Annotated in this window: 50 protein-coding genes; 42 read left to right on the top strand and 8 right to left on the bottom strand. The window is 72.3% G+C overall.

The annotated features are described in order from the left end of the window. The first annotated feature begins 40 nt into the window (after nt 1-40). The gene (ftsY, locus tag ABT014_RS27990) at nt 41-1,258 is read left to right on the top strand and encodes a signal recognition particle-docking protein FtsY (protein ID WP_350641985.1); all 1,218 of its coding nucleotides are present in this window, start codon (nt 41-43) and stop codon (nt 1,256-1,258) included. 111 nt (nt 1,259-1,369) lie between these two features. Here ftsY and ABT014_RS27985 read toward each other — a convergent pair whose 3' ends face one another. After that, nucleotides 1,370-2,083 (bottom strand): bifunctional DNA primase/polymerase, encoded by a 714-nt coding sequence (locus ABT014_RS27985; RefSeq protein ID WP_350641984.1) that lies wholly within the window; start codon nt 2,081-2,083, stop codon nt 1,370-1,372. A 577-nt stretch (nt 2,084-2,660) separates the two neighbouring features. On the opposite strand from ABT014_RS27985, the gene nsdA reads away from it, so the two are divergent. The 6 genes from nsdA to ABT014_RS27955 all read left to right on the top strand — a co-directional run bounded on the left by nsdA (nt 2,661) and on the right by ABT014_RS27955 (nt 11,243). Further along, entirely contained in the window at nt 2,661-4,118 is a 1,458-nt protein-coding gene (nsdA, locus tag ABT014_RS27980; RefSeq protein WP_350641983.1) for a transcriptional repressor NsdA, read from the top strand. Between the two features lie 379 nt (nt 4,119-4,497). Next, nucleotides 4,498-5,832, top strand: a complete 1,335-nt coding sequence (locus ABT014_RS27975) for an ammonium transporter (RefSeq protein WP_350641982.1) — start codon at nt 4,498-4,500, stop codon at nt 5,830-5,832. Beyond that, nucleotides 5,832-6,170, top strand: coding sequence for a P-II family nitrogen regulator (locus tag ABT014_RS27970; RefSeq protein WP_350641981.1), 339 nt, complete (start codon nt 5,832-5,834; stop codon nt 6,168-6,170). The genes ABT014_RS27975 and ABT014_RS27970 overlap by 1 nt, the downstream gene beginning before the upstream one ends. A 195-nt stretch (nt 6,171-6,365) precedes the next feature. Continuing rightward, nucleotides 6,366-8,807, top strand: a complete 2,442-nt coding sequence (locus tag ABT014_RS27965; RefSeq protein ID WP_350641980.1) for a [protein-PII] uridylyltransferase — start codon at nt 6,366-6,368, stop codon at nt 8,805-8,807. A gap of 191 nt (nt 8,808-8,998) precedes the next feature. Further along, entirely contained in the window at nt 8,999-10,564 is a 1,566-nt protein-coding gene (gene ffh, locus ABT014_RS27960) for a signal recognition particle protein (protein ID WP_350641979.1), read from the top strand. A 151-nt stretch (nt 10,565-10,715) separates the two neighbouring features. Further along, nucleotides 10,716-11,243: a GNAT family N-acetyltransferase gene (locus tag ABT014_RS27955; protein WP_350641978.1), complete on the top strand. Its 528-nt coding sequence runs from the start codon at nt 10,716-10,718 to the stop codon at nt 11,241-11,243. Nucleotides 11,244-11,356: 113 nt separating this feature from the next. Here the strand turns inward: ABT014_RS27955 and ABT014_RS27950 are convergent, their stop codons facing one another. Next, entirely contained in the window at nt 11,357-12,199 is an 843-nt protein-coding gene (locus ABT014_RS27950; RefSeq protein WP_350641977.1) for a class I SAM-dependent methyltransferase, read from the bottom strand. Between the two features lie 258 nt (nt 12,200-12,457). On the opposite strand from ABT014_RS27950, the gene proS reads away from it, so the two are divergent. The 18 genes from proS to ABT014_RS27860 all read left to right on the top strand — a co-directional run bounded on the left by proS (nt 12,458) and on the right by ABT014_RS27860 (nt 30,037). Then, complete coding sequence (gene proS / locus ABT014_RS27945; RefSeq protein ID WP_350641976.1) at nt 12,458-13,870, top strand: proline--tRNA ligase; 1,413 nt, start codon at nt 12,458-12,460, stop codon at nt 13,868-13,870. A gap of 502 nt (nt 13,871-14,372) precedes the next feature. Continuing rightward, complete coding sequence (locus ABT014_RS27940) at nt 14,373-14,951, top strand: hypothetical protein (protein WP_350641975.1); 579 nt, start codon at nt 14,373-14,375, stop codon at nt 14,949-14,951. Nucleotides 14,952-15,445: 494 nt separating this feature from the next. After that, nucleotides 15,446-15,874 (top strand): 30S ribosomal protein S16, encoded by a 429-nt coding sequence (rpsP, locus tag ABT014_RS27935; RefSeq protein WP_033824614.1) that lies wholly within the window; start codon nt 15,446-15,448, stop codon nt 15,872-15,874. 2 nt (nt 15,875-15,876) lie between these two features. Next, entirely contained in the window at nt 15,877-16,116 is a 240-nt protein-coding gene (locus tag ABT014_RS27930) for an RNA-binding protein (RefSeq protein ID WP_033824615.1), read from the top strand. Nucleotides 16,117-16,322: 206 nt separating this feature from the next. Further along, entirely contained in the window at nt 16,323-16,973 is a 651-nt protein-coding gene (gene rimM / locus ABT014_RS27925) for a ribosome maturation factor RimM (RefSeq protein ID WP_350641974.1), read from the top strand. Between the two features lie 5 nt (nt 16,974-16,978). Next, on the top strand, nt 16,979-17,893 hold the full coding sequence (gene trmD / locus ABT014_RS27920; RefSeq protein ID WP_350642022.1) for a tRNA (guanosine(37)-N1)-methyltransferase TrmD: 915 nt from the start codon (nt 16,979-16,981) through the stop codon (nt 17,891-17,893). Nucleotides 17,894-18,047: 154 nt separating this feature from the next. Beyond that, nucleotides 18,048-18,398 carry a 50S ribosomal protein L19 gene (rplS, locus tag ABT014_RS27915; protein ID WP_033824618.1) on the top strand — a complete coding sequence of 117 codons (351 nt, stop codon included), beginning with the start codon at nt 18,048-18,050 and terminating at the stop codon, nt 18,396-18,398. 460 nt (nt 18,399-18,858) lie between these two features. Then, nucleotides 18,859-19,479, top strand: coding sequence for a signal peptidase I (gene lepB / locus ABT014_RS34610; protein ID WP_502895115.1), 621 nt, complete (start codon nt 18,859-18,861; stop codon nt 19,477-19,479). Between the two features lie 7 nt (nt 19,480-19,486). Continuing rightward, nucleotides 19,487-20,440 carry a signal peptidase I gene (gene lepB, locus ABT014_RS27905; protein ID WP_350641972.1) on the top strand — a complete coding sequence of 318 codons (954 nt, stop codon included), beginning with the start codon at nt 19,487-19,489 and terminating at the stop codon, nt 20,438-20,440. Nucleotides 20,441-20,743: 303 nt separating this feature from the next. Continuing rightward, nucleotides 20,744-21,739, top strand: a complete 996-nt coding sequence (lepB, locus tag ABT014_RS27900; protein WP_350641971.1) for a signal peptidase I — start codon at nt 20,744-20,746, stop codon at nt 21,737-21,739. 272 nt (nt 21,740-22,011) lie between these two features. After that, a complete protein-coding gene (gene lepB, locus ABT014_RS27895; protein WP_350641970.1) occupies nt 22,012-22,764 on the top strand; it encodes a signal peptidase I in 753 nt (250 codons plus the stop codon). A gap of 121 nt (nt 22,765-22,885) precedes the next feature. Beyond that, on the top strand, nt 22,886-23,359 hold the full coding sequence (locus ABT014_RS27890; protein WP_350641969.1) for an NUDIX hydrolase: 474 nt from the start codon (nt 22,886-22,888) through the stop codon (nt 23,357-23,359). Nucleotides 23,360-23,415: 56 nt separating this feature from the next. Continuing rightward, nucleotides 23,416-23,742 (top strand): DUF2469 domain-containing protein, encoded by a 327-nt coding sequence (locus tag ABT014_RS27885; protein WP_350641968.1) that lies wholly within the window; start codon nt 23,416-23,418, stop codon nt 23,740-23,742. 180 nt (nt 23,743-23,922) lie between these two features. Then, nucleotides 23,923-24,606 carry a YraN family protein gene (locus ABT014_RS34605; RefSeq protein ID WP_502895114.1) on the top strand — a complete coding sequence of 228 codons (684 nt, stop codon included), beginning with the start codon at nt 23,923-23,925 and terminating at the stop codon, nt 24,604-24,606. 1 nt (nt 24,607) lies between these two features. Further along, nucleotides 24,608-26,260: a YifB family Mg chelatase-like AAA ATPase gene (locus ABT014_RS27875; RefSeq protein ID WP_350641967.1), complete on the top strand. Its 1,653-nt coding sequence runs from the start codon at nt 24,608-24,610 to the stop codon at nt 26,258-26,260. Further along, nucleotides 26,235-27,551, top strand: a complete 1,317-nt coding sequence (dprA, locus tag ABT014_RS27870; RefSeq protein WP_502895113.1) for a DNA-processing protein DprA — start codon at nt 26,235-26,237, stop codon at nt 27,549-27,551. The genes ABT014_RS27875 and dprA overlap by 26 nt, the downstream gene beginning before the upstream one ends. 799 nt (nt 27,552-28,350) lie before the next feature. Then, the gene (whiG, locus tag ABT014_RS27865; RefSeq protein WP_350642020.1) at nt 28,351-29,190 is read left to right on the top strand and encodes an RNA polymerase sigma factor WhiG; all 840 of its coding nucleotides are present in this window, start codon (nt 28,351-28,353) and stop codon (nt 29,188-29,190) included. 169 nt (nt 29,191-29,359) lie between these two features. Continuing rightward, nucleotides 29,360-30,037, top strand: a complete 678-nt coding sequence (locus ABT014_RS27860) for a TetR/AcrR family transcriptional regulator (RefSeq protein WP_350641966.1) — start codon at nt 29,360-29,362, stop codon at nt 30,035-30,037. Here ABT014_RS27860 and ABT014_RS27855 read toward each other — a convergent pair. Then, the gene (locus ABT014_RS27855) at nt 30,014-30,424 is read right to left on the bottom strand and encodes a M23 family metallopeptidase (RefSeq protein WP_350641965.1); all 411 of its coding nucleotides are present in this window, start codon (nt 30,422-30,424) and stop codon (nt 30,014-30,016) included. The genes ABT014_RS27860 and ABT014_RS27855 overlap by 24 nt on opposite strands. Before the next feature lie 852 nt (nt 30,425-31,276). On the opposite strand from ABT014_RS27855, the gene rpsB reads away from it, so the two are divergent. The 6 genes from rpsB (at nt 31,277) to rlmN (ending at nt 37,192) form a co-directional block, all read left to right on the top strand. Beyond that, the gene (gene rpsB, locus ABT014_RS27850) at nt 31,277-32,242 is read left to right on the top strand and encodes a 30S ribosomal protein S2 (RefSeq protein WP_350641964.1); all 966 of its coding nucleotides are present in this window, start codon (nt 31,277-31,279) and stop codon (nt 32,240-32,242) included. A gap of 129 nt (nt 32,243-32,371) precedes the next feature. After that, nucleotides 32,372-33,208, top strand: coding sequence for a translation elongation factor Ts (gene tsf, locus ABT014_RS27845; protein ID WP_350641963.1), 837 nt, complete (start codon nt 32,372-32,374; stop codon nt 33,206-33,208). Between the two features lie 268 nt (nt 33,209-33,476). After that, nucleotides 33,477-34,232: a UMP kinase gene (gene pyrH, locus ABT014_RS27840; RefSeq protein ID WP_350641962.1), complete on the top strand. Its 756-nt coding sequence runs from the start codon at nt 33,477-33,479 to the stop codon at nt 34,230-34,232. Between the two features lie 66 nt (nt 34,233-34,298). After that, nucleotides 34,299-34,856 (top strand): ribosome recycling factor, encoded by a 558-nt coding sequence (gene frr, locus ABT014_RS27835; protein WP_350641961.1) that lies wholly within the window; start codon nt 34,299-34,301, stop codon nt 34,854-34,856. Next, on the top strand, nt 34,853-35,974 hold the full coding sequence (locus ABT014_RS27830) for a phosphatidate cytidylyltransferase (protein ID WP_502895117.1): 1,122 nt from the start codon (nt 34,853-34,855) through the stop codon (nt 35,972-35,974). The genes frr and ABT014_RS27830 overlap by 4 nt, the downstream gene beginning before the upstream one ends. A gap of 117 nt (nt 35,975-36,091) precedes the next feature. Next, complete coding sequence (gene rlmN, locus ABT014_RS27825) at nt 36,092-37,192, top strand: dual-specificity RNA methyltransferase RlmN (protein WP_350641959.1); 1,101 nt, start codon at nt 36,092-36,094, stop codon at nt 37,190-37,192. A 40-nt stretch (nt 37,193-37,232) separates the two neighbouring features. On the opposite strand, the gene ABT014_RS27820 is transcribed toward rlmN, so the two are convergent. The 4 genes from ABT014_RS27820 to ABT014_RS27805 all read right to left on the bottom strand — a co-directional run bounded on the left by ABT014_RS27820 (nt 37,233) and on the right by ABT014_RS27805 (nt 41,217). Next, nucleotides 37,233-38,384, bottom strand: a complete 1,152-nt coding sequence (locus ABT014_RS27820) for a hypothetical protein (protein WP_350641958.1) — start codon at nt 38,382-38,384, stop codon at nt 37,233-37,235. Between the two features lie 10 nt (nt 38,385-38,394). After that, entirely contained in the window at nt 38,395-39,126 is a 732-nt protein-coding gene (locus ABT014_RS27815) for an ABC transporter ATP-binding protein (RefSeq protein WP_350641957.1), read from the bottom strand. Nucleotides 39,127-39,352: 226 nt separating this feature from the next. Then, entirely contained in the window at nt 39,353-40,747 is a 1,395-nt protein-coding gene (locus ABT014_RS27810; protein ID WP_350641956.1) for an aspartate aminotransferase family protein, read from the bottom strand. Beyond that, complete coding sequence (locus tag ABT014_RS27805) at nt 40,744-41,217, bottom strand: Lrp/AsnC family transcriptional regulator (RefSeq protein ID WP_350641955.1); 474 nt, start codon at nt 41,215-41,217, stop codon at nt 40,744-40,746. Before ABT014_RS27805 ends, ABT014_RS27810 begins: the two co-directional genes overlap by 4 nt. A 275-nt stretch (nt 41,218-41,492) precedes the next feature. Here ABT014_RS27805 and ABT014_RS27800 point away from each other — a divergent pair, with 275 nt between their 5' ends. Beyond that, on the top strand, nt 41,493-42,938 hold the full coding sequence (locus ABT014_RS27800) for a gamma-aminobutyraldehyde dehydrogenase (protein ID WP_350641954.1): 1,446 nt from the start codon (nt 41,493-41,495) through the stop codon (nt 42,936-42,938). A 316-nt stretch (nt 42,939-43,254) separates the two neighbouring features. Beyond that, nucleotides 43,255-44,613: an aspartate aminotransferase family protein gene (locus tag ABT014_RS27795; RefSeq protein WP_350641953.1), complete on the top strand. Its 1,359-nt coding sequence runs from the start codon at nt 43,255-43,257 to the stop codon at nt 44,611-44,613. Between the two features lie 102 nt (nt 44,614-44,715). On the opposite strand, the gene ABT014_RS27790 is transcribed toward ABT014_RS27795, so the two are convergent. Next, the gene (locus ABT014_RS27790; RefSeq protein ID WP_350641952.1) at nt 44,716-46,371 is read right to left on the bottom strand and encodes a PucR family transcriptional regulator; all 1,656 of its coding nucleotides are present in this window, start codon (nt 46,369-46,371) and stop codon (nt 44,716-44,718) included. Between the two features lie 408 nt (nt 46,372-46,779). Here ABT014_RS27790 and ABT014_RS27785 point away from each other — a divergent pair, with 408 nt between their 5' ends. The 9 genes from ABT014_RS27785 to ABT014_RS27745 all read left to right on the top strand — a co-directional run bounded on the left by ABT014_RS27785 (nt 46,780) and on the right by ABT014_RS27745 (nt 57,131). Continuing rightward, the gene (locus ABT014_RS27785) at nt 46,780-48,309 is read left to right on the top strand and encodes a gamma-aminobutyraldehyde dehydrogenase (protein ID WP_350641951.1); all 1,530 of its coding nucleotides are present in this window, start codon (nt 46,780-46,782) and stop codon (nt 48,307-48,309) included. A 45-nt stretch (nt 48,310-48,354) separates the two neighbouring features. Further along, entirely contained in the window at nt 48,355-49,602 is a 1,248-nt protein-coding gene (locus tag ABT014_RS27780) for a polyamine ABC transporter substrate-binding protein (RefSeq protein ID WP_350641950.1), read from the top strand. A 47-nt stretch (nt 49,603-49,649) separates the two neighbouring features. Next, nucleotides 49,650-50,795: an ABC transporter ATP-binding protein gene (locus tag ABT014_RS27775; RefSeq protein ID WP_350641949.1), complete on the top strand. Its 1,146-nt coding sequence runs from the start codon at nt 49,650-49,652 to the stop codon at nt 50,793-50,795. Continuing rightward, the gene (locus ABT014_RS27770; RefSeq protein ID WP_350641948.1) at nt 50,792-51,718 is read left to right on the top strand and encodes an ABC transporter permease; all 927 of its coding nucleotides are present in this window, start codon (nt 50,792-50,794) and stop codon (nt 51,716-51,718) included. The genes ABT014_RS27775 and ABT014_RS27770 overlap by 4 nt, the downstream gene beginning before the upstream one ends. After that, nucleotides 51,718-52,521 carry an ABC transporter permease gene (locus ABT014_RS27765; RefSeq protein ID WP_350641947.1) on the top strand — a complete coding sequence of 268 codons (804 nt, stop codon included), beginning with the start codon at nt 51,718-51,720 and terminating at the stop codon, nt 52,519-52,521. The genes ABT014_RS27770 and ABT014_RS27765 overlap by 1 nt, the downstream gene beginning before the upstream one ends. A gap of 58 nt (nt 52,522-52,579) precedes the next feature. Continuing rightward, a complete protein-coding gene (locus ABT014_RS27760) occupies nt 52,580-53,974 on the top strand; it encodes an NAD(P)/FAD-dependent oxidoreductase (RefSeq protein ID WP_350641946.1) in 1,395 nt (464 codons plus the stop codon). A 214-nt stretch (nt 53,975-54,188) separates the two neighbouring features. Next, the gene (locus ABT014_RS27755; protein ID WP_350641945.1) at nt 54,189-54,635 is read left to right on the top strand and encodes a hypothetical protein; all 447 of its coding nucleotides are present in this window, start codon (nt 54,189-54,191) and stop codon (nt 54,633-54,635) included. A gap of 81 nt (nt 54,636-54,716) precedes the next feature. Further along, on the top strand, nt 54,717-55,406 hold the full coding sequence (locus ABT014_RS27750) for a hypothetical protein (protein WP_350641944.1): 690 nt from the start codon (nt 54,717-54,719) through the stop codon (nt 55,404-55,406). 201 nt (nt 55,407-55,607) lie between these two features. Further along, on the top strand, nt 55,608-57,131 hold the full coding sequence (locus ABT014_RS27745; protein ID WP_350641943.1) for a CoA-acylating methylmalonate-semialdehyde dehydrogenase: 1,524 nt from the start codon (nt 55,608-55,610) through the stop codon (nt 57,129-57,131). Nucleotides 57,132-57,671: the final 540 nt, after the last annotated feature.

Here is a 57,671-nt window from a genome sequence, read left to right as displayed (position 1 = left end):
CGTTCCCCGCAGGGGGGGTGTCGCGGATACTGGGGGGGTTATGGAATACGTGATCCTTGCCGTAGTCATCGCCGTGGTCGCCGTCGGCGCGATCGCAGGTCTCGTCGTTACCGGCAGACGACGCAAGCAACTGCCCCCGCGCGCGACGACCCCGGTCGTCACCGCCCCCGCCCCCGAGGCACCGGAGGCCGTCGAGGCGCCGGCCACCGAGGCACCACCGGTCGAGCAGCCGGCCGGGGCACCGACCGAGGCACGGGTCGAGTCGGTCGAGGCCCCCGAGGCCGAGCTGCCGGTCGAGGAGGCCCTCGCCCCGCCCGCGATCGAGGTCCCCGAACCCACCGCCGGCCGGCTGGTCCGGCTGCGTTCCCGGCTCTCCCGCTCGCAGAACACGCTGGGCAAGGGCCTGCTGACGCTGCTCTCCCGGGACCGCCTCGACGAGGACACCTGGGAGGAGATCGAGGAGACGCTGCTCACCGCCGACGTCGGGGTGGCCGCCACCCAGGAGCTGGTGGACAGCCTGCGCACCCGGGTGAAGGTGCTCGGCACCCGTACCCCGGCCGAGCTGCGGACCCTGCTGGCCGAGGAGCTGACCGGGCTGATCGGTACCGATGCGGACCGCTCGCTGCGGACCGCCAAGCACGAGGACGGCCGCCCGGCCGTCGTCCTGGTGGTGGGCGTCAACGGCGTCGGCAAGACCACCACCTCGGGCAAGCTCGGCCGGGTGCTGGTCGCGGACGGCCGCTCGGTGGTGCTCGGCGCCGCCGACACCTTCCGCGCCGCCGCCGCGGACCAGCTGCAGACCTGGGGCGAGCGGGTCGGCGCGCGGACCGTGCGCGGTCCGGAGGGCGGCGACCCGGCTTCGGTGGCCTTCGACGCGGTCAAGGAGGGCATCGCCGAGGGCGCGGACACCGTGCTGATCGACACCGCCGGCCGGCTGCACACCAAGACCGGCCTGATGGACGAGCTGGGCAAGGTCAAGCGGGTGGTGGAGAAGCACGGCCCGGTGGACGAGGTGCTGCTGGTGCTGGACGCCACCACCGGCCAGAACGGGCTGGTGCAGGCCCGGGTGTTCGCCGAGGTGGTCGACATCACCGGCATCGTGCTGACCAAGCTGGACGGCACCGCCAAGGGCGGCATCGTGATCTCGGTCCAGCGCGAGCTGGGCGTGCCGGTCAAGCTGATCGGGCTCGGCGAGGGGGCGGACGACCTGGCGCCGTTCGAGCCGGCCGCCTTCGTGGACGCGCTGATCGGCGACTGATCCGGCCGGTCCAAGGCTCCGGGCCGTCTCCCCACCCGGGGAGGCGGCCCCTTCTCGTACCCGGTCCGCTGCCCGCGCTCGTGCCCGTTCTCGTACCCGGAGCCGGCTCGGTCAGGAGGCCAACCAGGCGGCCTCGGCGTCCCGCGAGCGGGTGCGGTGGCAGGCGTAGGCGAGGGTGCCGAGCAGCAGTCGGGCCTCCGGCGGGCAGGCCGCGCTCTCCCGGGTCGGGCGGCGCAGCCAGCGCATCGGGCCCAGACCGGCCAGCACGGTGGGCGGCGCTGCCAGGTAGCCGCCGGCGCCGTGGCAGGCCAGGTCGAGCGCGGCGTCGTCCCAGCCCATCCGGTACAGCAGGTCGGGCAGCCGCTCGGCGGTGCCGGGGGCGACGAAGAACAGCAGCCGGCCGGTCGGGGCGGCCAGCACCGGGCCGACCTGGGTGCCCATCCGCTCCAGCCGGACCAGCGCCTGCAGGCCGGGCTGGGCCGGGACGTCCAGCACGTCGAAGTGGCGACCGGTCGGCAGCAGCAGCGGGGCGCCGGCGGGGCACCGGCCGGCCAGCTCCGGTACGGGGGTGCCGGCGGGCAGCTCGGGGCCGACGGAGTCGTGCAGGCCGGGTGCCGCGCAGTAGGGCACGCCGCAGCCGCAGCCGCAGCCGCAGCCGGCCGCGCCCGGGGCGAGCCCCGGCGCCGCGGTGCCCACGGCGACCGTCCAGCCGAGCCGGCCGGTGTACTCGGTGGCCGCCTGGAGCGAGGTGGCGCGGGTGCGGCGGATGCCCAGCGGTGTCGACCACAGGGTGCCCAGCCGGAGATCGCCGAACAGGTTGTCCATGCCTCCCCCAACAGGTTCGGATTGCCGGTGGTTACGGGACCGTGACAATGGGTCAATTGTCCGGCGTGGTGCGCGTGGTGCATTGGCGGCGCGCAGCGGGCGGCGTGCACCAATTCGGGTGGCGTGTGCCAGGAGCCGCCTTGCACCGGCTCGCCGGATGCCGGATCGTCGTTGCTGCACGGGTGCCTCCGTCATCTCCGAGGTCGGCAACGCGCCTTTTCCTCGCGGAAGTTGGCCGCATGCAGCGGCGAATGGGGCGGGCCCGGGCGGTACCGGCATGTGCCGGTGTCACGCCGGGCCGACTACCAGTGAACCGCTGACAGTGCGTGCGTAGTTCACTCGTAGGGGTGGCGAAAGGTGGCGTTTCCCGAGCCACGCTCCCCCGGATGGCGGATGGAGCGTTACGTTCGGCACACGGAAAGCAATGAACCGGTCGCTTCGGCGGTCGGTCACCCGGGCATGGCACGGCAGAGGCACGCAGAGGCACCGCAAGGCACAGCACGTCGAGCAAGAGCCCGCAACCGTCGGGCACACGATCGGGGCCCTGGTTGGGGCCGGGCGGGATGGGGACGTTCCCATGGGAGACAAGCAACCGAACGAGAAGCTGGGCTCGTGGTTCACGCGCAGCGGCTGGTCGAAGGGCGAGCTGGCCCGTCAGGTGAACCGCCGGGCCCGGCAGATCGGCGCCCACCACGTCAGCACCGACACCTCCCGGGTGCGCCGCTGGCTCGACGGCGAGCAGCCGCGCGAGCCGATCCCGCGGATCCTCTCCGAACTGTTCTCCGAGCGGTTCGGCTCGGTGGTCTCGGTGGAGGACCTCGGGCTGCGCGCGGCCGTCCCGGTCTCCACCGTCGGCGGCGGGGTCGACCTGCCGTGGAGCGGCGAGCAGACCGTCCAGCTGATCAGCGAGTACTCCCGCAGTGACCTGATGCTCAACCGCCGCGGTTTCCTGGGCACTTCGCTCGCGTTGACGGCCGGCGCCGCGCTGATCGAGCCGATGCAGCGCTGGCTCACCCCCGGGCCGGGCGGGGCCCCGATGCCGATCCTCACCGCGGCCAACGGGGGCGAGCCGCACACCGGCCGGCTCTCCGAGCCCGAGCTCCAACTGCTGGAGCAGACCACCGAGATGTTCCGCCAGTGGGACGCGCAGAACGGCGGCGGCCTGCGCCGCAAGGCCGTGGTCGGCCAGCTGCACGAGGTCACCGACCTGCTCCAGGAGACCTACCCCGAGCAGACCACCCGCCGGCTCTTCCGACTCACCGCCGAGCTCGCCCACCTGGCCGGCTGGATGTCGTACGACGTCGGCATGCACCCCAGCGCCCAGAAGTACTACGTGCTGGCGCTGCACGCGGCCAAGGAGGCGGGCGACCGCCCGTTCGGCGCGCTGATCCTCACCGACATGAGCCGCCAGATGATCCACCTGAACCGCGGCGAGGACGCCCTCGAGCTGATCCACCTCGCCCAGTACGGCAGCCGGGACACCGCCGGCCCGCGCCAGCAGGCCCTGCTGTACGCGATGGAGGCGCGCGCCTACGCGACCATCGGCGAGGTCAACCGCTGCGCCCGCGCGGCCCGGCTGGCCGAGGACACCTTCAGTGACTGCCGGCCCGGCGACGGCACCCCGGACTGGTTGAAGTTCTTCTCCGAGGCGGAGCTGAACGCGGAGAACGCGCACTCCTTCCGCGACCTCGCCTACCACTCCACCCGCAGTCCGCTGTACGCCTCGATGGCCGCCCCGGTGATGGAGCGCGCGGTCGACCTGTTCCGGCAGGACGGCGAGCACGTCCGCTCGTACGCCTTCAACCTGGTCGGCATGGCCAGCGTGCACCTGCTCCAGGGTGAGCCGGAGCAGGCGGCGGTGATGTGCGAGCAGGCGGTGGACATCGCCAAGAAGGTCCGCTCGGAGCGGCTGAACACCCGGGTGCGCAAGACCTCGGAGGCCGCCACCCGGCAGTACCAGGACGTGCCCGAGATCTCCCGGCTGGCCGAGCGGGTGGTCCAGGACATCCCGGAGTTCGCCGCCACCGCGGTCTGACGCGGGGCCCGCCGAAGGGCCCGCGCAGCCACCGCGCACCCCCGATTTCCGGCCACGGCCGGACCGGTACTCCGACCGTGGAGGCCGCCGCGACTCGCATCCGCACGGGCTCCCCCGCCCCGCAGCGAGCCGGCCTCCACGGTCGGTGACGTCCCGGGCACGACCCGTCCCGGGCGGCCGTACGGTAGCGCAAGATCTGTCATGGCACGGCCGCAGTTCACGTCCTCGTAACGCGCAGGTCAACCACGTCACTGCGGTGAAACACCGAGCCGCATCGGCCGAAACCAGTCTTCGGCACGCTCCTCTCATCGCCGACACCCCGGGTGGCACGGGACAGGGATCCCGGGTGTGGTGCGGCTTCCATCCAGAGGAGACGCCGATGCCGGACGGCTTCAGCGCGGGCGATACCGCCTTTGTGTTCATCTGTGCGGCCCTGGTCATGTTGATGACCCCGGGTCTGGCCTTCTTCTACGGGGGCATGGTCAGGGTCAAGAGCACGCTCAACATGCTGGTGATGAGCTTCGTATCGCTCGCGATCGTCAGCGTGCTCTGGGTCCTCTACGGCTACTCGCTGGCCTTCGGCCCGGACGCCGGCGCCGGCCTGATCGGCAACCTCGACTTCCTCGGGATGCGCGGCATCGGCCTCAACGACATCACCGGCACCATCCCGGTGACCGCGTTCTCCGCCTTCCAGCTGATGTTCGCGATCATCACCCCGGCCCTGATCAGCGGTGCGGTCGCGGATCGCACCAAGTTCGCCGGCTGGGCGCTGTTCGTCGCCCTGTGGGTCACCGTCGTGTACTTCCCGGTCGCGCACTGGGTCTTCTTCTTCGACGGTGGGAACGGCGGCTGGCTGGGCGACCGCAACGGCGTGATCGACTTCGCCGGCGGCACCGCCGTGCACATCAACGCCGGCATGGCGGGCCTCGCGCTCTGCCTGGTGCTGGGCAAGCGGGTCGGCTTCAAGAAGGACCCGATGCGGCCGCACAGCCTGCCGCTGGTGATGCTCGGCACCGGCCTGCTCTGGTTCGGCTGGTTCGGCTTCAACGCCGGCTCGGCGCTGGCCGCCAACGGCGTCGCCGGGATGGCGTTCCTGAACACCCAGATCGCCACCGCCGCGGCCGTGCTCGGCTGGCTCGCCTACGAGCGGATCAAGCACGGCGCGTTCACCACGCTGGGCGCCGCCTCCGGTGCGGTGGCCGGCCTGGTCGCGATCACCCCCGCCTGCGGTTCGGTCTCGCTGCTCGGCGCCATCGCCCTCGGCCTGATCGCGGGTGCGGTCTGCGCCGCCGCGATCGGCCTCAAGTACCGGTTCGGCTTCGACGACTCGCTCGACGTGGTCGGCGTGCACGCGGTCGGCGGCATCATCGGCTCGCTGGCGGTCGGCCTCTTCGCCACCGGCCACGTCGGGCAGAGCGCCCAGGGCCTGTTCTACGGCGGCGGCCTCGGCCAGCTCGGCAAGCAGGCGATGGGCGTCGCGGTGGTCGCCGTCTACTCCTTCGTACTGTCCTGGCTGCTCGGCCAGGCCGTCCACCGCACCATCGGCCTGCGGGTCTCCGAGGACGTCGAGGTGGCCGGCATCGACCAGGCCGAGCACGCCGAGTCCGCGTACGACTTCAGCGCGGTGGGCGCCAGCCTCGGGCGGGTCTCCACCACCGCCTCCACCCCCTCCGCCAGTGCCGCCACCGCCCGGAAGACCGAGGTCGACGCCTGATGAAGCTCATCACCGCAGTCATCAAGCCGCACCGCCTGGACGAGGTGAAGGACGCCCTGCAGGCGTTCGGGGTGCACGGCCTGACCGTCACCGAGGCCAGCGGCTACGGCCGCCAGCGCGGGCACACCGAGGTCTACCGCGGCGCCGAGTACACCGTCGACCTGGTCCCCAAGGTGCGGGTCGAGATCCTGGTCGAGGACGACGACGCCGAGCAGCTGATCGAGGTCGTGGTCAAGGCCGCCCGCACCGGCAAGATCGGGGACGGGAAGGTCTGGTCCGTCCCGGTCGACACGGCGGTCCGGGTGCGGACCGGCGAGCGCGGGCCCGACGCCCTCTAGCATTCAGCACCATCGGCACCATCGGCACCAGCAGTAACAGCAGGTACGACACAGCTCCAGCACCTCAAGCCCTAGGCGGACCTGCCCCAGCAGGTCCGCCGCAGGCGCATCCGGCGCCGTTGCCGACGGCGCGTCCCGGCCCGGCCGCCGGGGGTCCGACCCGGCACCGCCCGCTCCACGGATGGGGACCACGACGTGACCACCACCCACACCCACCCCGGCGACCCGGCCCACCCGGGCGACCACGCCGCCGACCGCGCCCGCCTGCTCGCCGACCCCGCGCTGTCCGGTGCCCGGCGCCGAGCCGAGCTGGCCCACCTGACCGACCGCTGGCTCGCCGGACTGCATCGCGCGGCCGGCGCCCCGGCCGGCACGGCGCTGGTCGCCGTCGGCGGCTACGGCCGCGGCGAACTCTCCCCGCGCAGCGACCTCGACCTGGTGCTGCTGCACGACGGCGCCCTCGACCCCGAACTGCCGGACCGGATCTGGTACCCGGTCTGGGACTCCGGGGCCGCCCTGGACCACTCGGTGCGCACCCTGGCGCAGGCCCGCACGGTCGCCGCCGAGGACCTCAGGGCGCAGCTCGGCCTGCTCGACGCCCGGCACGTGGCCGGCGACCCGGAGCTCACCGCCCGGCTGCGCTCCGCGGTGCTGGCCGACTGGCGGGCCGATGCGGCCGGGCGGCTGCCCGAGCTGCACCGGCTGGTCCGGGACCGGGCCGAGCGCCACGGCGAACTCGCCTTCCTGCTGGAGCCGGACCTCAAGGAGGCCCGCGGCGGCCTGCGCGACGTGGTCGCGCTGCGCGCCATCGCCGCCACCTGGCTGGCCGACGCCCCGCGCGAGGGGCTGGACGCGGCCGCGGCCCGGCTCGCCGACGTCCGCGACGCGCTGCACCTGGTCACCGGCCGGGCCACCGAGCGGCTCAGCCTCCAGGACCAGGACCAGGTCGCGGCCCGCCTCGGCGTGCTGGACGCGGACATCCTGCTCCGCCAGGTGTACGAGGCGGCCCGCACCGTCGCGTACGCCGGGGACGTCACCTGGCGCTCGGTCGAGCGGATACTGGCCGCCCGCGCCAACCGGGGACGGCGGATCTCCCGGCTGGCGTTCCCGTTCGCCGGCGTCGGCCGGACCGGCGGCGCGGTCGCCAAGGGCGCGGTCGAGCGCCGCCCGCTGGCCGAGGGCGTGGTCGAGCACGAGGGCGAGGCCGTCCTCGCCCAGGGCGCCCGGCCCGCCCAGGACCCGGTGCTGCCGCTGCGCGCCGCCGCCGCCGCCGCGCAGGCGGGCCTCACCGTCTCGTACGCCACCGTGCGGCGGCTGGCCGCCGAGACCGGGCCGCTGCCGGTGCCGTGGCCGGACGAGGCCCGCGAGCAGCTGGTCACCCTGCTCGGCGCGGGGGAGGCCTGCCTGCCGGTCTGGGAGGCCCTGGAGGCGGAGGGCCTGATCAGCCGGCTGCTGCCGGACTGGGAGCGGGTCCGCTGCCGGCCGCAGCGCAACGCGGTGCACCGCTGGACGGTCGACCGGCACCTGATCGAGACGGCGGTGCGGGCCGCCGCGATGACCCGCCGGGTGGCGCGGCCGGACCTGCTGCTGGTCGCCGCGCTGCTGCACGACATCGGCAAGGGCTGGCCCGGGGACCACTCGGAGGCCGGCGAGGTGATCGTCCGGGACGTGGCCACCAGGATGGGCTTCGACCGGGCCGACACCGAGACCCTCGCCCTGCTGGTGCGCCACCACCTGACCCTGGTGGACACCGCCACCCGGCGGGACCCGGACGACCCGGCGACCGTCGAGCTGATCACCAAGGTGGTCGGCACGCTGCCGCAGCTGGAGCTGCTGCATGCGCTCACCGAGGCCGACGCCACCGCGACCGGCCCGGCGGCCTGGAGCGGCTGGCGGGCCTCGCTGGTGGCCGGCCTGGTGGCGCGGGCCGCCGCCCAGCTGGCGGGTGGCGAGGGGCGACCGGCCGAGGCCGCGCCGACCGCCGACGAGGAGCGGCTCGCCGTCGAGGCGGCCCGCACCGGCGGGCCCGCGCTCGCGCTGCGGGCCGAGACCGACCAGGACGCGCCGGCCACCGAGCCGATGGGCGTCGAACTCACCCTGGCCATCCCGGACCGTCCGGGCCTGCTGGGCACGGTCGCCGGGGTGCTCGCGCTGCACCGGCTGCGGGTCCGCGCCGCGGGCCTGCGGGAACTGGACCCGATCGGGGCCGGACCGGTGCTGCTGATCTCCTGGACGGTTGCCGCCGAGTACGGCGAGCTGCCGGAGACCGCCAGGCTCCGGGCCGACCTGCGGCGGGCGCTGGACGGCTCGCTGGACGTCTCGCGCAAGCTGGCGGAGCGGGACGCGGCCGCGCCGCGCCGATCGGGGATCGCCACCCCGCCCCCGGTGGTCGCGGTCGCGCCGGACGCCTCCCGCAGCGCGACCATCCTGGAGGTGCGGGCGCACGACGCCCCCGGGCTGCTGCACCGGATCGGCCGGGCACTGGACGGCGCCGGGGTCCGGGTCCGGACCGCGCACGTCTCCACCCTGGGCGCGGACGCGGTGGACGCCTTCTACGTGACGGACGAGGCCGGCCGGCCGCTCGGCACGGAGCGGGCGGCGCAGGTGGCCGCGGCCGTCCAGGAGGCGCTCGGCTGAAGGCACTCGACTGAAGGCCCTCGGGCCGGGGTGACGGGCGGGTCGGGCCGGGGTGACGGGCGGGCCGCGCCGGTCGTGACCTGCGGTTCCGGGAGCCTGATGACCGGGGTGGAGACCGCGACCGGACCGGGCGGATACCCTGGGGACGACGACAGTACCCGTACCGATGCCGCAAGGGACCCGCGACCGACGTGTTCGACACTCTCTCCGACCGCCTCGCAGCGACGTTCAAGAACCTCCGGGGCAAGGGCCGCCTCAGCGAGGCGGACATCGACGCCACCACGCGCGAGATCCGGATCGCCCTGCTGGAGGCGGACGTCGCGCTCCCCGTGGTGCGGGCCTTCATCAAGCAGGTCAAGGACCGCGCGCTCGGCTCCGAGGTCTCCGGGGCGCTGAACCCGGCCCAGCAGATCATCAAGATCGTCAACGAGGAGCTCATCAGCATCCTCGGCGGCGAGACCCGGCGCCTGCGCTATGCCAAGACCGGGCCGACCGTGATCATGCTGGCGGGTCTCCAGGGAGCCGGTAAGACCACCCTGGCGGGCAAGCTCGGCCACTGGCTGAAGACCCAGAAGCACACCCCGCTGCTGGTCGCCTGCGACCTCCAGCGCCCGAACGCGGTCACCCAGCTCGGCGTGGTCGCCGAGCGCGCCGGCGTGGCCTTCTACGGCCCGCAGCCGGGCAACGGCGTCGGCGACCCGGTGCAGGTGGCCCGCGACTCGATCGAGTACGCCAAGCAGAAGCAGTTCGACGTGGTCATCGTCGACACCGCCGGCCGCCTGGGCATCGACGCCGAGCTGATGCAGCAGGCCGCGGACATCCGCGCCGCGGTCAACCCGGACGAGGTCCTCTTCGTGGTCGACGCGATGGTCGGCCAGGACGCGGTCACCACCGCGCAGGCCTTCCTCGAAGGCGTCGACTTCACCGGCGTGGTGCTCTCCAAGCTGGACGGCGACGCCCGAGGCGGTGCCGCGCTCTCGGTGGCCCACGTCACCGGCCGGCAGATCATGTTCGCCTCCAACGGCGAGAAGGTCGACGAGTTCGACGCCTTCCACCCGGACCGGATGGCCTCGCGCATCCTCGGCATGGGCGACATGCTCAGCCTGATCGAGAAGGCCGAGCAGACCTTCTCGCAGGCCGAGGCCGAGAAGATGGCCGCCAAGCTGCAGGGCGGCGGCAAGGACTTCACGCTCGACGACTTCCTGGCCCAGCTGGAGCAGGTCCGGAAGATGGGCTCGATCTCCAAGCTGCTCGGCATGCTGCCCGGCATGGGCCAGATCCGGGACCAGATCAACAACATCGACGACAAGGACGTCGACCGCGTCGGCGCCATCATCAAGTCGATGACCCCGGCCGAGCGGACCGACCCGAAGCTGATCAACGGCTCGCGCCGGGCCCGCATCGCCAAGGGTTCGGGCGTCGGCGTCGGCGAGGTCAACAACCTGGTCGAGCGGTTCTTCGAGGCCCGCAAGATGATGTCCGCGATGGCCTCCGGGAAGGGCATCCCCGGTATGCCGGGGATCCCGGGCATGGGTGGCGGCGGCAAGAAGTCCGCGAAGAAGTCGCAGCCCGCCAAGGGCCGCAAGCGCTCCGGCAACCCGCTGAAGCGGGCGCAGGAGGAGGCGGCGGCCGCCGAGCGCAAGGCGCTCGGTCCGGGCACCCCGCAGGCGCCCGCCCCCGGCGGCGCGTTCGGCCTCGGTGCGGGCAAGGGCCCGGCCGACTTCGAGCTGCCCAAGGAGTTCCGGGACCTGATCTGACGGTCCGTGCCGGCGGCCCGCCACCCCCGCACCGGGGTGGCGGGCCGCCGCCGTCCGTGCGCCGCCCGGTCTCCCTGCACCGTCCGTTCTCCCGCACGCCGTCGTCCGGGTGCTACCGCACGGGTGACCGAGGATGGTCGATGATGGTCCGATGCGAGTGAGGATCCGGGCGCCGAGGCCCGCAGACGCCGGACCGTACGCCGACGCGGTGCGCCGGTCCGCCGAGCACATCGGCCGGTGGAACCCGGTCGAGCCGGACGGGCTGCCCGAGCTGCTCGAACGCCAGGGTCCCGGACTGCGCACCTTCCTGATCGAGGAGGCCGCGGACGGCGGCCTGGTCGGCAAGTGCAACGTGGCCAACATCGTGATGGGCCGGTTCTGCAACGCCGCCCTCGGCTACGACTCCTACCTGCCGTTCGCCGGGACGGGGTTGATGACCGAGGGCATGCGGCTGGTGGTCGAGCGATGCTTCGCGCCGGTCGAGCGCGGCGGGCTCGGGCTGCACCGGCTGGAGATCAACGTCCAGCCGGACAACGGGCGTTCGATCGCGCTGGCCCGCCGGCTGGGCTTCCGGCACGAGGGCTTCACCCCGCGGATGCTGTACCTGGCGGGCGCCTGGCGGGACCACGAGCGGTTCGCCCTCACGGCGGAGGAGTGGCCGCCCCCGGCGCAGGACTGACGGCGGTCGGGGGACTCGCGCGCGTGCCGGCCGGGGTGGACGGGTGCGGGGTGGACGGGTGCGGGGTGGCGCCCCCTGGCCGGGGCACCACCCCGCTGCGGCCCGGCCGGCGCTCAGCGCGGCTGCTCGGCCACCACGTAGCGGAACAGGTTGGCCATCCGGACCGAGCCGTCCGCCTGCACGTACGGGTGCAGCGCCTCCTCCAGCTCCTTGCCGACCAGCGTCCGGCCGGAGTCCTCGATCGCGCTGTCGAACAGCCCGGTCGACAGCATCCCGCGCACCGCGCTCTCCAGGTCCGGGTACGCGAACGGGCAGTGCACCCGGCCGCTGCCGGCCGGCCGCAGGCCCGCGTCCGCGAGCAGCTGCTCCAGCGCCCCGGGGCCGCTCAGCGCGAACGGGGCGTGCGCCGGGGTCCGGACCGAGAGGCGGCGCGCGACGTCCAGCGCGCCGGCGCTCTCGCACCGCTCCGGCGGGCCCCAGCAGGCGAGCACCAGGTGCCCGCCCAGCATGGTGAGCGCGCCGGCCTCGGCGACCAGGCGGGACGGGTCACCGACGTAGGGGAGTTGCTCGAAAACGGTGACCAGCGAATGGGCCGCCCGGGGGATGCCGTACGCCGACCGGGTGAGCCGCCGATCGGCCTGCGCGACCCCCGCGGACTCGGCCGGCACCCGCAGTCCGCGCCCCTCGGCGAGCTCCCTCAGCTCGGCCTCCGACTCCTGTCCGCAGACCTGCGCGCCGCGCTCCTCGGCCAGCAGCAGGGCCAGCCCCGACCGGCACCCGAGACCGAGCACGCTGGTGGCCGGACCGACCTCCAACCGCTCGAAGACCGCCTGGTAGAGCGGCACCAGCATGCGTTCCTGGATCTCCGCCCAGTCCCGCGCCCGGCCGTGCGACCCCGCCGTGCCGTGCGTGTCGGGGCGCTGCGCGGTTGTGCCGGCCACATGCGCTGAAGCCATCGCGGCCTCCCATCCGGTTCTGGATACCGATGCCCTGCACCGGCGTCTGTTTCGGTGTCTACGGCTCCCCCCGCTGACCCCGCCCCGCATCCAGCGAACAGCGGTCGGGGCCCGGCGTCCAGAGGGGTGCGAGCAGGTATCCGCGCGCTGCGGTGGTGCGCCGGTGGGATGCGCCGGTCCGAGCCCTCCGCGCTGCCCGCCCACCCGTCGGGTAAACCGATTCACAGTCGGCGCCCCGGGCCCCGTACCATCTGCCCCATGGCTAAGGCACCCGTTCTCACCCCCCAGGCGGACGACTTCCCCCGCTGGTACCAGGACCTCATCAACAAGGCCGAGCTGGCCGACAACGGTCCGGTGCGCGGCACCATGGTCATCCGACCGTACGGCTACAGCCTGTGGGAGCGGATGCAGCAGGAGATGGACGCGCGGATCAAGAAGGCCGGCGCGCAGAACGCCTACTTCCCGATGTTCATCCCGCAGTCCTACCTGACCCGTGAGGCCGAGCACGTCGAGGGCTTCGCCCCCGAGCTCGCCGTGGTCACCCATGGCGGCGGCAAGCAGCTGGAGGAGCCGGTCGTCGTCCGGCCCACCTCCGAGACGATCATCAACGAGTACTTCTCCAAGTGGGTCCAGAGCCACCGCGACCTGCCCCTGCTGATCAACCAGTGGGCCAACGTGGTCCGCTGGGAGCTGCGCCCCCGCGTCTTCCTGCGCACCACCGAGTTCCTCTGGCAGGAGGGCCACACCGCGCACGCCACGTACGAGGACGCCCGCGCGTACGCCTCGCAGATCCACACCGACGTGTACGGCGACTTCATGACCAACGTGCTGGGCATCGACGTGGTGCTCGGCCGCAAGACCGCCAAGGAGCGGTTCGCGGGCGCGATCAACACCCTGACCCTCGAGGCCATGATGGGTGACGGCAAGGCCCTGCAGATGGGCACCAGCCACGAGCTGGGCCAGAACTTCGCCAAGGCCTTCAACACCACCTTCCTGTCCGGTGGTGACCAGCGCGAGCACGTGTGGCAGACCTCCTGGGGCGTCTCCACCCGCATGGTCGGCGGCCTGATCATGTCGCACGGCGACGACAACGGTCTGCGGGTGCCGCCGCGCCTCGCCGCCGTCCAGGCCGTCGTGCTGGCGATCAAGGGCGACGAGGCGGTGCTCGCCAAGGTCCGCGAGATCGGCGCTCAGCTGGAGGCCGCCGGCGTCCGCGTGGTCGTCGACGACCGCACCGACACCCCGTTCGGCCGCCGCGCGGTCGACTGGGAGCTCAAGGGAGTGCCGCTGCGGATCGAGGTCGGCCCGCGCGACCTGGAGAACGGCACCGCGATGCTGGCCCGCCGGATCGCCGGCGGCAAGGAGCCGGTGTCGGTGGACGCACTGGCCGCGCTGGTGCCCGGCATCCTGGAGGAGGACCAGGCGCTGCTGCTGCGCCAGTCCCGCGAGCGCCGCGAGGCCCGCACGGTCGAGGTCAAGACCATCGACGAGGCCGTCGAGGCCGCCACCACCGGCTGGGGCCGGATCTCCTGGGCCGAGCTCGGTCCGGAGGGCGAGGCCAAGCTGGCCGAGCAGGGCGTCTCGGTGCGCTGCATCGTCGCCGCGGACGGCTCCGTGCCGGCCACCGACGACCAGGACGGCAACGTCGCGATCGTCGCGCGCGCCTACTGACGTACCGGATATTTCCGGACGAATTCGCCGCCCCGATGATGTGCCCGCCGACGGCTCGCACATCACCGGGGCGGCGGACGCGGAAGTGGACTCCGAAGGGTTCGCGGAAGCGGTCCGCCACTCCTCCGCGGAGGCCGGAACAACCGGTATCCCCGGACGTCGACGGCCGTTCGAAAGCTGTTCGCCCACCCGTCCGCGTTCCGCGCCGAGACTACTCACCAGTCAACTGCCGGTCGCGCTGAACTAGCGGTACGGTATACGGCCCGTGGCCCTGTCAATTTCCGACCAGGCCGCGGGCCGTCTGTCCTATGGGCGCAGCCGCCCTGGGGTGATAGCCGAGAGCCCGCCGAATCCGGCGGGCCGAGAGTTGCAGGGGGTTGGTCTTGCGTCAGATCCGGTCAGCGCAATTCGCGCACAGCTGTGTATTCCTGAGAGTTTCCTGGGAATTCCCCTCGGGCGGGAACTCGTGGAACGTCGGCTCCCTGCGCATCGTTGGTACAGCGTGAGCACGACACAGCCTCTCGTCCTCGCGGCCGAACTGGCCGCCGCCTGGAGCGACATCCAGGCCCACCACCAGGACCTTCCCGACCTGGCCTCGCCCGAGGCCCTGATCGGCGAGTCCTCCTCGGCCTGCGGCACCCGGCTCGACTTCGAGCGGCTGCTGCACGAAGCCGCCCACGGACTGGCCGCCGCCCGCGAGATCCGCGACACCTCGAGGGCCGGCCGGTACCACAACCGGCGCTTCCTGATGCTCGCCTCCGAGCTCGGGCTGGCCCACCCGGTGGAGCCGCACGCGAGCAGCGGCTTCTCCCAGGTGACCATGCTCAACGACACCAGGGACCGCTACTCCAGCACCATCGAGCGGCTCGACCGCGCGCTGGGCGCCCACCAGCTGGCCGTGGCCGGCGAGGGTGTGCACCGGGCGTTCCGCGGTCCGGCGGCGCGGCACGGGTCCTCCGGCGGCGGCGTCCGGGTCAAGGCGGTCTGCGGGTGCGGCCGGAACGTGCGCGTCGTTCCGTCGGTGCTCGCCCAGGCGTCGATCGTCTGCGGCGCCTGCCAGCAGCCGTTCAAGATCGCGTAGTCGGTACGCCGGCGAGGCGGTCGCGGGCCCGGGGCGTACCCCGCGGTCCGGTCGAGCGGCCCAGCAGGACGGACGGCGCGAGCAGGTGGGGTGGTCCGAGCAGGACGGAGGGCCCGATCGGCGCGAACGGTGCGGTACGCGACACCGGCAGCGGAATCGGGCACAGAGGCAGAACCGGAACAGTCGCAGTAGCAGTGGTGGACGGGTGCCACCGGAGGGTGCCGGAGACCGGGTCGGGTCGGACCGGGGCGCGCTCCGCAGGCGTCGGGACCGCTGTCGACTGCCACCGCGTGGCTGTTCGGCTCTACCGAGGGCGGGGACCCTCGGTCGGGCCGACCTGCCCCGGTATGGCAGAATGGACAGCTGAGTACTCGGCAGCCGAGCAGGACCCCTCTCTCCTACGGCTGGCGTGTCCCTTGAACGGCCGGGCCCCGCAACCCCACGCGGAGCCGATCGGCCGCTCACCCACGTCAACACCAGGAGAATCCACTCCCGTGGCAGTCAAGATCAAGCTCAAGCGTCTCGGCAAGATTCGCTCCCCGCACTACCGCATCGTCGTCGCCGACTCGCGCACCAAGCGTGACGGTCGTGCGATCGAGGAGATCGGCATCTACCAGCCGACCTACAACCCCTCGAAGATCGAGGTCGACACCGACCGCGCCCAGTACTGGCTGTCCGTCGGCGCCCAGCCGACCGAGCCCGTGCTCGCCATCCTCAAGCTGACCGGCGACTGGCAGAAGTTCAAGGGCCTGCCGGCCCCGGCGCCGCTCAAGGTCGCCGAGCCCAAGGTCGAGGACTTCTCGCACCTCTTCGCGAAGGCCGTCGCCGGCTTCGAGGACGCCACCACCGGTGTCGCCATCACCCCGAAGGCCAAGAAGGCGGACAAGGCTGACGAGGCCGAGGCCGCTTCCACCGAGGCCTGAGCGTGATCGAGGAAGCCCTCGACCACCTGGTGAAGGGCATTGTCGAGCACCCCGACGAGGTGCAGGTGCGCTCGCGCCAGCTGCGTCGGGGGCACACCATCGAGGTGCGGGTGCACCCCGATGACCTCGGCAAGGTGATCGGCCGTGGCGGCCGGACCGCGCGCGCTCTGCGCACCGTGGTCGGCGCGCTCGGCGGTCGCAACGTCCGGGTCGACCTGGTCGACGTGGACAGCATTCGCTGACACTAGACCGTCAGGTTTCTGGGCCGGCCGGGACGCTTAGTCGTCCCGGCCGGCCCTTCCTCGTTGGTGGCGGCGGGGGCCCGCGCCCGTGCTTCTCTTCTTCTCGCTGTCTGTTCCGCCACTTCTTTATTCCGCCCATCTCTGCCCGGTCCGGCAGCACAGGTCCGTCCGGTCCGGCAGCGCACGACTCCAGGAGAGCGATCACCGTGCAGCTCGTCGTCGGCAAGATCGGCCGCGCCCACGGCATCAAGGGGGACGTCAGCGTCGAGGTCCGTACCGACGAGCCGGAACTCCGGCTCGGCCCCGGTGCGGTCCTCCTCACCGACCCGGCCTCGGCCGGCCCGCTGACCGTCGAGTCCGGCAAGGTGCACAGCGGCCGCCTGCTGCTGCGCTTCGCCGGGGTCAAGGACCGCAACGACGCCGAGGCGCTGCGCGGCACCATGCTGATCGCCGAGGTGGACCCGGACGAGGTGCCGGACGACCCGGAGGAGTACTACGACCACCAGCTCATCGGGCTGGACGTGGTGCTCACCGACGGGACGCCGGTGGGGGAGCTCACCGAGGTGATCCACCTCCCGTACCAGGATCTGCTGACGGTCACCAAGGCCGACGGCACCGAGGTGCTGGTGCCGTTCGTCAGCCGGATCGTGCCGACCGTCGACCTGGAGAACCAGCGTGCGGTGATCGACCCGCCGGCCGGCCTGATCGAGCCGATCGAGGGCGACGAGCAGCCTTCCGGCAAGCGGGCCTCCGGTGAGCGGGCTTCCGGCGCGCGGGGCTCCGCCGAGCAGGGCGGCGACGGGCAGGACGGGGACGGGCAGGCGTCCGGCGAGCGGGACGGCGGGGACGCCGCGTGAGCCGGATGCGGATCGACGTCGTCACGATCTTCCCCGAGTACCTGGAGCCGCTGAACGTCTCGCTGGTCGGCAAGGCCCGCGCACGCGGCCAGCTGGACGTCCACCTGCACGACCTGCGCTCCTGGACCACGGACGTGCACCGCACGGTGGACGACACCCCGTACGGGGGTGGGCCGGGCATGGTGATGAAGCCGGAGCCGTGGGGCGCTGCGCTGGATGCCGTGCTGGCCGAGGGCGCGCAGGCGTTCGCCGCCGGTTCGGGCGCTGATGAGGGTGCGGGTGAGGGTCAGCAGGGTGGGGGGGCGGCGGCCTTGGCAGCGGCGTCGGACCCGGGTGGGCTCCCGGTGCCGACCCTGGTCGTGCCGACGCCCAGCGGGCAGCCGTTCACCCAGGAGCTCGCCCAGGAACTGGCCGGGCGGAGCTGGCTCGCCTTCGCCCCCGCGCGCTACGAGGGCATCGACCGTCGGGTGATCGAGGAGGCCGCGACCCGGATGCCGGTCGTCGAGGCCTCGATCGGCGACTACGTACTGGCCGGTGGCGAGGTCGCGGTGCTGGTGATGGTCGAGGCCATCGCCCGGCTGCTGCCCGGCGTGCTCGGCAACGCCGAGTCGCACCGGGACGACTCCTTCGCCCCGGGCGCGATGGCGGACCTGCTGGAAGGCCCCGTCTACACCAAGCCCGCCGAGTGGCGCGGTCGCGAGGTGCCGGAGGTGCTGCTGAGCGGTCACCACGGCAAGATCGCCCGCTGGCGCCGGGAGCAGGCGTTCGCCCGGACCCTCGCCCATCGCCCCGACCTGGTGGCCCGCTGGCAGCTCGGGGCCTTCGACAAGAAGGAGCGGGAGGCACTCAGCGTGCTCGGCCTCCGGTGGGACGAGGAGCAGGGCCGATTTCTGGCCACGGCCGATGCTGTGGAAGAATAGGCGACTGTTGTCTGTCGCTGGACGCCCCTGAGGGGAGTCACGTGGACCGGTGCCCCCGCCACGGGGGGATCGCCGCCAGCCGATGCGGCCCGCAGCAAACCCCATTGTGACGATTTTCCGTGGGCGGCCCGTGGCGCCTGCGATGGAGAGCAAAATGAGCAACAAGCTCGCTGCTGTCGACGCCGCTTCGCTGCGTACCGACATCCCGGCCTTCCGCGCCGGTGACACCCTGAAGGTTCACGTCCGGGTCATCGAGGGCAACCGCTCCCGTGTCCAGGTCTTCCAGGGCGTCGTCATCCGTCGCCACGGCGCCGGTGTCGGTGAGACCTTCACCGTCCGCAAGGTCAGCTTCAACGTCGGCGTGGAGCGCACCTTCCCGGTGCACACCCCGGTCGTCGAGAAGATCGAGGTCGTCACCCGCGGTGCGGTTCGCCGCGCCAAGCTGTACTACCTCCGTGACCTGCGCGGCAAGGCCGCGAAGATCAAGGAGAAGCGCGACAACTGACCGGACGGCTCCGGCTTCCGGAGCCGCTTCGGCTCAGGTCGCGCCGGGCCCTCTCCACCTCTCAGGTGGTGGGGCTAAGCTCAGCGCGATGAGCACGCACGAACCACCCGCGGACCGCGTCAGCAGTCCCGTACCGGACGGTACGGACACGCCGACGCGGTCCGCGGCTGTTTCCGGTGCCGTGGCGGTGGCCGACACGGATGCCGAGGCGGGCCGTGGGGATGGTTCCGACGCTGCTCCAGGGGATGGGCGTGAGGCCGGCGGCGGCGCTGGTTCCGGAGACGGTGCGGTGGACCTACCGGCGGCCGGTGCCGGTGCCGGTGCCGGAGAGGGTGGGCGCGAGCCCGCCGAGGGCGGTCGGGTCGAGGGTGGCCCCGCCGATGGCGACCCTGCGGAGGAGGGGAACGGCGGCCGGGTACACCGACTGGCGCGCGAAGTCCTGCTGCTGGTCGGGATCTGTGTGGGCGCCCTCCTGGTGGTCAACGCCTTCGTGGCGCGGCCGTTCGTGGTCCCGTCGGGGTCGATGCAGAACACCCTGCGTCCCGGCGACCGTCTGGTGGTGAACCGTCTCGCCTACACCTTCGGTGACCGGGTGCAGCGCGGGGACGTCGTCGTCTTCGACGGCACGGGCTCCTTCCTGCCGTACGCCGCCGAGCCGGGCGCCGTCCGGGGCACCCTCGCCGAGCTCGGCCTGCTGCCGACCGGCAACTCGGTCTTCGTGAAGCGGGTGATCGGCGTCGGTGGCGACCGGATCGCCTGCTGCGGGACGGACGGTCGCTTGCGGGTGAACGGCGTGCCGCTGGACGAGACCGGCTACCTGGCGCCCGACGAGGCACCCTCCGCCGTGCCGTTCGACGTGGTGGTGCCGCCCGGGAAGCTGTGGGTGATGGGTGACCACCGGAGCGCGTCCAGCGACTCCCGGGACCACCTGGGCGAGCCCGGCGGCGGCACCGTCCCGGAGAAGAAGGTGATCGGGCGCGCCGAGTGGGTGGTCTTCCCGATCGGCCGGTGGCGCTCTCTGGACCGCCCGGCTGCTTTCTCGGCGATAGGGGGGACCTCCGCACATGGGAACCAGGGGTAGGGGCCGGGTGGTCGACGAGCCGCCGGCGCGCTCCGCACCGGCCCGTTCGACACCGGCGCGCTCGACGACGGACCAGGCACCGCCTTCGGGCATGCCCACCCGTGGCCGTGCCGATCGCAGGCGGACCGCCCAGCGCGCGGCCCGGCGCAGGCGCCGCTCGCTGCTGCGAGAGCTGCCGCTGATCGCCGTGGTGGCGCTGTTCATCGCGATCGTGCTCAAAACCTTCCTCGTGCAGGTCTTCGTCATCCCGTCCGGATCGATGGAGCAGACCATCCAGGTGGGGGACCGCGTCCTGGTGGACCGCCTCACACCGTGGTTCGGCAATGAGCCGGGCCGCGGCGACGTGGTGGTGTTCAAGGACCCTGGCGGCTGGCTCGAGAACGACAACTCGCCGTCGACCGACGGTCCGGTGATGCGACGCGTGAAGTCTGCCCTCTCCACGGTCGGTCTGATCCCCTCGAACAACGAGGGAGACCTGATCAAGCGGGTCATCGGCGTCCCGGGTGACACCGTCGAGTGCTGCGACGATCGTGGGCGGCTCCTCATCAACGGGGTCGCGGTGGACGAGTCCTACATCGCGCCCGGCAACGCGCCCTCCCGGCAGTCGTTCAAGGTGACCGTGCCCGCCGGGCGACTCTGGGTGATGGGTGACCACCGGGACCTGTCGGCCGATTCGCGGTTCCACATGGCCAACCCCGGCAACGGCACCATCCCGATGAAGAACGTGGTCGGCAAGGCGTTCATGATCGCGTGGCCGGTTTCCCGGGTGGGTCAACTCGATACACCGTCATCACTCTCCTCGTTGTCGGCCGCCGCTCCGCCCGGCGTTCTCGATGAACGGCCGGACGCACGCGCCGACATGGAGCTGCAACCTGTCCCCGGTCGGCCGGATCCTGCGGAACCCCCGCTCGTTATGGGTGTGTTGGGCGTTCTTCCGACTCTGGTTCGGCGACGGCACTAGACCCCGGCGGAGCGGGCGGGCGACCGCCGGCCTCCAAGGGCCGCCGTGTGGGAGCACCGGTGCGTCGAGTCGGAGTGATAGAGAAGTGCAGGAGTACCGGGAGCCCATGGTTCGGTGCCGTATCGTTCGATGCCGCATCGTCCGGTGTGCTGGCCGGTCGTCCCCAAGGCTGCGCTGGTGTCAGGACTGCCCGGACCGGGCAGTCGTGAGGCGGGTTGACGGTCGATCACGCAACGTGGTGCCCGCTGTGCGGCACTGGTGAGCGCGGACGCGCGGGCGTCCGCACAGCAGGGAGGAGATGTCGTGGGGGATCTGGTGATCGGTGCCCGCTCGGGTGGCCCGGAGCCCGAGGGCGCCGGGGGTCGTGGAGTCAGGTCGGTCGAGGCCGACCCGTCCACCGAGCGCGCGATGGCGGACCCGGCCGCCCGGCAGGGTGGACCGGCCGGCGGTGCCGGTGACCCGGGCGACTCCCCGACCGGGCCGGTGGACGGCTCCGGCCGGAGCGGCACCGTCGACGGGGACGACGCCGACGAGGCCTCGAGGCCTCCGAAGCAGCGGTCCTTCTGGAAGGAGCTGCCGATCCTGATCGGCATCGCGCTCATCCTGGCGCTGGTGATCAAGACCTTCTTCGTGCAGGCCTTCTCCATCCCTTCGGGCTCCATGGAGAACACCCTCCAGGTCGGCGATCGTGTCCTGGTCGACAAGTTGACTCCCTGGTTCGGCGCCGAGCCCGAGCGCGGCGAGGTGGTGGTCTTCCAGGATCCGGGCGGCTGGCTGAACGACGAGCCGGCGCAGCGGAGCGACAACGGGTTCGTGCGCGGCATCCAGGACGTGTTCAGCTTCATCGGGCTGATGCCGTCCAGCAACGAGAAGGACCTGATCAAGCGGGTCATCGCGGTCGGTGGCGACACGGTCGAGTGCGAAGGCGACGGGCCGGTCAAGGTCAACGGCATTGCCCTCGACGAGCCCTACATCTACCCGGGCAACACCCCCTGCGGTGAGAAGCCCTTCGGGCCGGTCAAGGTGCCCGAGGGTCGGATCTGGGTGATGGGCGACCACCGCGGCAACTCGCTCGACTCGCGCTACCACCAGGACCAGCCGGGCGGTGGCACCGTCCCGGTGGAGAACGTGGTCGGCCGGGCCTTCGTCGTCGCGTGGCCGATCGGTGACTGGGCGACCCTCCCGGTGCCGGACACCTTCGACCAGAAGGGCCTGTCGGCCTCCGGTCCGCTGGCGCCCCCGCTGGCCGGGGCGGCGGCCGCGGTGCCTGCGGTCTGGTTGCTGCGTCGCCGCCGTTGAGCGGACGGCGGGCACCGGCCCGGGACGATTGATCTGTGGCCGACTCTTGCGCGGGCCGCGGTACTCGTGAGTAATCTGCTCGCATGTGCCGCGGCCCGCGAGTCTTTGCAGGCTCGCCGCGGCGCACCGCAGGCCGGCATCCGTCCGTCGGAGGCGGGCCGGGCCCCGGACACGGGCCGGGCTCCGCGCCCGGATCCGGACCCCGGTGCGGACCGGGCTTCCTGCGCCGGCCGGGCCCCGTAGCCGGGCCGAACAGAAATGGGTGGGTGGCGATGAGCAGTGTGGCGGAGCGGACGGCTTCGGCGCCGGCGGGCACCCGGCCGCGCCGGAGCGTGGCGGTCGTCGTGCAGGGTGCGGTGATCGCGCTGGGGTTCGTCATGCTGGTGGCCGGCTTCGGCCTGGTCGCCGTGGACTACCGGCCCTACCGGGTCCCGAGCGCTTCGATGTCCCCGACGATCAAGATCGGCGACATCGTGCTGGCCCGGAAGACCGACGGTGCCGGCGTCGGCCGCGGTGACATCGTGATCTTCAAGGATTCGGTCTGGGGCGACTCGGACATGGTGAAGCGGGTGGTGGCGGTCGCCGGCGACACGGTGTCCTGCTGCGACAGCCGGCAGCGGCTGCTCGTCAACGGGGTCCCGATCGACGAGCCCTACGTCGACCGCGGCATCGGCTCCGGTGAGGCGTTCAGCATCACGGTGCCGGAGGGCCGGCTGTTCGTCCTCGGCGACTTCCGGACCAATTCCATCGACTCGCGCAGCCACCTCGAGATCGCCTCGGGGACCCTCCCCGCCTCCGACGTCCAGGCGAGGGTGGCAGCCACCGTCCTGCCGACCTCCCGGATCGCCGTGCACCAGCGGACCACGGCCTTCGACGCCCTCAGCGGTCCGCGGGCCCACGGCCCCGGCCCGTTGCAACCGGCCGCCTACGCGATGGTCAGCGGTGTCGCTCTGGTCCTGCTGGCGGCGGCCGCCGGGTGGGCGGTGTCGCTCGTCCGGTGGACCAGGAGGCGCCGCAAGTCCTGACCGGGACAGCTCCCGGGCCCGGCCCGGCCAGGCGCGGATCCGACTCCACCCGCCGGACGGCGGTGCGGCCCGGGAAGGCCCACCGAGGCTCCGCAGGACCCGTAGGACGGAGTGGGACCGGATGGCGGTGGTGAAGCGCAGGGCGGTCCGCGTCCTGCTGCTCGACGGACAGGGCCGGATCCTGCTGCTGCACGGGCTCGACCCGGCCGTTCCCGGCGTGAGCTGGTGGATCACGCCGGGCGGCGGTGTGGAGCCCGGCGAGAACCTACGGCAGGCAGCCCTGCGCGAGCTGGCCGAGGAGCTCGAACCGGTCGAGGTGGAGCTGGGGGCGCTGGTGGCGTACGGCACGACTGCTTTCTCCTATCAAGGGCAGGAATTCGAGCAGGAGCAGTGGTTCTACCTGGCTCGTTCGAGCAGGACCGATGTCGGTCCGGCCCGAAGCGGAGCCCCGGAGCACGCGAGGTTGCTCGGTTTGCGATGGTGGTCACTCGCGGAGTTGCGGGTCACCGGGGAGACCGTCTACCCGGTGGGACTTGTAGGACTTCTGGAGCGCATTGCCACCGGCGGACCGCCGGTCCAGCCAGTGAGGCTCTGACGGCAGGTGCAGTGGTCCACAATGGGGTGGACGTGACGAGTTGAGGGGACGCTTGGATGAGTGCCGAAGACCTCGAGAAGTACGAGACCGAGATGGAGCTCAAGCTCTACCGGGAGTACCGGGATGTCGTCGGCCTGTTCAAGTACGTGATCGAGACGGAACGGCGCTTCTACCTCACCAACGACTACGACCTGCAGGTTCACTCGGTCCAGGGCGAGGTGTTCTTCGAGGTGTCGATGGCTGATGCCTGGGTCTGGGACATGTACCGGCCGGCCCGGTTCGTCCGCAAGGTACGGGTGCTGACCTTCAAGGACGTCAACATCGAGGAGCTCGCCAAGAGCGACCTCGAGCTGCCCTCGGACGACGCCGCCTTCGGCAGCTGAGTCGAGCGGCGGCCGACCCGAGGGCACCGAGACTGACCCCGACGAATGCACGATGTCCAGAGCTGAGCCGAATCCCCACTCCTGTGGGTGACCTCGGCTATCCACAACCCTGAGTTGTCCACAGGAAACCGGCACCCTCTGGCTCCGCCGACGCCTGCCCTGCAACCTCCTGACCTGGAGGTGATCGCCGTGCAGAGTGGCAAGGACACGGGCGTCAGCACCGCTGGCCCCACGAACAGCAGCAAGGCCCGCCGCGATCCTGGCGGAAGGGCGGGGAACGGCACCGGCGCGGGCAGCGGCGCCGGCAACAACGGCCTCGGCCGCTACGGCGAGGAGGTCGCCGCGCGCCGGCTCGCCCAGGACGGCCTGCGGATCCTGGAACGCAACTGGCGCTGTGCCGAGGGTGAGCTGGACATCGTCGCGCTGGACGGCGACACCCTCGCGGTGTGCGAGGTCAAGACCCGCTCCGAGCGTGGTTTCCAGCAGCCCGCCCAGGCCATCGACCGGACCAAGGCGGACCGGCTGCACCACCTCGCCGCGCGATGGCTCGACGAGCGCTGGCCCATCCACTTCGACCGGCTCGTCCAGGTGGCGGAAGCGGCCAGGGCAGGGGCGGTCCTCCCACCGCCCGGTCGTGACGGCGTGCCGCCTACCGAGCCGCAAGCGCCCGGCGCGGCGCCGCCGACCGGCTCCTCGAAGCCCCGGAAATCCCGGAAGCGCGGCACCCCACCCATCCCTGAGCAACCGTCCACGCCGGTCCCGCCGGCGCCCGCGCCGCCCGGCGGGGTCCGGATCGACCTGGTGGCCGTGGTCAACCGGCGCAAGGGCGCGGCCCAGGTGGAACACCTGCGCGGGGCTATCTGAGATGGCCTTCGCCCGCACTTGCTCCGTCGCGCTGGTCGGCGTGGACGGCGTCGTGGTGGAGGTCCAGGCCGACCTGGAACCGGGTGTGGCGGCGTTCGCGCTGGTGGGGCTGCCGGACAAGGCCCTCACCGAGGCCCGGGACAGGGTCAGGGCCGCGGTCGTCAACAGTGGGGAGAGCTGGCCGCAGCGCAAGCTCACCGTGGGCCTCAGCCCGGCTTCGGTCCCGAAGGGCGGCAGCGGATTCGACCTGGCGGTCGCCTGCGCCGTACTGGCGGCCGCGGAGCGTCTGCCGCCGGAGACGATCGCCGAGCTGCTCATCATCGGCGAGCTCGGCCTCGACGGGCGCGTCCGGCCGGTGCGCGGAGTTCTGCCCGCCGTCCTGGCAGCGGCGGACGCCGGCTTCCGGCAGATCGTCGTCGCCGAACAGGCCGCCGCCGAGGCATCCCTGGTGCCCGGGGTCTCCGTGCTGGGTGTGCGCACCCTGCGCCAGCTGATCGCCCTGCTCTCGGGCACGTCCCCGCCCGAGGAGGCCCCCGACCCGGTCGCGGGGCAACCGGACCCGATGCTCGCCGGGCTGCTCCTCCCCGGAATCGGGGTGCGAGACCTCGGCGGGGTGCGGCAGCGACCGCCCGACCTCGCCGACGTGGCGGGCCAGTACGAGGCCCGCCGGGCCCTGGAGATCGCGGCCGCCGGCGCCCACCACCTGTACCTGAAGGGTCCGCCCGGAGCCGGGAAAACCATGCTGGCCGAGCGGTTGCCCGGCCTCCTCCCACCGCTGACCCAGCCCGAGGCGCTGGAGGTCACCGCAGTGCACTCGGTGGCCGGCCTGCTTCCACCGGGTCGCCCGCTGATCGCCACCGCGCCCTACTGCGCGCCGCACCACTCGGCGACGATGCCCGCGATCGTCGGCGGCGGCAGTGGGCTGCCGAGACCGGGTGCGGTCTCGCTTGCCCACCGCGGCGTGCTCTTCCTCGACGAGGCGCCCGAGTTCTCGGTCCGCGCCCTGGACGCGCTCAGGCAGCCACTGGAGGCGGGGGAGGTGATGATCGCCAGATCGGCGGGATCGATGCGGCTGCCGGCGCGCTTCCTGCTGTGCCTCGCGGCCAACCCGTGTCCGTGCGGGCGCCACTCGATGCGAGGCGGCGGCTGCGAATGCACGCCCGCCATGGTCAACCGGTACCAGGCCAGGCTGTCCGGACCGCTGCTGGACCGGGTCGACCTGCAGGTCCAGGTCGCCCCCGTGACCAAGACCGAGCTGCTCGGCGAGGGGCAGTCGGCGGAGAGCACCCGCACGGTTGCCGCCCGCGTCTGCGAAGCACGCCGGCGTGCCGCGGCGAGACTGGCCGACACCCCGTGGCGTACCAACGCCGAAGTCCCCGGCCACGAGCTGCGGACTCGCTGGCGAGTGGCCCCCGGCGCGCTCACCGACGCCGAACGGGACCTGGAACGCGGCCTGCTCACCGCCCGGGGCCTGGACCGGGTGCTCCGGGTGGCATGGACGGTCGCCGACCTCGCCGGACGCGACCAACCCGGCCGGATCGACGTCCGCACCGCCCTGATGCTGCGCACCGGCGTCCAGCGAGGGCTGCCCCTGGCCGACCGGGCAGCCACCACCGACAGCGATGCCGATGACGACCTCGGGGGTGAGTGCTGAGCCGGACAAGGGGCGCCAGCCCGCCCGGCGCCGACCCATCAGTCCCGGACCTGCCAGGGAGGCAGCGGTGAACGATCCCCGGACCACCCCTGACCAGCACGCAGCGGCTCCCGCCGGCCACTCGCCGGATCAGCCCCCTCGACCGGACACCCGGTCGGCCTGGGCCAGGCCCGACCAGGAGCGGCGGGCCCGCGCCGCCCTCACCAGGCTCATCGAACCCGGTGACCAGGTGATCGGCCGATGCCTCGCAGAGGTGAGCGCCGACGACCTGATGGGAGCCATCAGTGGCGGAGGGCCGGTCGACGGCGGCGAGATCTCCGATGTCCGGCTGGCCGCCTACCGGGCCAGACTGCCCGCAGTCCACCCCGACGGCGACCTCGCCAGGGTGGAAGACCTCGGCGGCCGGTTCATCATTCCGGGCGACCTCGAATGGCCGTCCCAGCTCGACGACCTCGGGGAGGCCCGACCGGTCGGCCTGTGGGTGCGGGGCACCGGCTCGCTCAGGCTGCTGGCGCTCCGATCGGTGGCCGTGGTCGGTGCACGAGCCTGCAGCTCCTACGGTGCGCACGTGGCCTGCGAGCTGTCGGCCCAGCTCGCCGAGCGCGGCTGGGTGGTCGTCTCCGGCGCCGCGTACGGCATCGACGCTGCGGCGCACCGCGGGGCGCTCGCCGCCGGCGGGGTCACCGTCGCGGTGCTGGCCTGCGGGGTCGACGTCGCCTACCCGTCGGGCAACACGCAGCTGATCCGCAACATCGCCGAGCAGGGCATCCTGCTCAGTGAACTCCCACCGGGGGAGCACCCCAACCGGCACCGGTTCGTGCTGCGCAACCGCGTCATCGCCGCGCTGACCCGGGGCACCGTGGTGGTCGAGGCAGCGCTGCGCAGCGGCGCCCTCAGCACCGCGCGGCGCGCCCGGGACCTCAACCGTCACACGATGGGAGTGGCCGGTCCGGTCACCTCCGAACTCTCCGCCGGGGTGCACGCCCTGATCCGCAGCGGGGCGGCGTCGCTGGTCACCGACGCGGCGGAGATCGGCGAACTGATCGGCGCGATCGGAACGGACCTGGCACCGATCAAGGCCGGCCCGGTCCTGCCCCGGGACCTCCTGGAGCCCGCCACTGCGCGGGTGCTCGAAGCCGTGCCCGCCGGCGCTGACGGCGCGCCGGTCGAATGGCTCGCCGGTCGGGCTGGACTCCCGCCCGACGAAGTCCTGCAACGCCTGTACGAGCTGAGCTCCGTCGGGCACGTCGAACGGCACGGCGCGCACTGGCGGTTGGTCAGGAGGCGCTGATCGCGTGGACACCGCGCCACACCCGGATGCAGCCAGAAGGGAGGCCGTCGACCGAGCCGATCAGCCACCGGATCGGGGGACGACCGAGTGGCGGTAGCACAATGCAGTGATGCGATCACGCTACGCTCGCATCTGGCTTCCCAATCGGCACAGGACTCGGCAGAACGGCGCAGACCAACGCATGCCCACACATACCCCCGGACACCGGGTGCCCGGTGACGCTCGGCCCTCGGACGGGACGGCGGCCGAGAGTCGCCCCACGGCGGAGCCGCAGTCGAAGGCGCCGGCGATGGTGGGGCTGGCTCGGCAGGTCGGACGCCCACCTGCGCCGAAGGGCAAGCCTGCGGCACGCACCCCCGCGCCGGAGGCCCGTGCCCAGGTCGCCGAACAGGCGCCGCCCGGTGCCACGCCCACAGGCAAGCCCGCTGTGCCCGTCTCCGTACCCGGCCCGGCGCCCATGCCGAAGGTCGTAGCCGAGCCCGCCCCCGCCGCGCCGGACACCGCACCACCGGGCGTCCCGCCACCGGGAGACCGGACCGGTGCAGCGACCGTGCGGCCCGCGCAGCCCGTACAGGACGTACAGCCCGTGCGGCTCGATCACCCGGAACACCGCGAGCAGTCCGGGGCAGCCGAGCAGCGGGAAGTGCCGGCTCAATCGGGTCCGGCCGCGACCACCCTCCCCGGTCCCACCTCCGAGCCGGCCAAAGGTGGCGAGCGCGGGGGCGAGGGCGCACCGATCGATCTACCGACCGTCGCTCCCGCCACCGCAGCGGTCGCCCCAGCTGCCGGTTCCCCAGCCATCACCGCCGCGGCCGCCACCACCGCAGCAGCCAGACCCCCGTCCCAGTCGAGAGCGAAGCCCCAGCCGGCCACTCCCGAGCGCACCGCGCTCGAAACCCTCTGGCGCTCGTACAAGGAGAGCGGCGACCCGCGCCTGCGCGAGCAGTTGATCCTGCACTACTCCCCGCTGGTCAAGTACGTCGCCGGCCGCGTCAGCGTCGGGCTGCCGGCCAACGTCGAACAGGCTGACTTCGTCTCCTCGGGAGTCTTCGGGCTGATCGACGCGATCGAGAAGTTCGACATCGACCGGGCCATCAAGTTCGAGACCTATGCCATCAGCAGGATCCGCGGCGCGATCATCGACGAACTCCGGGCCCTCGACTGGATCCCCCGCTCGGTCCGGCAGAAGGCGAAGGCGGTGGAGCGCACCTACGCCACCCTGGAGGCCCGGCTGCGGCGCACGCCGCACGAGCCGGAGGTGGCCGCGGAGATGGGCATCACGCTGGAGGACCTGCGGGCGATCTTCAGCCAGCTCTCGCTCGCCAACGTCGTCGCCCTGGACGAGTTGCTCCACCCGGTGGGGGAGGGTGGCGACCGGCTCAGCCTGATGGACACCCTGGAGGACACCGGGGCCGACAATCCGGTCGAGGTCGCGGAGGACCGTGAGCTGCGGCTGCTGCTCGCCTCGGCGATCAACACGCTGCCCGAGCGGGAGAAGACCGTGGTGACCCTCTACTACTACGAGGGGCTCACCCTGGCCGAGATCGGCCAGGTCCTCGGGGTGACGGAGAGCCGGGTGAGCCAGATCCACACCAAATCCGTACTCCAACTGCGCGCCAAGCTCTCCGACATGCGCTGAACCAACGTGGCCCGTGCCCGTTCCCGTGCGCGCCCCCGTGTCCCCGTCCCCGGATTCGCCCACGGCCCGGCGCCCGGCACGCGGTTTCCCGACCGCCCGGCCGAGCCCGAGACCTCCGAAATTGCGCGGCACCGTACCGGGAGCCGGTAGGGGTTCGTAGAGTTGGAGGGTGCCGAAGATCCGAGCGGCGACGGTGGCCGCGCATCGACAGTTGCAACGAGCAGCGCTCCTGGACGCTGCGCGCGCCCTGCTGACCGAGGGCGGGGGAGAGGCGCTGACCTTCCCGGCGCTCGCCGCCCGGACCGGGCTCGCCCGTTCGTCGGTGTACGAGTACTTCCGCTCCCGGGCCACCGTCATCGAGGCGCTGTGCGCGGAGGATCTGCCACTCTGGGCGGCCGAGATCGAGGCCGGGATGGCGGCCTGCGACACGGCCGAGGCCCGGGTCGAGGCGTACGTCCGGGGCCAGCTCGCGCTGGCCGGGGACCCGCGGCACCGCGCAGTGGTCACGATCTCGGAGCTCGAACTCGACGACGCCTCCCGGGAGCGGATCCGCTCCGCCCATGCGGGCGTGGTGGGACTGGTGCTGCAGGCCCTGGAAGACCTCGGGCACGAGCAGCCCCGGCTGGCGGCCGCACTGCTCCAAGGCGTGGTGGAGGCGGCGGTCCGGCAGTCGGAGCGGCTGCGCGCAGCCGGCCACGCGCCGTCGGACGCCGGGGAACAGGCTGTCGCAGACGCCGCCGTCGCTCTCGCCCTGCACGGTCTGGCGAGAGGCGGCCGGCCCGCCGCCCCGAACCCGGAGCATCAGTCGGCGCCGGGGCCGTGTTCACCCCCCTCCCCGCACGGCTGAGCCGCCCGACAACGGCAGCAGGCGGGCGCGTCCGGCTCCGAGCAGCGCCAGCGGATCGAGGTACCGGTCGCCGCGGAGCAGCCCCCAGTGGAGGCAACTGGCGGCGCAGTGGTCGCCGCTGTCGGCCAAGGTGCCGATGACGTCCCCCGCCGACACCGCGCTGCCCACCACGGTGGTGCCGGTCACGGGCACGTAGGTGGTCCGTAGGGGTGGGTCGCCCGACCCGGTGTGCTGAACGGTGACCACCGGCCGGCCGCCGACGGGCCCGGAGAACACCACCACGCCGGGTGCCGCCGCCCGGATCGGCGCCCCCGCCGGGGCCGCGAGGTCGACCCCCCGGTGCCCGGCCGCCCAGCGCGCCGCCGGCGGCTCGAAGCGTCGGCCCAACCCGCCCGGCCCACCGGTCGGCCACGCCCGCGTGGGCCCCGCCCCCTCGGCACCGAGCAGCGCCGCCAGGGCAACCGGCGCCACGGCCGACCGAACGTGGCCGAGCGCCCGACCCCGACCGTCCGGTCTGCCGGCCGCCGGCCCCGGCCCCGGCGGCCGGCCCAGCACCGCCACCACGAGCAGCAGCACGGCGACCAGCGAAGGCAGAGCGGACAGGGCAAGCCGGGTGGACAGGGCAAACTGGGCGGCCAGGGCAAGCGGGCCGGGCGGAGCACCCGGGCCGGCGCCCCCGGACCTGAAGCGGATCGCTGTCATGCGCCGAGGCTCCCGCCGACCCGCCCACCCGACCAGCCCCCTCCGCCCGCCTGTGGACAAGCCGGGCCTGTGGACAACCGGGATCCCCCACACGGGTGAATGCGCCGCCCGGACCTCCACCGGCAGCCCGTACCGGGAGCCCCCGGAGCCCCCTCCTGGTCGCCGGGGTCGCTCCTGGCTCGGCGCTTCCCGTACACTTCACACGCGACCCGGTCCGCCGGGTCGACTTCGCACGCCCCGCCACCGGTGGAGCAGCCGGTCCCGCAAGGGTCCGGTCTGGCCTCTCCGGTGCGAGTGCCGCTCGGTCCCCCGAGCCTGCGCAGCCAAGGATCACGGCCCTTCGGGCCCGCGCTCCACGGCCTGCGGCCCCGAGCCGCGAACGCAGGCGGAGGAGGCACGGCACGTCCGGGGCGTCAGGCGTGGCGGTCACCCGACCGGCACGGACAACCGAGACCGACCCGGCGTTACGCCGCACTGCGCTGACTCACCCGTGAGCGTGGCGCGGGCAGCCGGGCGCAACACCTGAGGAGCACGGCCATGGCCGTCGTCACGATGCGGGAGCTGCTGGAGAGCGGCGTCCACTTCGGTCACCAGACCCGTCGTTGGAACCCGAAGATGAAGCGTTTCATCTTCACGGAGCGCAACGGCATCTACATCATCGACCTGCTGCAGTCGCTGAACTACATCGACCGCGCGTTCGAGTTCGTCAAGGAGACCGTTGCCCACGGCGGCAGCGTCCTCTTCGTCGGCACCAAGAAGCAGGCGCAGGAGGCCATCGCCGAGCAGGCCGCTCGCGTGGGCATGCCCTACGTCAACCAGCGTTGGCTCGGCGGCATGCTGACCAACTTCCAGACCGTCTACAAGCGCCTTCAGCGGATGAAGGAGCTCGGCGAGATCGACTTCACGGACGTGGCCGGCTCCGGCCTCACCAAGAAGGAGCTCCTGGTCCTCGAGCGCGAGCACACCAAGCTCGAGAAGACCCTCGGTGGTATCCGTGACATGCAGCGCGTGCCCAGCGCCGTGTGGATCGTCGACACCAAGAAGGAGCACATCGCGGTCGGCGAGGCCCGGAAGCTCAACATCCCGGTCGTCGCCATCCTCGACACCAACTGCGACCCCGACGAGGTCGACTACAAGATCCCGGGCAACGATGACGCGATCCGCTCCGTCACCCTGCTCACCCGCGTGATCGCCGACGCCGTCGCCGAGGGCCTCAAGTCCCGTGCCGGCGTCGCCAAGGGCGACACCAAGGCCGAGCCGGGCGCCGACCAGCCGCTGGCCGACTGGGAGAAGGACATCCTCGAGGGCCAGAAGGCCGACGAGGCCCCCGCCGCTGACGCTGCTGCCGAGGCCCCCGCCGCCGAGGCCGCTGACGCTGCCGTCGAGGCTCCCGCCGCCGAGGCCGCTGACGCTGCCGTCGAGGCTCCCGCCGCCGAGGCCGCTGACGCTGCTGTCGAGGCTCCGGTCGCCGAGGCGCCGGCCGCCGAGGCCGAGCAGGCCTGACGTACCACAGGGTGAGGGGCGCCCACCGGGTACGTGCCGGTAGGCGCCCCTCTCTCCCGTGCCGGGGCCGAACCAGCGGCTCCGGCACCACCCCACGCTGACACGCGAGACGTGAGAAGAGATCACACCATGGCGAACTTCACCGCCGCGGACGTCAAGAAGCTCCGTGAGCTCACCGGCGCCGGCATGATGGACTGCAAGAAGGCTCTGGACGAGGCCGAGGGCGACGTCCAGAAGGCCCAGGAGTTCCTGCGCATCAAGGGCCAGAAGGGTGTTGCCAAGCGCGAGGGCCGCGACGCCTCCAACGGTGCGCTGTCGCTGGTCCTGGAGGGCGGCAACTCCGGTGTCCTGCTCGAGCTGAACTGCGAGACCGACTTCGTCGCCAAGGGCGAGAAGTTCGTCGAGGTCGCTGACGCGCTGGCGAAGCACATCGCCGCCGTCTCCCCGGCCGACCTGGACGCCGCGCTGGCCTCCGAGATCGAGCCCGGCAAGACCGTCCAGCAGTTCGTGGACGAGGCCAACGCCAACCTGGGCGAGAAGATCGTCTTCAAGCGCTTCGCCCAGTTCTCGGGTGACAACTTCGTCGCCGCCTACATGCACCGCACCTCCCCGGACCTGCCGCCGCAGGTCGGCGTCCTGGTCGAGCTCGACAAGGAGAACGCCGAGGTCGCCAAGGACGTCGCGCAGCACATCGCCGCCTTCGCCCCGAAGTACCTCTCGCGCGAGGACATCCCGGCCGCCGACATCGAGAACGAGCGTCGCGTCGCCGAGGCCACCGCTCGCGAGGAGGGCAAGCCCGAGGCCGCCCTGCCGAAGATCGTCGAGGGTCGCGTGACCGGCTTCGTCAAGGAGAACTCGGTCCTCGAGCAGGCCTTCGCGAAGGACAACAAGAAGTCCGTCGCCAAGGTCCTCGACGAGGCCGGCGTCACCCTCAAGCGCTTCGTCCGCTTCCGCGTCGGCGCCTGAGCCGGTTCCCCCGCGCTTCCGGCCTAAGGTAGGAGGCGCTCCGCCCCTCGCCGGGGGCGGTAGGAACGCGCCGATCAGGCTCTCCGGTACCCCGTGGGGCGCCGCGTCGGCACCATGAACGACGAGGAGGCCATTGCCGTGCAGGACACCGTACCGGTTCCCGCGGCAGTGGCCTCCTCGCGTGTAACCGCAGGTCCGGGAACCGCACCCCCGGCACTGTGAGCAGCACATGAGCCCTGCGCAGCGCAGGCGGAGAAGGAGAGGCCCCATGCACCAGACACAGGAGACCGCGCAGGACGGCAACCGCCGGCGGGTTCTGCTCAAGTTGTCCGGTGAGGCCTTCGCCGGCGGCGGCGGCCTCGGTGTCGACCCGGACGTCGTGCACGCGATCGCCCGGGAGATCGCCACGGTGGTCCGCGCGGGCACCGAGGTGGCGGTCGTGATCGGCGGCGGCAACTTCTTCCGCGGCGCCGAGCTGCAGGTCCGCGGCATGGACCGGGCCCGCTCCGACTACATGGGCATGCTCGGCACCGTGATGAACTGCCTGGCGCTGCAGGACTTCCTGATCAAGGAAGGCATCGAGACCCGGGTCCAGACCGCGATCACCATGGGCCAGGTCGCCGAGCCGTACCTGCCGCTGCGCGCCGTCCGGCACCTGGAGAAGGGCCGCGTGGTCATCTTCGGCGCCGGGATGGGCATGCCGTACTTCTCCACCGACACGACCGCCGTGCAGCGTGCGCTGGAGATCCACGCGGAGGTCCTGCTGATGGGCAAGAACGGCGTGGACGGGGTGTACGACGCGGATCCGCGGACCAACCCCGCGGCGGTCAAGTTCGATGCGCTGGACTACACCGAGGTGATCGCGCGCGATCTCAAGGTGGCCGACCTGACCGCGATCACGCTGTGCAAGGACAACAGCCTGCCGATGCTGGTGTTCGAGCTGTTGGCCGAGGGCAATATCGCCCGTGCGGTGAAGGGTGAGAAGATCGGCACACTCATCAGCCAGGATTCCGCCCGGGCCTGAGCAGCAATCAGCCGTCCGGGGTACCGGTACGGGACTACAGCAGATGAAGCGGACAGGGAGCACACAGTGATCGATGAGACCCTCCTCGAGGCCGAGGAGAAGATGGAGAAGGCCGTGTCGGTCGCGAAGGACGACTTCGCCGCCATCCGCACGGGCCGCGCGCACCCGGCGATGTTCGCCAAGATCGTCGCGGACTACTACGGCGCCATCACGCCGATCAACCAGCTCGCCTCGTTCGCCGTGCCGGAGCCGCGGATGGCGGTCGTCACCCCGTTCGACAAGAGCGCGCTGCGCAACATCGAGCAGGCCATCCGTGACTCGGACCTGGGCGTCAACCCGTCGAACGACGGTTCCATCATCCGGGTGGTGTTCCCGCAGCTGACCGAGGAGCGCCGCAAGGAGTACATCAAGGTCGCCCGCGGCAAGGGCGAGGACGCCAAGGTCTCCATCCGGTCGATCCGTCGCAAGGCCAAGGACGCCATCGACAAGCTGGTCAAGGACGGCGAGATCGGCGAGGACGACGGCCGCCGCGGCGAGAAGGAGCTCGACGACCAGACGGCCAAGTACGTCACCCAGATCGACGAGCTGCTCAAGCACAAGGAAGCCGAGCTGCTCGAGGTCTGACGAGGCGCGCCCGACGCCCCGACGTCCCCGGATCCCGGGGCCGGACGGGGCGGGGCGCTCCCCGCACACCTTTCGGCACAGCACCTTTTTCGGCACAGCACCTCCCGCACCCCGCTGCCGCGGGTGACCCTTCCCCCGCACCGGCCGCTGCGAGCCGGCCCGCCGTCGCCCGCGACCGGCCGGCGGACCGAACGGGTCACGCGCGGCGCACTGCGGTGTACCAAGGGGGCACTGCGGCGCAGACTCAGTTCATGCCCACTGTCCAGGAGACACCCGTGGCCCAGCCCGACCAGCAGCCCCCCAAGCCGCGCGGCGGCCGCAACCTGCCAGCGGCGATAGGCGTGGGCGTCGGCCTAGGCGCGGTCATCGCGGCCTCGCTGTTCGTGGTGAAGGCCTTCTTCCTGGTGGTGGTCACGGCCGCGGTGGCGGTCGGGGTGTGGGAGCTGACCAGCCGGCTGTCCGAGCGCAAGGAGATCCACGTCCCGCGCGAGCCGCTGCTGCTCGGCAGCGTGGCGATGCTGGTCACCGGCTACTTCGCGGGCGCGCAGTGGGCCGCCGCGGTGCTGGCGCTGACCGGACTCGCGGTGATGATCTGGCGGATGAGCGCGCCGCCGGAGAACTACCTGCGGGACATAACGGCGGGCATCTTCACCGCCTTCTACGTCCCGTTCCTGGCCACCTTCGTCGCGCTGATGCTGTCCGCCGACGACGGCTCCTGGCGGATCCTGCTCTTCCTGGTCGTCACCATCTGCAGCGACACCGGGGCCTACGCGGTCGGCTACAAGTTCGGCCGCAACAAGCTCGCCCCGACGATCAGCCCCGGCAAGACCCGCGAGGGGCTGGCCGGCGGTATCGGGCTGTCGATGCTGGCCGGCGCGCTGCTGATGCAGTACGTCATCGACGACGGCACCTGGTGGCAGGGGCTGATCCTCGGCGGCTGCGCCGCGGTGATCGCGACGCTGGGCGACCTCGCCGAGTCGATGATCAAGCGTGACCTGGGCATCAAGGACATGGGCACCCTGCTCCCGGGGCACGGCGGCATCATGGACCGGCTGGACTCGCTGCTGCCGACCGCCCCGGTGGTCTGGCTGCTGCTGGCCGCCTTCGTCGGCGGCTGACCCGCCCCAGCACCGGCCCGCCTCCCGCCCCGGCGGCGCGGGCCCGGCCCGAGCACCACGGCAGGCCCCGGACGCCCGGCGTCCGGGGCTTTCGCCATCTGCGACACTGGATGAACCATGCCTAAGCCCGGAGAACTGACCTTCGTCGCGCCGCGCGGCGCCAAGCCCCCGCGACACCTTGCCGACCTCAGCCCCGCCGAGCGCAAGGAGGCCGTCGCCGAGCTGGGCGAGCAGCCGTTCCGCGCCAAGCAGCTGTCCAACCACTACTTCGGCCGGATGTCGAACGACCCGGAGAGCTGGACGGACATCCCCGCCGCGAGCCGGGACAAGCTGACCGAGAGCCTCCTGCCGGACCTGATGTCGGTGGTCCGGCACGTGTCCTGCGACGACGACACCACCCGCAAGACGCTCTGGAAGCTGTTCGACGGCACCCTGGTCGAGTCGGTGCTGATGCGCTACCCGGACCGGGTCACCATGTGCATCAGCTCGCAGGCCGGCTGCGGGATGAACTGCCCGTTCTGCGCCACCGGCCAGGCCGGACTGACCCGCAACCTGTCCACCGCGGAGATCGTCGAGCAGATCGCGGCGGGGATGCGGTCGCTCAAGGAGGGCGAGATCCCGGGCGGCGAGGCGCGGCTGTCGAACGTGGTCTTCATGGGCATGGGCGAGCCGCTGGCCAACTACAACCGGGTGCTGGCCTCGATCCGCCGGCTCACCGACCCGGCCCCGGACGGCTTCGGCCTGTCCCAGCGCGGCATCACCGTCTCCACCGTCGGCCTGGTCCCGGCCATGAACCGGCTCGCGGACGAGGGCCTGAGCTGCCGCCTGGCGCTCTCGCTGCACGCCCCCGACGACGAGCTGCGCGACGAGCTGGTCCCGGTGAACACCCGCTGGAAGGTCGCCGAGGTGCTGGACGCGGCCTGGAACTACGCGGAGAAGTCCGGCCGCCGGATCTCCATCGAGTACGCGCTGATCAAGGACATCAACGACCAGGCGTGGCGGGCGGACCTGCTCGGCCGGCTGATCAAGAACCACCGGGTGCACGTCAACCTGATCCCGCTGAACCCGACCCCGGGCTCCAAGTGGACCGCCTCCCGCCCGGAGGACGAGCGCGAGTTCGTCCGCCGGCTCCAGTCGCACGGCGTGCCGACCACCGTCCGCGACACCCGCGGCCAGGAGATCGACGGCGCCTGCGGCCAGCTGGCCGCCGCGGGCTGAGCCGGTAGCCGGCCCTGACCGGGTAGCCGGCCAGGCTCGACTACCCGGTCAGCGCACCGGCCGCGAGCAGCGCGGTCAGGCCGCCGGTCACCAGCAGGACGGTGCCGGCGGCCACCGTGCGCAGCGCCACCGCGCCGACCAGCAGGCCGGGGGCGGCGCCGAGCCGCAGCAGGTCGTCGGTCACCGGGCGCCGGGCGGCCCTGAGCTCGATCAGTCGGAAGGCGGCGGCGCCCGCCGCGCACCCGACCAGCAGGATTCCCTCGGCCGCGGGCAGCGCCTCGGCGGTGCCGGGGTGCCCGGTCCACTGCCGGGCGCCGGTGAGCACCACGGCCAGGGTGAGGGCGAGCACCGCGAGCGGCGCGGCCAGCCGGCCGGCCTGCGCGGTGAGCCCCCGACCGGCGAGCAGCCGCAGCGGGGTGGGCCGGCCGAGCGCGAGCAGCCGGCCGGCGAGCGCCAGCAGCGGCCCGGTGAGCAGCGCCAGGCCGAGCGCGGCGAGCGACCAGCCGATCAGCAGCGCCGAGCTGGCGGAACCCATCCCGGCGGGCAGGTCGATCGGCCGCCCGTCCTGGGCGGCGCCGGGGCGCAGCCCGTACAGCTCCAGGGCGGTGCCGACCACGGTGAGGCCGAGCGGGAGGGCGATCCGCAGGGGGTGGAAGGCGGGCGCCGGGAGTTCGGTGGGCCGGCCGACCAGCTGCTCGGGGGCGCTCACGGCGCCAGCGGCGGCGAGGCCGCCGGCCAGCGGTACCAGGGCGAGCAGGGTGATCGGGGCCGCGGACGGCAGCGGGGTGCCCATGCCGAGGTCGGCGGCGAGCGAGGCGTCGGCGATGTCGTTGCGCAGCACCAGGAAGAGCAGCAGGGCGATGCTGCTGCCGAGCACGCAGGCGAGCGCGGTCTCGCCCGCGATCAGGGCCCTGATCCGCCTGGTGCCGGCGCCGGCGGCGGTCAGCCCGGCGATCCGCTCGGGGTGCTGGCCGGGGACGGCGCGGGCGGCGACGGCGGCCAGCCAGCCCACCGCGAGCAGCGGCGGCAGGCACCAGAGCAGCCGGGGCAGCGAGGCTCCGGCGGGGTCGCCGAGCGCCCGGCCGAGGGCCCGCAGCAGGAAGGCCGCCAGCACCGCGGCGGCGGCCGCGGTGAGCAGCCAGCGGCCGAGGTCGTGGATCCGGTAGCCGCGGGCCATGCGCAGGTAGAGCACGACGGCCTCCTCAGCGCCCGGCCGAGACCGCGGTGGCGGTCCGGGCCGGCACCGGGGTGACCGGCCCGGTCAGCCGGCCGTCCACCAGGGCGACGGTGCGGTCGGCGTAGCGGGCGGCCTCCGGGTCGTGGCTGGCCAGCACCAGGGTGAGCTGGTGGGAGCGGGCGGCGCTGGCCAGTATCCGGAGCACCTGGTCCTGCGCCTCGCGGTGCAGCGGGGCGGTGGGGTCGTCCGCGAAGACCACGGTCGGCAGCGGTGCCAGGGCCCGGGCCACCGCGATCCGCTGACGCTGGCTCTGGAGCAGTTCGGCGGGGCGCCGGGCGGCGCAGTCCGCGACGTCCAGGCGCTCCAGCCAGTCACCGGCCGCGCCGTGGGCGGCCTTGTGGCCGGCGCCGGCCAGCAGCAGGGGCAGGGCGACGTTCTCGCGGGCCGTCAGTTCCGGCACCAGGTGCGGCTCGGAGCCGACGAAGCCGAAGCGTTCGCGGCGCAGCCGCTCCCGGCCGGCCCGGGACAGGGTGTGGACGGGGCCGCTGTTGAACCACACCTCGCCCTCGTCGACCGGGACCAGGGCGGACAGGCAGCCGAGCAGGGTGCTCTTGCCGGAGCCGCGCGGGCCGGTGACGGCGAGCACCTCGCCCTCCCGGACGCCGATCGAGACGCCGCGCAGGGCGGGGGTGCCGTGGTGGGACTTGACGATCCCCCGGGCCCACAGCACGTCGTTGTCGGGCGGGGCCGCTGACATGAGGTTCCATCCTGATGGCTGCGCAGGGATATGACAGTCGTCAGATTAGAACGACCGGGGCGCTCCGTGGTTGCGGCGCACTGGCCCATTACCGGTCAAATCGGCACCTATCCGGCTCGCCGGGACCGGAAATCCACCGCCGGACCGGAAATCGGCGGGCGCGGAACGCACCGCAGGGCGGTCCCGGAGGCCGGGACCGCCCTGGCGGCGGAGGGTGGGCGGAAGGTCAGAGCTTGGCCCACGCGTCGGTGAGGCTGGTCCGCAGGATCTGCTCGATCTCGTCGAAGGTCGACTGGTTCGAGATCAGCGGCGGGGCCAGCTGGACGACCGGGTCGCCACGGTCGTCGGCGCGGCAGTACAGGCCGTTGTCGAAGAGCGCCTTCGACAGGAAGCCGTAGAGCACGCGCTCGACCTCGTCGTCGTTGAACGACTCCTTGGTGACCTTGTCCTTCACGAGCTCGATGCCGTAGAAGTACCCGTTGCCGCGGACGTCGCCGACGATCGGCAGGTCGCGCAGCTTGTTCAGGGTGCCGAGGAAGTTCGCCTCGTTGTCCAGCACGTGCTGGTTCAGGCCCTCGCGCTCGAAGATGTCGAGGTTGGCCAGCGCCACCGCCGAGGAGACCGGGTGGCCGCCGAAGGTGTAGCCGTGCAGGAAGGTGTTGTCGCCCTTGTAGAACGGCTCCGCGAGGCGGTCCGAGATGATCGTGGCGCCGATCGGGGAGTAGCCCGAGGTCATGCCCTTGGCGCAGGTGATCATGTCGGGCTGGTAGCCGAACTTGTCGGCGCCGAACATGGTGCCCAGGCGGCCGAAGGCGCAGATGACCTCGTCCGAGACCAGCAGCACGTCGTGGCGGTCGCAGATCTCGCGCAGGCGCTGGAAGTACCCGGGCGGCGGCGGGAAGCAGCCGCCGGCGTTCTGCACCGGCTCGACGAAGACGGCGGCGACGGTGTCGGCACCCTCGTTGAGGATGGCCACCTCGATCTCGTCCGCGCACCAGCGGCCGTAGGCCTCCGGGTCCACCGTGCCGTCGGGGCCGGCCAGGAAGGCCGGGGCGCGGTAGATGTTGGTGTTCGGGGCCTTGTGGGTGCCCGGCACCAGCGGCTCGAACGGGGCCTTCAGGCCCGGCAGACCGGTGATCGACAGGGCGCCCTGCGGGGTGCCGTGGTAGGCGACGGCGCGCGAGATGACCTTGTACTTGGTCGGCTTGCCGGTCAGCTTGAAGTACTGCTTGGCGAGCTTCCAGGCGGTCTCGACGGCCTCGCCGCCACCGGTGGAGAAGAAGACCTTGTTCAGGTCGCCGGGGGCGTAGTTGGCCAGGCGCTCGGCCAGCTCGACGGCCTTCGGGTGGGCGTAGCTCCACACCGGGAAGAAGGCGAGCTCCTTGGCCTGCTTGGCGGCGGCCTCGGCCAGCTCCTCGCGGCCGTGGCCCGCCTGGACGACGAACAGGCCGGCCAGGCCGTCGAGGTACTTCTTGCCCTTGTCGTCAAAGACGTAGGTGCCCTCGCCGCGCACGATGGTCGGCACGGGGGAGTTCTCGTACGACGACATGCGGGTGAAGTGCATCCACAGGTGGTCGTAGGCGGTCTTCGAAAGGTCCTTCTGTGCCGGGTCGGCGCTCATCGGGTGCCCCAGGTGTAGGTCTGTTTCCGGAGCTTCAGATAAACGAAGCTCTCGGTGCTCCGCACGCCGGGAAGCGCGCGGATGCGCTTGTTGATCATTTCGAGCAGGTGCTCGTCGTCCTCGCAGACCAGCTCGGCCAGCAGGTCGAACGAGCCTGCGGTGCAGACCACGTAGTCGACCTCGTCGAGCGCGGCCAGCGCGTCGGCGACGGGCTCGACGTCGCCTTCGATCCGGATACCGACCATCGCCTGACGGGTGAATCCGACGGTGAGCGGGTCCGTGACGGCGACGATCTGCATCACGCCTTGATCGAGCAGCTTCTGGACCCGCTGGCGCACGGCCGCCTCGGACAGGCCGACGGCCTTGCCGATGGCGGCGTACGGGCGGCGCCCGTCCTCCTGGAGCTGCTCGATGATCGCCTTGGAGGCGGCGTCGAGGGGAACGCTGGCGTTCCGGTCGCGGTTGGCCACGTCGCCACTGTGCCTGATGCAGTCCGGTCGCGCAACCCAACGTGCTGCTGATTTCGTCGCTGTTTTCAAAAATCGATACGGATTGCGTGGGCCTTCCCGAGAAGACCTGTCGATACCGCCAGCTGTCGAGGTAGCCTGATGAGGTACACGCGGAGGCGTGCACACGTCCACCAGTGGACAGCGGACCTGCCGTTTCGGCGGGTCCGCCCCGCGCGGTGCCGGAGTACCCTGGCGCCGGAACTGCAACGCCGCAGGCCAGACCGTAGGAGAGACCCGTGAGCGAGCTTCGTACGCTGCGCAACTACATCAACGGTGAGTTCGTCGATGCGGCCGACGGCCGCACCCTGGACGTGATCGACCCCACCACCGGCGAGGTGTACGCGACGTCGCCGCTGTCCGGTGCGGCCGACGTGGACGCTGCGATGGCCGCCGCCGACGCCGCCTTCCCGGCCTGGCGGGACGCCACCCCGAGCACCCGCCAGAAGCTCCTGCTGAAGATCGCGGACGCGGTCGAGGCGCGGGCCGACGAGATCGTGGACGCCGAGTGTCGCAACACCGGCAAGCCGCGCGGACTGACCCTCTCCGAGGAGATCGGCCCGATGGTGGACCAGCTGCGCTTCTTCGCCGGCGCCGCGCGCCTGCTGGAGGGCAAGGCCGCGGGCGAGTACATGGACGGCATGACCTCGATCGTCCGGCGCGAGCCGGTCGGCGTCTGCGCCCAGGTCGCGCCGTGGAACTACCCGATGATGATGGCGGTGTGGAAGTTCGCCCCGGCCATCGCGGCGGGCAACACCGTCGTGCTCAAGCCCTCGGACACCACCCCGGCCTCCACCGTGCTGCTGGCCGAGATCATCGGCGGCGTGCTGCGCGACCTCGACCTGCCGGCCGGCGTGTTCAACGTGATCTGCGGCGACCGCGAGACCGGCCGCCTGATGGTCGAGCACTCCACCCCGGCGATGGCCTCCATCACCGGCTCGGTCCGCGCGGGCATCCAGGTCGCCGAGTCGGCGGCCAAGGACGTCAAGCGGGTCCACCTGGAGCTCGGCGGCAAGGCCCCGGTCGTGGTCTTCGAGGACGCCGACATCGCCGAGGCCGTCGAGGGCATCTCGGTGGCCGGCTACTTCAACGCCGGCCAGGACTGCACCGCCGCCACCCGCGTGCTGGTGCACGAGTCGATCCACGACGCGTTCGTGTCGGCGCTGGCCAAGGCGGCCGGCGAGACCAAGACCGGCGGGATCGACGACGAGGACGTGCTGTACGGCCCGCTGAACAACGCCAACCAGCTCAAGCAGGTGGCCGGCTTCATCGACCGCCTGCCGGCGCACGCCAAGGTCGAGGCCGGCGGCCACCGGGTCGGCGACGTGGGCTACTTCTACGCCGCGACCGTGGTCTCCGGGCTGAACCAGGACGACGAGATCATCCAGAACGAGGTCTTCGGCCCGGTCATCACCGTGCAGAAGTTCTCGGACGAGGACCAGGCCGTCGGCTACGCCAACGGCGTGGACTACGCGCTGGCCTCCTCGGTGTGGACCAAGGACCACGCCCGCGCAATGCGGATGTCGCGCCGGCTGGACTTCGGCTGCGTCTGGATCAACACCCACATCCCGCTGGTGGCGGAGATGCCGCACGGCGGCTTCAAGAAGTCCGGCTACGGCAAGGACCTGTCCTCGTACGGCTTCGAGGACTACACCCGGGTGAAGCACGTGATGACCGCGATCTGAGCGGGTCATCGCCGTCGGGGCGAGCATGACCGCGATCTGAGCGGGTCTTCACGGTCAGGGCGAGCATGACCGCGATCTGACCGCGGATCGGATCGCGATCCGAGCGGGTCCGACGCGGTAGCGGCGACGCGCGCCAGGGGCGCGGGGAACGGCGGGACCGGCCCTCCACCACGGAGCGGCCGGTCGGCGGCCGGGCCCCGCGCCCTTGGCGCGCCCGCAGCGCCGTGCGCCGTACCTGTCACCATGTCGGCCGACGCGCGGACCGCCTGACAAGATGCATCTGCATCCGCGCGGCCGATGTCCCTACGCTGGCCGCATGAGCATCCCCACTGCTGACTCGGCCGCCGGGCAGGCCGTCAAGGCCGCCGACCGCGCGCACGTCTTCCACTCGTGGTCCGCCCAGGCGCTGATCGACCCCCTCGCGGTGGCCGGTGCCGAGGGTTCCTACTTCTGGGACTACGACGGCAACCGCTACCTGGACTTCTCCTCGCAGCTGGTGAACACCAACATCGGTCACCAGCACCCGAAGGTGGTCGCGGCGATCCAGGAGCAGGCGGCGAAGCTCTGCACCATCGCCCCCGGCTTCGCGGTCGAGCCCCGCAGCGAGGCGGCCCGGCTGATCGCCGAGCGCACCCCCGGGGACCTCGACAAGATCTTCTTCACCAACGGCGGCGCCGAGGCGAACGAGAACGCCATCCGGATGGCCCGGCTGCACACCGGCCGGCAGAAGGTGCTCTCCACCTACCGCTCGTACCACGGCGCCACCGCCAACGCGATCGCGCTGACCGGCGACCCCCGGCGCTGGGCCAACGAGACCGGCGTCTCCGGCATCAAGCACTTCTGGGGCCCGTACGCCTACCGCTCCAACTTCCACGCCGAGAACGAGGCGCAGGAGTGCGAGCGCGCGCTGGCCCACCTGGAGCAGGTGCTGGCCTTCGAGGGCCCGGCCACCGTCGCCGCGATCATCCTGGAGACCGTGGTCGGCACCGCCGGCATCCTGATCCCGCCGCCCGGCTACCTGGCCGGGGTTCGGGAGATCTGCGACCGCCACGGGATCGTCTTCATCCTGGACGAGGTGATGGCCGGCTTCGGCCGGACCGGTGCGTGGTTCGCCGCCGACCACTGGGGTATCACCCCGGACCTGCTCACCTTCGCCAAGGGCGTGAACTCCGGTTACGTGCCGCTCGGCGGCGTGGCGATCTCCGCCGAGATCGCGGCGACCTTCGCCGAGCGCCCGTTCCCGGGCGGCCTGACCTACTCGGGCCACCCGCTGGCCTGCGCCTCCGCGGTGGCGACCATCAACACGATGGCCGAGGAGGGCATCGTGGAGAACGCCAGGCACATCGGCGAGAACGTGCTCGGCCCGGGCCTGCGCGAGCTGGCGGAGCGTCACCCGTCGATCGGCGAGGTCCGCGGTCTCGGCGTGTTCTGGGCGCTCGACCTGGTGAAGGACCGCGCCACCCGCGAGCCGCTGGTGCCGTACAACGCGGCGGGCGCCGCCAACGCGCCGATGGCCGAGCTGGCGGCGGCCTGCAAGCAGCGCGGGCTGTGGCCGTTCGTCAACATGAACCGCTTCCACGTGGTGCCGCCGTGCACCGTCACCGAGGAGGAGGCCAAGGCGGGTCTGGCCGTCCTGGACGAGGCCCTCACCGTGGCCGACGCGCACACGGTCTGACGACCTCCACCACCGCGCACGAGCACGTACGAGGGCCCCGGGCAGCAGCACCGCCCGGGGCCCTCGCCCGTCCCGTCCGCACCGCGGCGGCCGCGCGCGGGCTCAGCGGCGCACCGCGTCCAGCGCCAGCAGCGCCACGTGCAGCGACAGGCAGGACTCGACCTGGTCGAGGTCGACGCCGAGGATCCGCTCCACCTTGTGCAGCCGGTCGTAGAACGAGGGCCGGGACAGGTGCGCCGCGTCCGCGGCGGCCGACTTGTTGCGGCCCTGCTCCAGGTAGATCCGCAGCATCCGCACCAACTGCCCGCCGTGCTCGGCGTCGTAGGCGAGCAGCGGGCCGAGTTCGCGTTCGACGTAGGTCTGCAGCCGCTCGTCGTCGCGCAGCAGGTGCAGCAGACCGCGCAGCCGGACGTCGGGCAGCCGGTAGTACGCGGCGGCGCGCCCGCCGGGGGCGTCGTGCAGGGCGGCGTCGGCGACCTGGGTGGCCTCCAGCAGGGTGCGCCGGGCGTCGCGGACCGAGCCGACCGAGGAGCCCACCGCGATCACCGGGTGCGGCGCCGGCACGGCCGGGTCGCGGCTGGCCTCGGCCAGCAGCTTGCGCAGCGCGGTGGCGAAGGCCTCCAGCGCGGCGTGCTCGTCCTGCTGGGAGCCGAGCGCGATCAGCAGCCCGACCCCCTCGTCGTCGAACGCGCCGACCAGGGCGGACAGCCGGGCGGTGCGGATCGCGGTGGCCGCCAGCTCGGTGAAGTCGCGCAGCCGGGCCTGGGCCTCCAGCGCGGCCGGGATGGGGCCCTGGCGCTGCCGCAGCACCACGCCGACCAGCCGGCGGCCCTCCAGCGGCACGCCCAGCGCCTGCGCGCGCAGCGCGACCTCGGAGACGGTCAGCGCGTGGGTCAGGATGCCGGCCAGCAGGGTGCGGTGGGTCTGCCGCTCCAGGCTCTCCCGGTCGCGCAGCACCAGCCGGTTGAGCGCGAGGGTGGCCGCGCCGCGCTCCAGCAGCATGGTGTGCCGGTGCGGCACCCCCTCGGGCAGCGGGCCCGGGTCGTCGACCAGCACGAGGCGGCCCCAGTCCTGGCCGCGGGCGCCGACCGTGGTGACCAGCCAGCCGCTGCGCGGGTCGTGCCCGGTCCGCCCGCTCGGGCGCACGCCCCGGGAGCGGCGTTCCCAGCCCTCCAGCAGCTCGGCCTCCGGCCGGCCGGCCGGGTCGTGGGCGAGCACCTGGTGCGCGAGGTTCTCCAGCACCACCGGCGCTCCGGCGAGCTGGGCGACCTGGCGGACCACCTCGCCCGGCTCGGCGCCCTCGGTGGCCAGCTCGTTGAAGATCTGGTGCACCGTCTCGGAGGTGCGCAGCTGCTCCAGCTGGGCGTTGACCACCAGGGCGTGGACGGCTTCGGTGACGGCGACGAACCGCAGCTCGCGGCGGAGCACCACCAGCGGCAGCCCGCGCTGCTCGGCGGCGTGCACCAGGGCGCGGGGCAGCGAGTCGAAGTAGCGCCGGCCGAACTCGATGACCAGGCCGGCGACCCCGACCTCGGCCAGCTCCCGGACGTACCGGGCCAGGCCCTCGCGGTCCTCGGGCAGGGCGATGCCGGTGCTGAGCACCAGCTCGCCGCCGCGCAGCACGCCGGCGACGTCGGGCAGTTCGCTGACGTGCACCCAGCGGACCGGGCGTTCCAAGTGTTCCGCGCCGGCCACCACCTGGGGCAGGCCGCGTCGCATCACGTCCAGGTCGAGCACGTGGGCGACGGTGGGGAGCATCGCGGGTCCTCCTGCTGATCAGAGTGTCAGGTAAATCATCCATCGTCGCGACGACTTGTCACCCCGTGGGCGCCTTGCACCCTGTAAGGCGCTCGGCGTCCGGCCTGTCGCAGTGGCCCTTGTCACCCGGTTACCGGAGCAGGCATCGTCAGCGGGTCGGCAGTGGCAGCCTGCGGCCGGGCCGCCGGAATCCGTCGCTCAACCGGACGGCGGCAGCGGAATCCCTTGTAACGATCGGCCGCGGCTGTCAGGATCGCGCAATCCCGGCGATCAGACCTCGCGGGCCGACCGATGCTGCTGGTGCGACTCGACCAGCCGCGCCCGGCGCAGTACCGGGCCGGACCCGTCGGCGCGTGCAGCATGACGGCAGCGGCACCCCCACGCCGCTGCCGTCGAATCATCGGGCACATGGAGGAACAGATGGACCTGACCGACTTCGGTGCGGGCGCGCAGTACATCGCGGGCCGGCTGACCCCGGGCACCGGGGACGAGCCCTTCCAGGTCGTCAACCCGGCCGACGGCAGCGTCGTGCAGGAGGTCCGGCTCGCCTCCACGGCGGACGTGGACACCGCGGTCGCCGCCGCGCGGGCCGCGTTCCCGGAGTGGTCCGGGGCGACCCCCGGCGCGCGCTCCGAGGCGCTGCTGAAGCTGGCCGCGATCCTCGGCGAGCGGGCCGACGAGTTCGCCCGCACGGAGACCGCCCAGACCGGCAAGCCGATCAAGCTCTCCACCGAGTTCGACGTCCCCGGCACGGTCGACAACACGGCGTTCTTCGCCGGCTCCGCCCGCAACCTGGAGGGCAAGGCGGCCGGCGAGTACTCCGGCGACCACACCTCCTACGTCCGCCGCGAGGCGATCGGCGTGGTGGGCTCCATCTCCCCGTGGAACTACCCGCTGCAGATGGCCGCCTGGAAGGTCCTCCCGGCGATCGCGGCCGGCAACACCATCGTGCTCAAGCCCGCCGAGCTGACCCCGCTGACCTCGCTGATGTTCGCCCGCGCCTGCACCGAGGCGGGCATCCCCGACGGCGTGGTCAACGTGGTCACCGGCGCCGGCCGCCCGGCCGGCGAGCACCTGATCTCGCACCCCGACGTCGCGATGGTCTCCTTCACCGGCTCCACCCCGGTCGGCAAGCGGGTCGCCGAGCTGGCCACCGCCACCGTCAAGCGCACCCATCTGGAGCTCGGCGGCAAGGCCCCGTTCGTGGTCTTCGACGACGCCGACCTGGAGGCCGCCGTGCACGGGGCGGTCGCCGCCTCGCTGATCAACAGCGGCCAGGACTGCACCGCCGCCACCCGCGCCTACGTCCAGCGACCGCTGTACGAGGCTTTCGTCGCCGGGGTGGCGGAGCTGTACGCCGCGGTCCGGCTCGGCAGCCCGCTCGACCCGAGCACCGACCTCGGTCCGCTGGTCTCGTACACCCACCGGGACCGGGTGGCCGGCTTCGTCGAGCGCGCCCGCTCCTACGGCGCCACCGTCGTGACCGGCGGGCACGCCCCGCGGACCGGCCACGACGGCACCGACCTGACCCGCGGCGCCTACTACCGGCCGACCCTGATCACCGGCGTCTCGCAGGACAGCGAGGTGGTGCAGGGCGAGATCTTCGGCCCGGTCCTGGTGGTGCTGCCCTTCGACAGCGACGACGAGGGCCTGCGGCTGGCCAACGACACCCCGTACGGCCTGGCGGCCTCGGCGTGGACCACCAACGTGCACCGCTCGCTGCGCGCCACCCGGGAGATCGCGGCCGGGTGCGTCTGGGTCAACGACCACATCCCGATCATCAGCGAGATGCCGCACGGCGGCTACAAGTCCTCCGGCTACGGCAAGGACATGTCGCAGTACTCGCTGGACGAGTACACGCAGGTCAAGCACGTCATGTTCGACACCACGGCGGTCGCCCGCAAGGACTGGCACCGCACGATCTTCGGAGACAGATAACCCCCTGTCGTCTCCCGTCCTCTTCCCCCAGGAGGGTGTCCCCGCATGGAGCTCAACGAGATCACCGGCGGCCTGCCGGAACCGGTCCGCAAGGCCTGGCAGCGCAGCCTGACCAGCGGCCGGGCCGCGCTGTCCCGGCGGGGCCTGCTGCAGGCCTCGCTGGCCGCGGCCGGCGCCGGCACCCTCGCCGCCTGCGGGATCCCGCCGGCCAGGAGCTCCGCCACCGGTGACGCGGTCGCCGCCCCGGACCACTCGGACGAGGAGAAGGTGGTGAACTTCTCCAACTGGCCGCTCTACATCGACGTGGACCCGCAGGACGAGCAGAAGCACGCCACCCTCGACGAGTTCGAGGCCGCCACCGGCATCAAGGTCCGCTACACCGAGGACGTCAACGACAACGTCGAGTTCTTCGGCAAGGTCAAGCCGCAGCTGGCGTCCGGTCAGGACACCGGCCGCGACCTGATGGTGCTCACCGACTGGATGGCGGCCCGGCTGATCCGGCTCGGCTGGGCCCAGCGGCTGAACCCCGCCAACCTCCCGCACGCCGTCACCAACATCGAGGACCGCCTGCGCACGCCGGACTGGGACCCGAACCGGGAGCACTCCTACCCGTGGGCCGGCATCCAGGTCGTGGTGGCCTACAACAAGCAGGCCACCGGCGGGAAGCCGGTCACCAGCGTCACCCAGCTGCTGGACGACCCCGAGCTCAAGGGCCGGGTGACCTTCCTCTCCGAGATGCGCGACACGGTCGGGATGGTGCTGCTGGAGATGGGCAAGGACCCGGCGAACTTCACCGCCGACGACTACGACGCCGCGATCCACCGGCTGCAGAAGGCCGTGGACAGCAAGCAGATCCGCAAGTTCACCGGCAACGACTACGGCCAGGAGCTGTCCTCCGGCGACATCGCGGCCTGCGTCGCCTGGGGCGGCGACCTGATCCAGCTGCGCGCCGACAACCCCGACATCGAGTTCGTCATCCCGGACCACGGCTACGTCGCCTCCACCGACAACCTGCTGATACCCGCCAGGGCCCAGCACAAGAAGAACGCCGAACTGCTGATCGACTTCTACTACCGGCCGAAGACCGCGGCCGCGCTGACGGCCGGCATCGGCTACGTCTCACCGGTCACCGGTGTCCAGGAGGAACTCGCCGCGCTCGACCCGGACACCGCCGCCAACCCGCTGGTGATCCCCACCCCCGAGATGGCCGCCAAGGTGCACGCCTTCCGCAGCCTCACCGAGGCGGAGGAGAGCGACTTCGAGGACAAGTTCTCCAAGTTGATCGGCGCCTGACCCCACTCGGCCCCAGGGCACCCCACGGCATCTGACAGAGGGACACCATGACGGAGCAGCTGCGCGACACCGCGGCCGCCGGCGGAGACGTTCGCCTCACCGGCATCAGCAAGACCTACGGCACCTCCACCGCTGTCCACCCGCTGGACCTCACCGTGCCGCAGGGTTCGTTCTTCGCCTTGCTCGGCGCCTCCGGCTGCGGCAAGACCACCACCCTGCGCATGATCGCCGGCCTGGAGGAGCCCACCGGCGGCACCGTCCTGATCGGCGGCCAGGACGTCACCGCGCTGCCCCCCTACAAGCGCCCGGTGAACACCGTCTTCCAGAGCTACGCGCTCTTCCCGCACCTGGACATCTTCGAGAACGTCGCCTTCGGCCTGCGCCGGCGCGGCCGCAAGGACGTCCGCAAGCAGGTCGAGGAGATGCTGGACCTGGTCGAGCTCGGCCCGCTCGCCCGGCGCAAGCCGCACCAGCTCTCCGGCGGCCAGCAGCAGCGCGTCGCGGTCGCCCGGGCCCTGATCAACCACCCGCAGGTGCTGCTGCTGGACGAGCCGCTCGGCGCCCTCGACCTCAAGCTGCGCCGGCAGATGCAGCTCGAACTCAAGCGGATCCAGACCGAGGTCGGCATCACCTTCGTCCACGTCACCCACGACCAGGAGGAGGCCATGACCATGGCCGACACCATCGCGGTGATGAACGGCGGCCGGATCGAGCAGCTCGGCGCCCCCGCCGACCTGTACGAGAACCCGGCGACCACCTTCGTGGCCAACTTCCTCGGCCAGTCCAACCTGATCCCCGCCGAGGTCACCGGCGGCTCCGGCGACGACCTGCTGCTGAGCGCCTCCGGCGTCCGGCTGGTGCTGCCCAGGGCCCGCTGCGCCGCCGGGGCGACCCGGGTCCACCTCGGGGTGCGCCCCGAGAAGATCACCATCGCGCCCGCCGGCAGCCCGGTCGCCGAGGGCCGCAACCGGATCGCCGGCACGGTGGTCGACTCCAGCTTCATCGGCGTCTCCACCCAGTACGTGGTGCGCGCCGAGACCGGCCAGGAGGTCGCGGTCTTCGAGCAGAACATGGACCGCGACGTGCGGATAGCCGCCGGCGCCCCGGTCGTCCTGCACTGGAACCCGGCCCACTCCTTCGGCATGGACGCCACCCAGGCGATCGACGCCGGCACCGGGGAGGCCGCCGCATGACCACCACCACCGAGGCGGCGCCGCCCCGGACCGTCCCGCTCGCCGCGCCGAAGCGCCCCCGCCGCAAGCTCACCCCGTACTGGCTGCTGCTGCCCGGCATCGCCTGGCTGGTGGTCTTCTTCGCGGTGCCGCTGGTCTACCAGGGCTCCACCTCCCTGCAGACCGGCTCGCTGGAGGACGGCTTCCGGGTCACCTGGCACGTCGCCACCTACTGGGACGCGCTGGTCGAGTACAAGTGGCACTTCGTCCGCTCGTTCTCCTACGCCGCCACCGCGACCGTGCTCTGCCTGGCCGTCGGGTACCCGCTCGCGTACACGATCGCCTTCAGGGCGAGCAAGCGGTGGCGCAACGTCATCCTGATCCTGGTGATCGCGCCGTTCTTCACCAGCTTCCTGATCCGCACGCTGGCCTGGAAGACCATCCTCTCGGACGGCGGCGTGGTGGTCGGCGCGCTCAACACGCTGCACCTGCTGGACATCAGCGACGCGCTCGGTCTGACCTCCGGCCACCGGGTGCTGGCCACCCCGCTCGCCGTGGTCTGCGGACTCACCTACAACTTCCTGCCGTTCATGATCCTCCCGCTCTACACCTCGCTGGAGCGGATCGACCCCCGGCTGCACGAGGCGGCGGGCGACCTGTACGCCCGGCCCTTCACCACCTTCCGCAAGGTCACCTTCCCGATCTCGCTGCCGGGCGTGGTCGCGGGCACCCTGCTCACCTTCATCCCCGCCTCCGGCGACTACATCAACGCCCAGCTGCTCGGCTCGCCGAGCGAGCAGATGGTCGGCAACGGCATCCAGAAGCAGTTCCTGAACGTGCTCGACTACCCGACCGCGGCGGCGCTGAGCTTCATCCTGATGGCCCTGATCCTGGGGATGGTGACGGTCTACATGAAGAAGGCCGGGACGGAGGAGCTGGTCTGATGACCCGAACGATCGGATGGATCCGGCGCAACCTCGTCGTCCTCGCCGGCATCCTCGCCCTCGCCTACCTGGTCCTGCCGAACCTCGTGGTGCTCGCCTTCTCGTTCAACAAGCCCGCGGGCAAGTTCAACTACGAGTGGCAGCAGTTCTCCACCGACGCCTGGACCGACCCCTGCGGCGTCGCCGACATGTGCGGCTCGCTCACCCTCAGCCTGCGGCTCGCCGCACTGGCCACCCTCGGCGCCACCGTACTGGGCACCATGGTCGCGTTCGCGCTGGCCCGCCACCGCTTCCGCGGCCGCTCCGCCACCACCGCGCTGATCTTCCTGCCGATGGCCATGCCCGAGGTCGTGATGGCCGCCTCGCTCGGCACCCTCTTCCTCAACATGCGCATCCCGTTCGGCTTCACCACGATCCTGATCGCGCACATCATGTTCTGCCTCAGCTTCGTGGTGACCGCGGTCAAGGCCCGCGTGATGAGCATGGACCCCCGGCTGGAACAGGCCGCCCAGGACCTCTACGCCACCCCGCTGCAGACCTTCCTCAAGATCACCCTGCCGCTCGCCGCCCCCGGCATCGCGGCCGGCGCGCTGCTCAGCTTCGCGCTGTCCTTCGACGACTTCATCATCACCCAGTTCAACTCGGGGCCGACCACGGTCACCTTCCCGATGTTCGTCTGGGGCGCCTCCCAGCGCGGCATCCCGGTACAGGTCAATGTGATCGGTACCGCGATGTTCCTCGCCGCGGTGGTGCTGACCGTCGTCGGCCAGGCGATCGGCAACCGGCGAAAGGCACGTGCCTGACCCACCGGACGTCAGGCCGTACGACACCACTCGATGACCAGAAAGTAGCTGATAGAGCATGGACTCCGCCCGTGCGCTCAGTGACGCCCAGCCGACCCCCTTCTGGCTGGAGGACCCGGGCCGCCCGCAGGCCCTGCCCGCCCTGGTCGGCGACACCCGGTGCGACCTGCTGGTGGTCGGCGGCGGCTACTCCGGTCTGTGGACCGCCCTGATCGCCAAGGAGCGCGACCCCTCGCTGGACGTCGTCCTGGTCGAGGGCAAGGAGGTCGGCTGGGCCGCCTCCGGCCGCAACGGCGGATTCTGCGCGGCCAGCCTCACCCACGGCTTCGGCAACGGCCTCCAGCGCTGGCCCGGCGAACTCGCCGAGCTCGAGCGCCAGGGCGCCGCCAACCTCCAGGCCATCGAGGACGCGGTCAAGCGCTACGGCATCGACTGCGAATGGGAGCGCACCGGCGAGATCGACGTCGCCACCCAGCCGCACCAGCTCGCCGAACTCCACGAGGTCGCCGAGGCCGTCGCCGAATTCGGCCTGGACGTCACCGTGCTGGACGCCGACGAACTGCGCCGCGAGGTCGACTCACCGACCTTCCTCGGCGGCATCTGGGACAAGGACGGCGTGGCCATGGTCCACCCGGCCAAGCTGGCCTGGGGACTCAAGGCCGCCTGCCTGGCCCAGGGCGTGCGGATCCACGAGCACACCCGCGCCACCGACCTCGCCGAGTACGGCAGCGGCATGGCGGTGCGCACCCCGTACGGCCGGATCTTCGCCCGGCGGGTCGCGCTCGGCACCAACGTGTTCCCCTCGCTGCTCAAGCGGGTGCGCCCGTTCCTCGCCCCGGTGTACGACTACGCGCTGATGACCGAGCCGCTCAGCGCCGAACAGCTCGCCTCGATCGGCTGGGCCCGCCGCCAGGGCCTCGGCGACAGCGCCAACCAGTTCCACTACTTCCGGCTCTCCGCCGACAACCGCATCCTGTGGGGCGGCTACGACGCCATCTACAACTTCGGCGGCAAGGTCCGGGCCGAGTACGACCAGCGGCCGGAGACCTTCCGGACCCTGGCCCGGCACTTCTTCCAGACCTTCCCGCAGCTCGAAGGCGTGCGCTTCACCAACGCCTGGGGCGGTGCGATCGACACCTGCACCCGGTTCTCGGCCTTCTTCGACACCGCCTACCGCGGCAGGGTCGCCTACGCCGCCGGGTTCACCGGCCTCGGGGTCGGGGCCACCCGCTACGGCGCGGAGGTCATGCTCGACCTGCTGGCCGGCGAACTGACCGAGCGCACCTCGCTGGAGATGGTGCGCAGCAAGCCCCTGCCGTTCCCGCCGGAGCCGGTCCGCTGGGCCGGCATCGAGATCACCAAGTGGTCGCTGGACCGCGCCGACCACAACGGGGGCCATCGCAACCTCTGGCTGCGCACCCTCGACCGGCTCGGCCTCGGCTTCGACAGCTGACCCGGCCGGCCGGTCGGCGGTGACCTGCCGACCCGCGCCCGCGGGGCGCACCCACGCCCGGGTGCGCCCCGCAGTGCTTCTCCCGCTCCTTCGGCAGGCCCCTACCCTCCTCACCGCTCCCGCGTTCCGCTCTCCACCCCGCCACCCGTGTAAGAGCGGGCCCGCTCGCCGCTCTCTCTCCCCGATGAGCACCCACCGAGCGGGAGACCCGACCATGGCACCCGGCAACCCCCACGACGCCGCCCTCGACTGGCTGGCCGACGCGGCCCCCGATCCGGCCGGCTGCCGCGACACCTGGGCCCGGGCCGGCTCCGCCGTCCTGCTGCTGCCCGCAGGACAGTCCTGGGACCTGCTCTCCGTCCCGGACGCGCTCGGCCTGCCCGCCCTCGACATCCTGCGCAGGCTGCCCGGCGGCGGCCCGGTCCTCGCCGGCGCCGGACAGGTCGGCTTCCTCACCCCCGTCGGCACCGCCTCCCGCTGGTTCGGCACCGGGGTCAGGGTGGCCGGCGCCGGGCTGTGGGTGGCCGTGCCGCATCCGGGCCGGCGACGGTACGGGCTGCGCTGGCTGGTCCCACCGGACGGCTCCGGCCGACTGGTCGACCCGGTCCTGCTGGAACTCGCCCTGCACGACGCCGCCGCCCGCCGCCACGCCACCGGGTGAGGCACCGACCGGTTGCGGCACCCCGGACGACGTTCCCCACCGGACGAGGCGCCCGGCCGCCGCGACCGCGAGACTGGAGGCATGACCCCGAGCCTGCTCGCCGAGGAGCACCTGCAGCTGCTGGCCACCGCCCAGCCGTACTGCCTGCGGCACGCCCTCGCCCTCGCCGGCACCGAGGCCCTGCGCGCCCACGGCCTGGCCGTCGGCCGCTCGACCGGCCTGGTCCTGATCTCCGCGGAAGGACCACCGCTGGCCGAACTCGCCCGCGGTCTCGCCGAAACCCTGCGCGCCGCCGGCCACCCCGCCCGCGAGGAGGCGGGAACACCCCGCCGGATCCAGCTCACCGGCGTTCCCGTCCCGGTCGAACTGCGCCGCGAACCGCTGCGCCACCCGCCCCTGCTGCTGGAGGCGCCCGTCCCGGTCATCGCGCTGACCGACGCCGCCGGCCTCGCCGTCCTGGAACTCTGCGACCGGGCCCTGCCCGCCGACCTGGTGGCCGTGCACGCCCTCACCGACCACTTCCGCGAGGGCGAGCTGCTCGCCCTCGCCGCCGCACTGGACGAGGACTTCCAGCCCACCGTGCTGGCCGACCGGCTGGAGGGCGCCGCCGAACTCGCCGGACCCGCCCGCGCCGGCCTGCAGGCCTGGGCCCAGAACTGGGCGCAGGACCTGCGCCTGGACCAGCTGGAGACCCTCGCCCTCCCCGACGGCCTGCACGACCCCTACTTGGAGGAGAGCGACCCTCCGGAGGGCGAACCGGACGGAGGGTGAACCGGACGGCGCTGCGCCCGACGACCTGTAAGGGTGAATCTCGCATCCCCGTCAGGCTGCTCGTTGAGACCGGCGAGCCCGGTCACCAGACTGGAGCTTGAGCGCGGGAGCCCCGTGTTCCCGCCACCCGGGCGCTCGCCCGGGAGGCGCCGGCACGGTACCGGCGGCGCTGCGCCGTACGGACTTCGGAGGCAGAAGACCTTGAGCAAGCACATCACCCACTGGATCGGCGGCGCTCCCGTCGCCACCGCCGGCTCCGCGCCCCGGCGCGGCGACATCTTCGACCCGGCCACCGGGCAGGTCTCCGGCCAGGTCGACTTCGCGGAGATCGCCGAGGTCGACCAGGCGGTCGCCGCGGCCTCCGCCGCCTTCGCCGAGTGGCGTACCGCCTCGGTGGCCAAGCGGACCCAGGTGCTCTTCAACTTCCGTGAGCTGTTCAACGCCCGCAAGGACGAGCTGGCCGCGATCATCGTCTCCGAGCACGGCAAGGTGCACTCGGACGCGCTCGGCGAGCTGGCCCGCGGCCAGGAGGTCGTCGAGTACGCCTGCGGGATCCCGCAGCTGGTCAAGGGCGGCTTCACCGAGCAGGCGTCCACCGGCATCGACGTCTACTCGATCCGCCAGGCGCTCGGCCCGGTCGCCATCATCTCGCCGTTCAACTTCCCGGCCATGGTGCCGATGTGGTTCTTCCCGATCGCCATCGCGGCCGGCAACTCGGTCGTCCTGAAGCCCTCCGAGAAGGACCCGTCGGCGGCCAACTTCATGGCGGAGCTGTGGAAGGAGGCCGGCCTGCCGGACGGCGTCTTCAACGTCGTCCACGGTGACAAGGTGGCGGTCGACCGCCTGCTCGAGCACCCCGACATCAAGTCGGTCAGCTTCGTGGGCTCCACCCCGATCGCCCGCTACGTCTACGAGACCGGCACCCGGTACGGCAAGCGCGTGCAGGCCCTCGGCGGCGCCAAGAACCACATGCTGGTGCTCCCGGACGCGGACCTCGACCTCAGCGCGGACGCCGCCATCAACGCCGGCTTCGGCGCGGCCGGCGAGCGCTGCATGGCGGTCTCCGTCCTGGTCGCGGTCGACCCGATCGGCGACGAGCTGGTCGAGAAGATCAAGTCGCGGATGGCCACCCTGAAGGTCGGCCCCGGCTGCAACGGCGACTCCGAGATGGGTCCGCTGGTCACCGGCCAGCACCGCGACAAGGTCACCTCGTACGTGGAGTCCGGTGTCGCCGACGGCGCCGAGCTCTCCGTGGACGGCCGCAAGCACGCGATCGCCGGCGAGGACACCTCGGGCGCCCCGACCACCGACGGCTTCTGGCTCGGCCCGACCCTGTTCGACCACGTCAAGCCCGGCATGTCCGTCTACAACGACGAGATCTTCGGCCCGGTGCTCTCGGTGGTCCGGGTCGCCTCCTACGAGGAGGGCGTGGAGCTCATCAACTCCAACCCCTACGGCAACGGCACCGCGATCTTCACCAACGACGGTGGCGCCGCCCGGCGCTTCCAGAACGAGATCGAGGTCGGGATGGTCGGCATCAACGTGCCGATCCCGGTCCCCGTGGCCTACTACTCCTTCGGCGGCTGGAAGGCCTCGCTGTTCGGCGACGCCCACGCCTACGGCCCCGACGGCGTCCAGTTCTTCACCCGCGGCAAGGTGGTCACCCAGCGCTGGCTGGACCCGTCGCACGGCGGCATCAACCTGGGCTTCCCGACCAACTCCTGAATCCGGCTCCCCGAGCCCGGCCGGCCGCCGATCCGATCGGCGGCCGGCCCGCACCACCGAGGGCCGCCCGGCCCGCCCACCGTCCCCCGCGGTGCGGCCCGCCGGGCGGCCCTCGGCCGTTCGGGTCGGCGGACGTTTGCATCGACCGCGGAGCGAGGGTAGTGTTCCCTAGTCGCTCGGCTGGGAGCACCGGACACGTGTCTACGCGGACGGTCCCGGAGCGGCCAATCCCTTGAAACACCACTTCCCATTCACTCGGATGCGTTCTGTCGCGTCCTGGTGTGAATTGCTGTGCGCGCTTTTCGGGATTGCGGCCGGATTCGCCTTTCGAGGTGGGGATCGGCTAAGGTTTGAAACGTCGGACAGGCCGTCAGGTCGGGCCGGCGGAAGGCGAGTTGGACGAAGAAGCCCGGAAACGGGGCGGAAAACGTCTGATAAGCTGGATACACGAAGGACCGGCCAGTCGGTGAGTGAAACTCCGGAAAACGGAGCGGAAAACATCTGCTAGGCTGGGAACACGAAAGAACGAAGCGCCCGGAG

This window comes from Kitasatospora sp. NPDC094015 (assembly GCF_040304075.1).
GTDB lineage: Bacteria > Actinomycetota > Actinomycetes > Streptomycetales > Streptomycetaceae > Kitasatospora.
Note: the sequence above shows the minus strand (reverse complement) of the source record. Positions and strands in the feature narration are given on the sequence as shown.

Bases quoted from the DNA above. Each gene is read 5' to 3' on its own strand.
- rlmN (WP_350641959.1), top strand. From the start codon at position 36,092: ATGCCTAAGCCCGGAGAACTGACCTTCGTCGCGCCGCGCGGCGCCAAG.
- ABT014_RS27885 (WP_350641968.1), top strand. From the start codon at position 23,416: ATGAGTGCCGAAGACCTCGAGAAGTACGAGACCGAGATGGAGCTCAAG.
- ABT014_RS27750 (WP_350641944.1), top strand. From the start codon at position 54,717: ATGACCCCGAGCCTGCTCGCCGAGGAGCACCTGCAGCTGCTGGCCACC.
- rplS (WP_033824618.1), top strand. From the start codon at position 18,048: ATGAGCAACAAGCTCGCTGCTGTCGACGCCGCTTCGCTGCGTACCGAC.
- ABT014_RS27780 (WP_350641950.1), top strand. From the start codon at position 48,355: ATGGAGCTCAACGAGATCACCGGCGGCCTGCCGGAACCGGTCCGCAAG.
- ABT014_RS27795 (WP_350641953.1), top strand. From the start codon at position 43,255: ATGAGCATCCCCACTGCTGACTCGGCCGCCGGGCAGGCCGTCAAGGCC.
- tsf (WP_350641963.1), top strand. From the start codon at position 32,372: ATGGCGAACTTCACCGCCGCGGACGTCAAGAAGCTCCGTGAGCTCACC.
- ABT014_RS27890 (WP_350641969.1), top strand. From the start codon at position 22,886: ATGGCGGTGGTGAAGCGCAGGGCGGTCCGCGTCCTGCTGCTCGACGGA.
- proS (WP_350641976.1), top strand. From the start codon at position 12,458: ATGGCTAAGGCACCCGTTCTCACCCCCCAGGCGGACGACTTCCCCCGC.
- ABT014_RS27760 (WP_350641946.1), top strand. From the start codon at position 52,580: ATGGACTCCGCCCGTGCGCTCAGTGACGCCCAGCCGACCCCCTTCTGG.
- ABT014_RS27770 (WP_350641948.1), top strand. From the start codon at position 50,792: ATGACCACCACCACCGAGGCGGCGCCGCCCCGGACCGTCCCGCTCGCC.
- ABT014_RS27810 (WP_350641956.1), bottom strand. From the start codon at position 40,747: ATGAGCGCCGACCCGGCACAGAAGGACCTTTCGAAGACCGCCTACGAC.
- ftsY (WP_350641985.1), top strand. From the start codon at position 41: ATGGAATACGTGATCCTTGCCGTAGTCATCGCCGTGGTCGCCGTCGGC.
- lepB (WP_350641970.1), top strand. From the start codon at position 22,012: ATGAGCAGTGTGGCGGAGCGGACGGCTTCGGCGCCGGCGGGCACCCGG.
- ABT014_RS27775 (WP_350641949.1), top strand. From the start codon at position 49,650: ATGACGGAGCAGCTGCGCGACACCGCGGCCGCCGGCGGAGACGTTCGC.
- ABT014_RS27785 (WP_350641951.1), top strand. From the start codon at position 46,780: ATGGAGGAACAGATGGACCTGACCGACTTCGGTGCGGGCGCGCAGTAC.
- dprA (WP_502895113.1), top strand. From the start codon at position 26,235: ATGACGACCTCGGGGGTGAGTGCTGAGCCGGACAAGGGGCGCCAGCCC.
- ABT014_RS27875 (WP_350641967.1), top strand. From the start codon at position 24,608: ATGGCCTTCGCCCGCACTTGCTCCGTCGCGCTGGTCGGCGTGGACGGC.
- nsdA (WP_350641983.1), top strand. From the start codon at position 2,661: ATGGGAGACAAGCAACCGAACGAGAAGCTGGGCTCGTGGTTCACGCGC.
- ABT014_RS27790 (WP_350641952.1), bottom strand. From the start codon at position 46,371: ATGCTCCCCACCGTCGCCCACGTGCTCGACCTGGACGTGATGCGACGC.
- ABT014_RS27815 (WP_350641957.1), bottom strand. From the start codon at position 39,126: ATGTCAGCGGCCCCGCCCGACAACGACGTGCTGTGGGCCCGGGGGATC.
- ABT014_RS27755 (WP_350641945.1), top strand. From the start codon at position 54,189: ATGGCACCCGGCAACCCCCACGACGCCGCCCTCGACTGGCTGGCCGAC.
- ABT014_RS27985 (WP_350641984.1), bottom strand. From the start codon at position 2,083: ATGGACAACCTGTTCGGCGATCTCCGGCTGGGCACCCTGTGGTCGACA.
- trmD (WP_350642022.1), top strand. From the start codon at position 16,979: ATGCGGATCGACGTCGTCACGATCTTCCCCGAGTACCTGGAGCCGCTG.
- rpsB (WP_350641964.1), top strand. From the start codon at position 31,277: ATGGCCGTCGTCACGATGCGGGAGCTGCTGGAGAGCGGCGTCCACTTC.
- ABT014_RS27955 (WP_350641978.1), top strand. From the start codon at position 10,716: ATGCGAGTGAGGATCCGGGCGCCGAGGCCCGCAGACGCCGGACCGTAC.
- ABT014_RS27975 (WP_350641982.1), top strand. From the start codon at position 4,498: ATGCCGGACGGCTTCAGCGCGGGCGATACCGCCTTTGTGTTCATCTGT.
- ABT014_RS27765 (WP_350641947.1), top strand. From the start codon at position 51,718: ATGACCCGAACGATCGGATGGATCCGGCGCAACCTCGTCGTCCTCGCC.
- pyrH (WP_350641962.1), top strand. From the start codon at position 33,477: ATGCACCAGACACAGGAGACCGCGCAGGACGGCAACCGCCGGCGGGTT.
- ABT014_RS27970 (WP_350641981.1), top strand. From the start codon at position 5,832: ATGAAGCTCATCACCGCAGTCATCAAGCCGCACCGCCTGGACGAGGTG.
- ABT014_RS27950 (WP_350641977.1), bottom strand. From the start codon at position 12,199: ATGGCTTCAGCGCATGTGGCCGGCACAACCGCGCAGCGCCCCGACACG.